The following is a 53,791-nucleotide window of genomic DNA, read 5'->3' as shown; positions in this document are numbered from 1 at the left end:
GAATTACTACCAATTGATATAATTATGTAAACAAAAAATATACTTAACAAATTAATTTAAATAAGTGCTTAATTTATCTATATTTTATTTTCTATTAATTAACGACATTAAATACATACTATACCCTTTTTATCCTAGTAATGTTAATAGAAAAATTTTTATGCAAAAAAACTAAAGAAAATAAAAAAAAGATGCTCATGCTTTGGGGAAAACATGAGCACATAAAACTTAATATAGGGCTAAATTTTGTAATACATAAAAATGATACTTACCACACAAAATAATTTATGAACTCAAAATAATTGAATAAGAATCTTTAAACTCTCCTTCAATCTAGCTTACAGACCGTATAGAAGGCTCTTTTACAACCCCTCTTCCTAATTAAATTTGGCTTTAGAGGGAACCTTGTAGATTAGAATCACATATCACCTGCCGCTAATAAGTCATGATGCTTTTTGCAATAAATTTCATTATACCAAGTATAATGCATATCATTATTCACCCTCACTGAAATCCATTCAGGTAAATCATTCAAAGATGTTATATTTATTTTGTTTTCTAAAAAAACAAATCTGCTGTCTTGTTCTGGCCATTCAGGAGTTTCATTATAAGATCTAATAGAATTTCCTAAATCTATTTCTTTTACCATGATTTCTTTTAGACATTCACAGATATGTACTTCTTTATTTCCAATTTTCATATTTTTCTCACTTTACCCTCTTTAAAATTTTTACGCTCAGCTTTTTCAACATAAAACTGTGTCCCACCACCAGAATATGTATGTGGATCTTTCCATACGGTATTTCCATCATCATCCTTAAATGTAAAATTAGAATTAGCCTGAGCTTTACCTTTTGCTACACATAAATCTTTTTGAAGAATAAATGCTTTAACTTTAGTTCTCATATCTCTTGGTTTACTTTCAGCCCAATTCCATCCAGGTGTTACTTGTACTAAATCATGATATTTTTGAGCACTACCTTTAGATTGGTTAACAGTTGCAATAGTTACACCATAACCTAACCCCCCAGGTTCTAAAGCATAAAGTACTGTGCCCTTTTTTATAACCACATTTGTATAAGAATCTACTCCATCATAAGAATTATAAGGCTGACCAGGTTTTTGTCCTTGAAAAGCCTTAGCTTCAGCTGCTGGATTTCTCCCCTCACAAGGATTACCTGGACAAGGTTTCTTCTTAGGTGAACCTCCTCCCCCCTTTCCACTACTTCCTTTCGAACCTTTTACTCTTGCTAACCCTCTCGGATCAACCCAATCAATAGGATTCGGCGCATAAGCATAAACATTATGCCCACCTAAAAGCCCAATTGGATCTTTAGAAATAAAGCGCCCTACGTAAGGCGAGTAGTAACGATGACGGTTATAGTGAAACCCTGTTTCTTCATCAAAATACTGCCCTTGGAAGCGAATATTATTTGAAATGATTTCACTATTTTCAAAGAAGTTTGATTTCACTTTCTCTGCTTTACATTCACCCCAAGCTTTATATTGTGCCTTCCAAATGATCTGACCACTAAGATCACTCATCTCTTGTGGAGTCCCCAAATGGTCACAGTGATAGAACCAAACATCATCAAAGCCTTGACTACTCTGAGTCTTTTTCCAAAGTAAATCACGAGTAAAACTATATTTATCATCCCAAACAGGTGTTGTATGCACCTGTATAGGCGTTTGATAAACGGCTTGAATTAAGGGAGTAAAGCTGTCTTTTTCATAAATATAATGCTTGGTATATGACTCATTTGACTCATATGCTAACGTATCACCATCCCATCCATAAACAAAATCCAACTCTTGACCTGTATGATGGTGCTTACTTCTTTTTGCTAAACGTCGCCCCATCGCATCGTAACGATATTCAGCCGTATATTCAGTATTACGACTTCGAACCAAACGACCTAAAACATCCCAAGATAAGTTTAAATCCCCTTGATTTGATTTTTGAGTAGTCAACTGTCCATAAGCATCATATTGATATTGTTGATCTAAATATTGACGAACAACATTATTGACCAACTTCAAATAGCCATACTGGTTTTCATCTGTTCTATGTTCGTGAATTTGATTTTGCTGTTCCAGATGTCGGTCTATTAAATTACTCGCAGGGTCAAAACTAAATTTTTCTTTACCGAACTTAGACGTTGCTTCAAGTAAACGCCCAAGTGGATCATATTTATAATGAATATCACCACGGCGGCTGTCCTGAATTTGAGCAAGCTGACCAGATTTATCATAACGATAGACACGTGATAATAGACTTGTAGTGTCTTGAACAGCATTTTGTTCTTGTTGCAATTGCGCATTTGCATAGCCATTTTCATGGCCTTGTACGATTTGTTGCTGACTCAACCGCCCCTGTTCATCAAAGTGTTCAAATTGGCTTAAACCGTTTGCATAATGTCGTGCAATTTCGCGATGCAAATCATCGCGTTCGAAGCTAACAATATCTTGGCCATTTAAAATTAAGCTATGGACATGACCCGTTCCATAAGTCAACCAATCAATATCTTGTCCATCTGGGCGTATCGTTTTAATACGGTCATTGATTTCATCGTAGCCATGTTTCCACACTGCTGTCTTATGAGTTTTGTTGTCTTGAATATGCTCTCGGACTAAATTACCCACAACATCATAGAACCACTCAACCTTACTCTCTGCATTTTTTGCCAATAAAATTTGACCATGGCTGTTATAGGCAAACTCTTCTAACTGCTGTTCTTCTAATTCATTTTGACCTTTGTATCCAAAACCAGAAGTACGTTGTTCAAGCCGCCCCATACTATCGATAACGAAGTGCTGAATACGATCTTTTGGTGCCAGCTTTCCAGACAAGTTTTGCCCTTGAAGCAGAGCAACTTCGATACTGGTTTGAAGTTGACCATTTGTCTCGTCATATTGATACAGGGTTTCTTTGCCATCAAAATCAATTTCTTTGATTAAGCGGCCAGCTACATCATAAAAGAACTCAAAGGCTGCACCATTTTCATTGATTAATCGTTTGAGTCGGCTTAACTTATCCCACTCATATTTGATCTTATACCCCAGAGGGTCAATACGATAAGAAATTAAACCTGCTGGGTCATAGTCATAACGTGTTTTTTTCCCAGTTGGATCGATATATACCAACAGTCGGCCTTCGGCATCATGAATAAAATGTTCTTCTAATACATCGCTATATTTAATCTTTTCTAATTGACCAAACGAGTTTAATGGTAAACCTTGTTCAAGAGGTTCTCTTGTTTCAGCCGTAAAATCACTATAAAAATATTCAACTTTATTTTTTAAAGCATTCTCTACTGAAGTCACTCGCCCTCTGAGGTCATACTCCCATTTTGTTTCTTTACCTGAACAGTCGGTATAACTGATTAAGTTTCCTTGGTCATCATATTTTAATTGTTTGCTTCCACCTTTCGCATCTGTGATTTGTATAGGAAGACCCATAGCATTGTAGTTGTACTTTGTTTCTCTTTTTAACGGATCAATTTCTTTTATTATGTTTCCTGAACCATCATATTCTTTAAACCAACGACCTTGTTCAGCATCCACCATACCAATGAGTTGATCCTGATCATCATAGTCATAGTGGGTGGTCGCCCCATCAGGTTGGGTAATTGTGATTAAGTTACCATTCTCATCAAATTCATATTCATTGACGGCTGCGTCAGTATCAATATGTCTAACTACACGACTACATTCATCTCTGAAATACCATTCTTCCAGCCCATCTGGGTAAACAATACGGTAGGTATAACCATCAATATCATAGTAATATTCTGTTTCATTACCATATGCATCAATAACATAAGTAAGACGAATATTCTCATCCCACTCTAAGCGAACCTCAGAGCTACCATCATCCGCCCATTCATGATATGCCTTAGAAGTCGGTGCAATGCCATCGTATTCTAAATTCATACCGCGACCTGTAAGATCGGTATAACGTGTTATAAGATGATGATGATATTGGTAATAATAACTTGCGCCATTTTCAGTAATGGCTTCAATTAAATCGCCTTTGTCATTGTAGTTATAGCTTGCTAGTGGACGTTTTAATTCTCCCTTTTCAATTGCCCAAACATCTTCAACCTTACCTTGACTATTTATTCTAAATGCGATGTGTAGCAACAATTGGGATTTATGTTTAATTAAAATATCTGAAATATAAGACTTATTATTGATCTTATGGTCATAACGAACTGCTGCCGTCATTCCATTTTTATACTCAATTATTGATAATCGGTATTCATCATTATATTTTTCAAAGATGTGCTTCTCATCTGTACCAAATGAAATCACTTGTACATTTTCAGAAATCACACTGTAATAAAATCCTTCCTGTTGATCATGAATACTTTCCCCAACATTAATATCCGCTAAAGCAATTGGGCGTGCATCTGCCCCAATATACTGCAACCCTTTTAATTGACGGATATGTCCTTCTTTCTGTTCAGTTTCTTCTATATATTCTGTTTTATTAATAATGCGTGACATAAATGGCGTAAACCAACGCGCTCCAAACTCACCATCATCCAGTTGATACAAATTTGAAGCGTAGGTTCTAGAGAGGACAAAGCTAGACAAAGCAAATTCATATGCATCTACATGAGTTAAGAATTCAGTTCCTAAAGCATAACTGATACTTCTTTTAGTTTTAGTCACTGGCTTGGTTTTACTTCCATTTACACCAGTTGTATTCAGTGGACAACTATCATTCGGATTATTATTGGCACCCTTCTGATTTTGAATAGTTTCCAATTCCCCACTTGGTCTTTTTTTATCTTTCTGTGAAGTTTGATTCGGTTTAATTGCAACCGTCTTTTTTGCCTTCTTCAGTTTAAAGTTTTTTGCAGCTATCGAAAGTTTTTGTAATAACCAAGAAAAACTCATAGCTGTATTTGGATCGGCCAAAGGCGCTAATTTTGACGGTACAGTATTACTAAATTTCCTAAAAACTCCAATTTGCTTGTTAATCAAGGCTTTTGTATCTGATCCTATGAAATAGGTTGCAGTACCAGCTCCTAAATTTCCATACTCTTTTCCAACAGCAGAAAGACCACTCGCTAAGAAAGAAACACCATGTGAAAATGCTTTTCCAGTATCACGAAAAATATTGTCACCAACTTTAGATAAACTGGCTTTTGCATTTTTAATGTCACTCCTTGAATTAAAAACTTTTCCAGTTAAAATTTTGCTCATACCATCAGCAAAATTATTGCCAAGCTCTTTAGCTTTGCCACCACAATCATTAACTGTCTTTTTAACTAAAGGCTGTGCCTTATCTGCAAATTTATCCAGCTCCCCTGCTACACGCTCATTAACATGATTAGTTAATAATTCAATAATTACATCAGGTATTTGTTTAGTTAAATTTTTGGATTTCAGTGTTTTCAATGCTGGCCTAAGCGCTGTACGAGCTGCGGCCATCCCAGGAGGTAAAGGAATCACTCCAACTAAATCAATTCCTAAATTTAGCCAATCGGGGAATCTTGGGTTTGGCTTCTTCGTAATTTCAATGACATCATAAACAGCATCTGTTAATGAAATAATATTTCCTATTACTGGTAAGCTTCCTGCAACATTTTTAAGAGTATCTAAATCAACAACACCCCCTGTATTTTGTTTTAGCCATTGATTAATTTTTTTTGTCCCAGCATTCACATCTGCCATTTTGATTGTATTGATTGGTGCAACTGCTGCTTTTCCAGTATTACTTCTCGTACTTACTTTCGTTTGCTGTTTCTGTGCTGGTTTTGGTGGATTAGCCATTCTTCTAATTCTCAATTCTTACTTAAATGTTAAATTCATAGCATTCATCGGGTTACTATTGATCAAAGTTGTGCTTTGACCCGTGGTATTTAAAGCTTTTTGTCTTAATGGATTTTTGATTGGTTCTAGGCTATTGCTAGCAACAACTCCTTGCACCCCATTGGCTATACTTTGCCCTTTAGAATTTTGTCCAAGTGCTTTGGGTACAAAGCTGGCGATTTGATTGGTCAACTGCGTTTCAGCACCTTGTTTTAGCATTGGGAGCAATGTCTTTGCCCCTCCATCTTTCAACATGCTGGCTGCTCCAATTGTTTTCTTAATTGTTTCAGGATTGGTAAATGCTTGACCTAATGTTTTCTTCGCTTCACTTACTGCATTTTTTAGTACAGATTCAGCCTTCCCCATTAAACTTTGTGCATCAGGATCATTTTCATTTGGCCACATAGGTGGTCGTTTAAAGTCACTCGCTTCATCCCATGGATTACGTTGATCTTCTTCAAATACAACTTTGGCTGCGCCTGTCGCTAATCCTGAAACACGGACAAAGCCTTTATCATCCAGTTGCCCTTTAAATTGCTTACCAAGTGAATCAGTAACGGTATAGCCGCCCTGTTTAACAAAATCGCCATGTGCATAATCATGTAATAACTCAAGTACCCCCTGACCACGCTTCGGTGGTGGTGGTAAACTTGATTTGGTACTCGCTGTCGCCCCACTTTGGAACACGTGCTGTGCTGCATTCACTCTAAATTCACCACCTGTTTTTGGGAAAATCCCAGAACCATTTAAGGTGATTTGTGATGTAGCCCCTGTGATGACAATCTCTTTAGGACTACTAATTTCGATACGGTCCTCTGTCGAGGAAATAATAATGCCTTTTTTAGCAAGTATATCCAACGCATCGGATTGAGCTTGGATCTCAACTTTACTCTGTGCTGCTACAGCTTTGATCCCACCTTGCGCAGCAAACAAGCTCAGTTTATTTTGCGCCTGAGCAATCAAGTTCTTTTGAGTGCTGAAGTTGATGCTATCGCCTGCAATCTGATTGATTTGTGAATCAGCAGAGAAATGAATATCTTCAGCTGTACTTAGCGCAATTCCATCAGGTGAATTGAGTAATAAAACTGCTTTTTTGAATTTTGCAATTTTTTGTTCGAGTTGTTCTGCAAATTCTTTAAGCTGCTCAAGCGATTCAATTTCATCAGTCTTTTGATTTTTAGCAATATCACTTAAAGCTTTACTGTTAGTCTGACTACCTTCCAGTTGTTTCTTGGCAATTTCAGCATCTAGATGCTCACCTTTAGCTTGATCTTGTTTATACGTGGAAACAAGTAAGCCTTGCCCAGCACGGATGGCTCCCCACTGGTCTGTACGCAGTTCAAAACCTTCACCTCGCCCTTCACTCGTGTCCGTTTCTTTAGGATGACTCAAATTCCCTAAGTTCAGTTGTGTCGCACCATGACTGCTTTGTAGCTGGGTACTAATCTGACCCGTTGTATCATCAAAGCGTAGTTGCCCAAAGCCCTCTCCTTGATATTCTTTTGATCGAATCCCTGCCAGTTTTTTGGTATCAGGCAGTTTGCCTGTATTGTCAAATTTGCTTGGATGACGTTGTGCTTCATGGATGCGCCCCACGACAAAGGGTCTGTCGATATTGCCATCAAAGAAGTCGATAACCACAATTTCACCAATACGCGGTAAGAAGCGTGCGCCATAACCCTCCCCAGCCCAAGGTGTGAGCACATCAACCCAAGCAGAATCTGTGTCATTGTCATTTGAACCTGCACCGCCATCGTGAGTATTATCTTCACTACGCGTGAACAGGAAACGGACTTTAATACGCCCCCATTCATCCACGTGAATTTCTTCACCACTTGGTCCAACAACTTTCGCACGTTGTGGTGATGCAATAGGCCGTTGTCGCAGAGGATTGTACTCTGGAACAATACTGATATTACGTCGTTGTAAGACGAGGTGATTGGCTTGGCGTTCGTCTTTATTATTTATCGTAATTTCAGCCTGTTGCCAATTGGTTTGCTTCAACAAAGCTGTGATTTGATCAGTCAAATCTTTAGGTAAATTATTCTGATTATAGAATTTTTTGGATGTGATTAAGAATTCTTTGTCTGAACCACTATGCTGATCAATTTCAGGGTGCTCGTTGAGTTCAAACCAGTAACCCACTTGTGCATCTCGTACGGTCGAGGTAGCCATAAATTGCTTGGCTTGTAAGTCGTAATAGTGACCAAGATTTTGATTAAACTTTTCAATCTGATTATTGCCTGATTTGGTCGTTCCATCTTCACCTTTAATGTCTTGTATCCATGCAGGTGAAAAATGCCATGCTTGCTCTAAACCTAGACTGGCGTTGTCTTGATTATCACTATGGCTATGTTTGCTTTGAACTGAACCCGCACCTTCTTCTATTTCTAAAGTATTAGCTTGCCAATGTTGAATATGGACAGATGTTGGTTGTATAGAACGCTGTCCGACAAAATTTGTAATCGAATCACTGCTTTCTACAGCACTGCTACGATGGAAGCGAATATTCTGTCGCTCTAAACTTTGATATTGGGCGTTGTCATCAATCAGTCTAAGTTTTTGCGGCTGAATGGGTTCACTTGAACTGGACACTTTGAGCTGAGACTCATCAATAAGCCAGTTAATCCCCTCTGAAGAGAGCAGCCTTTGAATAAATTCACTATCCAACTCATTCGCTTGCATAATGAATGGACGAACATCATATTCTTTACTTAAACCACCTTTATCCAAAATCAAACTTGAAGCAAATAAGGGACTACGTTGCTGCCACTCGGCAAAAATGATTTGAACCACATCAACAACAGACTTCGCCATGAAAACTCTAGAGTTACGTCGATGCTTCCATAAGGCTGTCGGGTCTTCCACGGTTAAACGATATATGGTTAAAGCGCCATCACTTGCCCCTACATCCGCCTTGGTGATGATGCCCGAAATACGATTGAGTTCTGGTTTATCAGTGACAATATCGACAGCCACCTGACTACCAATAAATTGCTTTAACGGAATATGAGCGGAGGTAGATAAGCAAAGGAGCTGTAACTCTATACCTACATTCAGTTCATGCGTTCCATCTATGCGCTGAAGGAATACTTGTTCGTTAAGCGAAGTATTGCTGAACTGAATATGAATGGCACGTTTTTGTGCACTAAGTCCAAGTTGCTCTATTGCAGCATAAATATTATTGGGCATCGTTATTATTAAATTTTAAGTTGTGGCTGATTGTACAAAAGTCTCAAAAAATTTCTTTAATTTTTTGTAACTTTAATAAAATTTTTAAATTTCAGAACCTTTTTTCAATAAATGACCGATCCATCTGTAAGTTTCTATTTTTCTAGTTTTGATATTATCCCCCCATATTCAGCTTAACCCAATTCATTTCTCTTCCCGCTATAGAAATATTAAAATTTTATTTTCTTCAAACTGGTTTGCAATTTACTCAAACTTAGTTTAACCCGTTAACAATTACAGCCTTCTACATAACCCGCAATTCTTGAAGCTGTTGCTTATCAGGCAATATAGGCATTCCCCCATAGATGATACAGTAGGCTACTACCAATTGCTTATACATAGTAGCAATTGGTCTGCTATCGACAGACAGTTTAGATCATCACCTTATGCAGGATAAATACAAATTAAGTACATCAATTATTATTCGTAAAAAAGACCCAGTTATTCACGTCAGATGTTTGAATTGAGATCCAGCCAGCTTATGTATATCAATATATGGCATAGAATTAACTACACAGGAAAGATGAGAAAAGCTGAATGCACAATTATAAAAATAATAGTTTATATTATAAGTTATACGTGTGATTTATTGATTATCTCTGCACATTTCAACGGTTGTATTGGTCACGAATTAAATGAAGCTTGCAACTTTCCAGATTTGGTATAGCTCAAATACATTAAGTTATACATAAAAATTAAAAACTGAGTGTGTATAGTTTCTTTGAATCATCCTATTTTATAATATGTTTTATCCTCAATTCTTTTGGCTTTAATTCCCTCAATTCACATAAACAACGAATATGATTTAAACCCTATTTTTAAATAGTTTAACGTCAAACCACCCAAGACTTGATCATAAAAAGCACCATTAGCTCCACTATGCACTTGTTTTGGTGCAACGCTAAAAACACTTAGAATCACTCAATTAAACTAAAGCTTTAACATTAAACTAATGATTTATAACAATTATAACCAAAGATAAATCAAATTGATTAGATTGGCATAGATTCTGCATTTTTGTATTCCATCATGTATACAAGTTGGAATGCAAAAAAATGAGTCAGAACAAATGCATTGGCTGGACACTTCAAGAATGGCAAACCGCTTATCTCAACCAAGATATTCATCTTGAAGATTTAATCGACTATGTAGCGCAATTACCACAACCTGATCATGCATGGATTTCAATTGCTACGACCGAAATACTTTCCCAACAAATTGAAGCCTTAAAGCAAAAAGCAGATCAAGCCACAGACCTCAGCAAAGAATTGCCTTTATACGGCATTCCGTTTGCAGTGAAAGATAACATCGATGTTACTGGTTTTGTCACCACGGCCGCATGCAAGGCCCTAACAACTGTTGCTACGCAAGATGCGGAAACCATTCGCCTGCTTAAAAATGCAGGGGCCATTGTTGTGGGAAAAACCAATTTAGACCAGTTCGCAACTGGGCTTGTCGGGACACGCTCTCCGTTTGGCGCGGTCAGTAACACGTTTAACGCTGACTATGTCAGTGGTGGCTCTAGCTCTGGTTCAGCCAGTGTTGTAGCTCGTGGCTTGGTGCCCTTAGCACTCGGAACAGATACTGCAGGCTCTGGCCGTGTTCCTGCTGCATTTAACAATATTATTGGACTAAAACCCACCAAAGGTCGTTTTTCAAATCGTGGTTTATTACCAGCTTGTAAAAGCTTGGACTGTATTTCAATTTTTGCATTAACGGTAACAGACGCCGACACCATTGCCCAAACGGTAGAACACTACGATGCGCTAGATAGCTATTCACGCCAACACCCCAAAACTACACCTGCGAAACTCTCGGCTAAACCACATTTTGCTATTCCCCAAAAACTGGAATTCTTTGATGATGACCAAGCTAAGTATGCCTTCCAACTGGCTGTAGAACAGTTAAAAGTTCTCGGTGCTGAAATTACTGAAATTGATTTTTCAGCGTTTGAACAATTGGCAGCCCAACTCTATCAAGGCTCATGGGTGGCAGAACGTACGGCGGCGGTTGCCGAATTATTGGCTCAGCAGCCCGAGGTTTTCGATCTGACAGTGCGCACAATCATTCAAAAAGGTCATGATTTTAGTGCAGTTGATGCCTATAACGCAGAGTACTTAAAGCAAGACTTAAGCCGAAAAATTCAAGATACTTTGGCTCAGTTTGATGCATTGATTGTTCCTACCTCTCCAACCATTCACACCCTTGCAGAAATGGAACAGTCACCGATTAGTCTGAACTCTGAGTTTGGGACTTATACCAATTTCACCAACCTCGCCGATTTAAGTGCTCTCGCCCTGCCTGCAGGTTTCCGCACCGACGGTTTACCTTTCGGCATCAGCCTAATTGCACCTGCATGGTATGACCAAGCCCTGATTGAATTTGGAAAAATTTGGCAGACGCATTTGAACTTAAAACTGGGGACCTTAGACCGCTATGCACCCATTCCAGTGCTGCAGAACTCAGTCTCTCCACATCATATCCGTGTTGCGGTGGTTGGGGCACACCTGACTGGAATGCCGCTGAACTTCCAATTGCTCACCCGTGATGCTGTGCTTGTGGAAACCACGCATACCGCTGAACACTATGCCCTATTTGCCCTGAATGGCACGATCCCGCCTAAACCCGGTCTAGCCCGAGTCGATGAACACGGTCAGCAGATCATTGTTGAACTGTGGGATGTACCGACCGCTCGCTTTGGAGAATTTGTCGCAGAGATTCCGACACCACTAGGCATGGGCAATGTCGAACTGGCAGACGGTCGATGGGTGAAAGGTTTCATTTGTGAACCTTATGGCTTAAACGATGCCGAAAACATCAGTCACTTTGGCGGTTGGCGCACCTATATCCAACACCGTAACAATTCAAAAGTAGAACAAGCTTAGTCAAATTTAGGAATTATAAAATGTTTAAAACTGTATTGATTGCAAACCGTGGCGAAATTGCCGTACGTGCAATTCGCACTTTAAAAAAACTGGGGATGACTAGTGTAGCGGTATATTCAGACAGTGACCGTTACGCACAACACGTCAAAGATGCGGACATTGCCATTGCCTTAGACGACTTAAAACCATCCGACACTTATTTAAGCATTGAAAAATTGATTCAAGCTGCACAAAAAACGGGGGCTGAAGCTATTTTTCCCGGCTATGGCTTTTTATCAGAAAGCGCTGAATTTGCAGAGGCTTGTGAGAAAAATAATATTGCCTTTATGGGACCAACCGCGACACAAATTTTAGAGTTTGGTTTAAAACACCGTGCACGTGAACTTGCGGCTGCTGCACAGGTTCCTATGACACCAGGGACAGGGTTACTTGAAAGCTTAGACGAAGCAATTTCAGCAGCAGCTAAGATTGGTTACCCTATCATGCTGAAAAGTACCGCAGGCGGTGGAGGCATTGGTCTCACCCGCTGTGATAATGAACAAGCCTTAATTGAAGCTTATGAAAGCGTCAAACGTTTAGGCGCACAATTTTTTAAAGATTCGGGCGTATTTTTAGAACGTTTTATTGACCGTGCACGCCATGTCGAAGTTCAGATCTTTGGCGATGGTCAAGGTCAAGTGGTTGCATTGGGCGAACGCGACTGTTCATTGCAACGTCGTAACCAAAAGGTGGTGGAAGAAACCCCAGCGGCTCATCTGCCCGAAGCTACACGCCAAAAACTTCACCAAGCGGCAGTTGAACTCGGCAAATCGGTCAATTACCGCAGTGCAGGTACTGTCGAATTTATTTATGATGCTGCACGCGATGAATTTTACTTCCTTGAAGTTAATACCCGACTTCAAGTGGAACACCCTGTCACTGAGATGGTGACGGGTTTAGACCTGATTGAATGCATGCTTAAAGTCGCTGCGGGCGATGCACTGGATTGGACTGCACTGAGCAATATCCAACCACAAGGTGCGGCGATTGAAGTGCGTATTTATGCAGAAGATCCAGTTAAAAACTTCCAACCCAGCCCTGGTGTACTGACCGAAGTTGTATTTCCAGACAATTGTCGTGTTGATACATGGGTTTCAACAGGAACAGAAATTTCGCAATATTTTGACCCGATGATTGCCAAAATCATCGTACATGCGGACACCCGTGCACAAGCCATTGAGCAACTAAAAAATGTACTCTCTCAAACTCGTTTAAATGGCATCAGCACCAATTTAGACTATGCACATAGCGTGATCTCTGATGAACGCTTTGCACAAATGCAAATCTGGACACGCTTGCTAGATGACTTTGACTACGTACCGAATGTGATTGAAGTACTCCAAGCTGGCACACAAAGCTCGATTCAGGACTTTCCGGGACGTGTTGGCTATTGGGATATCGGTGTACCACCATCGGGTCCTATGGATGACTATGCTTTTCAATTGGCCAATCAAATTGTGGGGAATGATGCTAGCGCAGCAGGCTTCGAGTTCACTCTTCAAGGCCCAAGCCTCAAGTTCCACCAAGACAGTGTGATTGCACTGACAGGTGCGCCATGCTCTGCGCAACTCGATGATAAGCCCGTGGACTTTTGGCAACCGATTCACATTTGCGCAGGTCAAGTACTCAGCTTAGGACAGGTCGAGTCTGGTTGTCGTAGCTATTTAGCAGTGCGTCATGGGCTCGATGTCCCCCTATATTTGGGCAGTCGTTCGACTTTTGCTTTAGGTAACTTTGGCGGGCATGCAGGACGTGTACTTCGTGCAGGTGACATGATCAAACTCGTCAACACAGCCCATCCAAATAGCGACACCCCTTTAGCCCCGCAAGAACCACAGGCTCTATCTCCTGCACTCATTCCAAGCTATGGCAAAGAGTGGAAAATTGGGGTGCTGTATGGACCACATGGCGCACCTGACTTTTTTAAACCCGAATATATTGAAGAGTTTTTTGCCTCCGAATGGAGCGTACACTTCAATTCCAACCGTCTAGGCATCCGACTATCAGGGCCAACACCAAGCTGGGCACGTGAAAATGGCGGTGAAGCAGGGCTCCACCCATCGAATGTTCATGACTGTGAATATGCCATTGGAGCGATTAACTTCACAGGTGACTTCCCTGTCATTTTGGCCAAAGATGGGCCAAGTCTAGGAGGTTTCGTTTGCCCTGTAACTATTGCCAAAGCTGAACTTTGGAAAGTGGGCCAGCTTAAAGCCGATGATAAAATCAGCTTTTATCCCTTAACAGTTGAACAAGCCAATGCCTTAGAACAACAACAAATTGAACGGATCGAAAACTTTACCGACGCGGCCCTTAATTCTGAGCTGCCAAGCAGTGACATTCTACCATCCGCGATTCTTGCCAGCTTAGAGACAACTGACATGTCTCCACGCACGGTATACCGCCAAGCGGGTGACAGCTATATCTTACTGGAGTACGGTGACAACGTTTTAGACTTGGCGCTACGCTTACGCGTTCATCAGCTAATGCAACTCATTCGCGCAGCCAATATTAAAGGTATATTAGAACTGTCGCCTGGTGTACGCTCGCTGCAAATCAAATACGATGGACTCACGCTTCTACAGCATCAATTAATCGAATTTCTACTCAAACTTGAACAGCAAATGGGAGATTTAAGCCAAATCAAGATTCCGTCACGGATCATTCATCTGCCGATGGCATTTGAAGACAGTGCAACTTTAGGTGCCGTTGAACGCTATCAAGAAAGTGTCTGTGCCAAAGCACCTTGGCTACCAAACAATGTCGATTTTATTCAACGCATAAATGGTTTATACAGCCGAGAGCAAGTTAAAGAAATTATTTTCAATGCCCATTACCTCATTTTAGGCCTTGGAGATGTTTATCTCACCGCCCCATGTGCAGTACCGATTGACCCACGCCATCGCCTATTAAGCTCGAAATATAACCCTGCCCGTACTTTTACCGCTGAAGGTACCGTAGGCATTGGCGGCATGTATATGTGTATCTACGGTATGGATTCGCCAGGAGGCTACCAACTGGTTGGCCGTACCCTCCCCATTTGGAATAAGTTTAAAAAGAACAAACAGTTTGGTGACAAAGAATGGTTCCTAAACTTCTTTGATCAAATCAAATACTTCCCCGTATCTGAGTCAGAGTTAGAGCAATGGCGTGCCGACTTTGAAAATGGTCAAGCACAAATTCAAATTGAAGACACTGAATTTGACTATGCAGCGTATTTACAACTGCTTGAAGATGAAAAAGACAGCATTGCCGAGTTTAAAGCACAGCAACAACAGGCTTTTAGCGCTGAAGTCGGCTTATGGAAAGAAAGCGCTGATCATCAAGAACATCTGATTGCAGAAGTACCTGATGAGACTGACTACAGCGCCTATGCAGCACTACATGCTTCGATGACCGGTAATATTTGGAAAATATTAGTGGAACAAGGTCAGATTGTGAAAAAAGGTGAAACCATTGCTATCATTGAAGCCATGAAAATGGAATTACCGGTGTACGCTGCGGATGATGGTACTGTCAAAGCCATTATTTGTCGGGCTGGACAAACCGTTCATAGCGGTGAGCCTTTGGTTTATATGGAATAACGCATGCCGAATATGACACGTGCAGGTTCAAGTTCAGACAATTTGTCTGAACTGGTTTACCAGCAAATAAAAAACGATATTTTTGATTTCAAATTGATGCCGGGTGAACGTTTTACCGAATCCGAAATCGCCTTGAACTATCAGGTCAGTCGTACGCCTACACGGCAAGCGCTATATCGTCTGCAACAAGAAGGCTATGTAGAAGTGGCATTTCGTAGTGGCTGGACTGTCCGTCCATTGAACTTGCAATACTACGATGAGCTGTATGAGCTACGCATCATGATTGAGCAGTACGCAATTCGAAAGTTATGCAGCAGTGCATCTCAGCCATCGAAGGAAATGAAACACCTACACAAAATTTGGATGGTTGCACCTGAGCAGTATCTGTCAAGTTTAAAAGCCATGGCGAAAATTGATGAAGATTTTCACTGTGCATTGGTTCGTGCCATTGGCAATCAAGAAATGATCAAAATTCACCAAGAAGTCAGTGAAAAAATTCGCATTATTCGTCGCCTCGATTTTTCAAAAACAGATCGGATTGAAGCCACCTATGCGGAGCATCAAGCCATTTTGAATTATATAGCACAGCAACAGACGGAGCTTGCCGTTGAAAAGATCAGTACTCACATTCAACAAAGTCGAGATGAGGTAAAAAAAATTACCTTAGGTATGCTCAGTCAGCATGCTGTTATGAAAGCAAGTCGCTAAGCACTCGATCAACATTCCACACTCAAATAAAAAAGGCGCTTCATGCGCCTTTTCTTCAACCTTTGGACTTAAGCAGGAATACGCAGGACTTGGCCTGGGAAAATATCATCTGCATCTTTCAATAGTGGACGATTGGCCTCAAAAATTTTATTGTACTGGTTGGCATCACCATAAAATGCTTTGGAAATTTTTGATAGATTATCGCCCGATTTAACCGTGTAGAACTTACTTTCAGGTTCAGGGCTAGCCACAGTGAGTTGATCATCGACTTGTGCCACATGGTCAATATTACCGACGGCTAAAACAATCTTTTCTTTATCAGCTTGAGTCTGAACTTGCCCTTTCACGGTCGCCAAATCCGTGGTGGAGTTATAGCTGACTGAAAGTCCCGTCACAGGTAAGCCCAATGCTTTGATATGACCCAATAACTTGTTGGCAATTTCTTGAGCAGATGGCTCTGCTGGTGTGCTTGGTGCGGCTTGAGACTCGGCTGCTGCTGTGTTTTTCTTACCAATTCCTTTAACAAAATCAAAAAGACCCATGTGTATGCTCCATCTTGTTATATCAGTGTTGTTATATTGAATGCTCAAAAATGAGACACCCTTTTTTATACCCAAAAAAGACAACAGATTTGGTAGCGAATGGTCACCTTAAGGTAAAGCTTTGTAAGTTACCCGTGTAAATAGCAGATTTTAAAGGTTAGTTAGGCACTTTGCGTTTTTTGAAAGGCATAAAAAAGCCACCCAAGTGGGTGGCTTTTCCATTCAGCAAAGCTGAAACAATATGGATTAACCTAGTTTCTTAGAAACGTAGTCAATTGCAGATTGTACAGTTGTGATTTCGTTAGAATCTTCATCTGGGATTGTGATGTCAAAGTCGTTTTCGAAAGACATAACAAGCTCAACAAGGTCTAAAGAGTCAGCACCTAAGTCATCCATGAAAGATGCTTCGTTTTTGATTTCTTCAGCCTTAAGACCAAGTTGTTCTGCAACTGCTTGCTTGATGCGTTGTTCGATATCGCTCACAGGAATTCTCCTCATTGCTTGTGGCGTTTTTAATGCCGTTAGTTTAATTGAATCTTTAAAATTTTGAAAGTTTATCCATCAGCCAATTAGCTCATGTATAGACCACCATTTACATGCATTACCGTACCAGTAATGTAATTTGCTTTGTCTGATGCCAAGAAGCTCACCGCATTTGCAATATCTTGTGGATCACCTAAACGGTTCAAGGCCACTTGATCGCTCATTTTTTTACGGATGTCTTCGCTTAATTGCTCAGTCATTTCTGTTGCAATAAAACCAGGCGCCACTGAGTTTACAGTGATTTGACGGCTGCCCATTTCTTTTGCAAGGCTACGGCTAAATGCTTCAATACCAGCTTTCGCTGCTGAATAGTTGGCCTGACCTGGATTAGCAAAATGCGCAACCACAGAACTAATATTAATAATTCGTCCAAAACGTGCTTTGGTCATCCCTTTTAAAACACGTTTCGACAAACGGTAAACTGCTTTTAAATGGATATTTAAAATGTCATCCCAGTCATCTTCTGACATACGAAGTAACAAATTATCTTTGGTAATCCCAGCATTGTTCACCAAAACCAACACAGGGCCATAGTTTTGTTCAATGTCAGTTACAAGCGCATCAATGGCAGCACCATCACGAACATCAAGCACTTTACCCGCACCGTGTTCACCGAAGCTTGCAGCAAGTTTTTCTGCACCCGACTCAGATGTCGCAGTACCCACAACAAAATAACCGTCTTGAATAAGTTGCTGAGCGATGGCAGCACCAATCCCTCGACTTGCACCTGTCACGAGTGCAATTTTGCGTTCCTGTGTCATGCAATTTTTCCTTCAGCCACTAAAATGGCATTTAGTGCATCTTCCAAGCGTGATTTACTATCGAGTGGAAATGCTTTTTCAATATTAGGTAGACGTTTTGCCAAGTTTGCCAAAACATTGCCTGGACCACACTCTGCAACATATTGGATCCCTTGATCCTGAATAAACTGCATGGTTTTGGTCCACTGTACAGACTCATATAGCTGAGCTGTAAGTGCTTGGCGGACTTGTGCTACATCTGTAGCAATTTCCGCGCCCACATTTTGTATTACAGGTATGCTAGGCAGCTCAATGGCAGTTTGTTCCAAAGCTTCTGCGAACTGTTCTGCAGCAGGCTTCATCAATGAACAATGCGATGGAACAGAAACTGGGAGTGCAATCGCTTTGCCGCTGTTTTCTTTGGCTAAAGCCATGACTGCTTCAACTGCTGCTTTTTCACCAGCAATTACCACTTGACCTTGAGCATTGTAGTTAGCCGCTTCAACTGAACCTTCAGCTGGACTCGAAACTTGTTGGCATAAAGCAACAACTTGCGCATCATCTAAACCTAAGATGGCTGCCATTGCGCCCTTACCTTGAGGTACAGCACTTTGCATTAACTTGCCACGCAAGTTTACTAGCTTGACTGCATCGCCTAAGCTTAGGCTTCCTGCTGCAACCAGCGCACTGTATTCACCAAGTGAGTGTCCTGCCAAATACTTCGGTGCAACACCACCAAGCTCTAACCATACACGCCACAAAGCAATGCTGGCAGTTAACAATACTGGTTGGGTAAATTCAGTTTGGTCTAAACCTTCACCAGATTGTGCAATGTGCCACAAATCGAATCCAACCGCTTTAGAGGCTTCTGCAAATGTTGCTTCAACACTGGCAAATTGTTCTGCCAATTCAGCCAACATACCCACCTTTTGTGAACCCTGACCGGGAAATACAAAAGCTGTTTTTGTTGCCTGAGCGACTTGATCAAGTTGTTTCGCAGACATAAAAAAGTCCTTTCTTGTCTTTGCTCTCGTTTATGGAGCGAAAATTTAACACTTAATTTAGGTCGATGTAATTGCCAAATACAACAAAAACAGCAGCGATAAAAATTCGACAACAAAAAAAGGGAGCTTTACGCTCCCCTTTTTTCGACTAAGCTTTAAGCTTAATGCTTCGACAATTATTCAGCAGATGCTTTAGCGAATAATTGACGACCACGGTAGATACCATCTTTAGATACATGGTGACGACGGTGAATCTCGCCAGTAGCTTGGTCTACAGTTAATGCATTCTCGGTTAAAGCGTCATGTGAACGGCGCATGTCACGGCGAGAGCGACTTTTACGGTTTTGCTGAACGGCCATGATGGCTCCTTACAAATCGAAAAATATGGATCAGAACAAATTCAGTTGTCTTATACGGAAGAGTATAACACAAAAATTAGTTAAGTTTACCCTTCAAACTTGCCAAAACATCAAACGGATTATCCCGCTTTTCTTCAACAAGTTCTTCAACGGCAGGTTGGTGCTTATGTTCACAAGCATCATGCTTAGCAGACAAAGGCATCAACAATAACAATTCATCTTCTATCAGAGACAGTAAATCAGCCGTCGCAGGCGCATCATAGCTACCTTTCGTCGTTGCTTCACTTTCACCTAAGACGATGAAATCAGCATCCTCATCCAAGCGCTCTATCAGTGACTCATCATCCACTAGAGCTAGATGAAAATCTGAAACGAGTTCAATGTTTACCGTGCCTAAACAGCGCTGGCATTCCATTGGAACGTTCGTTTCAACGTGACCATCTAGCCATACAATACGATGATACGCATCCATTGATAGCTTACAGTCTATGTTAATCAATTGATCATCAATTGATCCAACAGCTTCACGGGCTATACGAGCAAAGCGAGACAATGGCAGTGTTCCTGACCATGTAAAGCCTTGTTCGGCCCATTTAAACGGCTCAATCTGTGCCGGAAAGGTATTTGCTGACATAATTAAGGCGGCAATTCTACAAATTCATCAGTACTCTGTCAAAGATTAAGATACAATTTTGTACTTATTTAGACAGACCATTTGGGTAACTTAAGTCATGCATCTGTTGCAGCCGCAAACAGAAGTGAGTATTTCATCACTTGTGAGCACAATTTCAACTGTCGATTCTGACATTTCAAACCGCCAAGTGCAACTCTCGACGTGGGAGAATTTGTGTACAGAAGCAGAACAAGTTGATTGGCTCATCTTACACTTTAATCGTTGGTTTTCCCACCTGAATGTCAACTTGGTTAAAGGTGACTTTGAACCTGAATATTTTCCCGCGATAGACAGCGCCCCTGCACGCATCCAATTTGCCCATGGTTTTTTTAATAGTGCCTTGCATGAAATCAGCCATTGGAGCATCGCAGGAGACCAACGCCGTCTACTCCCCGACTTAGGCTACTGGTATGCACCCGATGGTCGTACGGCTGAGCAACAAGCTTTATTTGAACAGGTTGAAATTAAACCGCAAGCCATTGAATGGTTATTTTCCACAGCTTTTGGTCGGAAGTTCCGTGTTTCCTTAGACAATCTGACTGGTGAAGGGGGTGACGGCAACCGCTTCAAAGACCATGTTTTCGCTCAAGTTCAGGCTTATTTTTCAGGACAAGCCCAATTACCGCGCGATGCAAAACACTTCATTAACTGTATTTGCTTATGTACTCGTGCTGGCAAAACATTACAGAGCAATGAATTTCAAAGAGAAATGCTCGACTAAATTTAGCACGATTCACATTTTGGTCATTGAACATCACTGAGATAAAGCGCGATAATGTTGAAAAAACCATCAGGAGATAAAAACGATGCTTCATTTAAGAGTCCATCCTGATAACCCTCAAGCACGCTCAATCAGCCAAGCTGTAGAACGGATTCGCGCAGGCGATGTAGTGGTGTACCCGACCGATGCTGCTTATGCTATTGGCTGCCAGATTGGGAATAAAAATGCCATGGAGCGGATTGCTCAAATTCGCGGCCTTGGGGCCAAACATCAATATGCCATCATTTGTGCAGATCTGTCCGATATTGCCACTTATGCCAAAGTGGACAATGCTATGTATCGTTTACTGAAAAACAATACACCAGCCGTGACCACGTTCATTTTGCCTGCAACCAGTGAAGTTCCAAAACGCTTGATGCATCCAAAGAAGAAAACCATTGGTTTACGCATTCCAAGTAACCCAGTGTGCCAAATGTTACTCAAAGAGTTAGGCGAGCCGCTACTAACCAGTACTTTAATCCTGCCGAATCAGGAAGAACCGCTGGATGATCCCTATGACATTGAAATGCAACTTTCAAAACGAATTGATGTGTTTATCGACAGCGGGCTGGGCACATTAAGCACCACCAGTATTGTTGATTTATCAGGTGATCACCCTGAAGTGATTCGCCGTGGGCTTGGCGATGTCAGCGCATTTGAGTGATGCGCTGCATTTATTCGCTAGGGAAACTGAATCTCACATTCTCAAGAGATCAACATGACCCTGTTTACGGTTTTGCTCAATCTGAATCAATTTCCCGAGCAACATAGTTTATATGTGCAGCGTCCCTGGACGCTTGAGTCTGAGACTTTGGTGCAAAGCCCGAGTTCAATCAACTGCATTATGCGGGAAAAGAATCTGTACAGCTATTTTCTGCCGATCGCGACCATCCAACAATACTTTAAATATCTTGAACCCAAAAATCTCTGCCTACAAGACAACTGTCAGCGCATCATTGAATTTGCGCTACAAGCACCTGAGTAAATTGTGGATGAATCTTTTCCTTGGCGTCAACTGACGCATTTATTCATATGTTGGACGCACTTTACATCCCTAGGCTTTCAAATCAGTACACATCAATAAAAATTAAAGCACTTCACCTGTGCGGCTTTATCGCTCACAACCGATGTTACTGCAAAGAGCCATCTTCATTTTAAAGTGCGGAAAAAACAGCCTAGTCCATTCTTTTGAGTGGTTCATCTTCCGAAGCAGTTTGCTACTGTACGGCCAGAACATCAAACATATTTCGCCGTACATTGACGATGGATCGTCATGGGCATGAAAAACAGCCACATCATAATCAAATCAATAAGGACAAAAAATGCCGAACCAAGGGAATATAACAAGATTAGGCCTGTTTGCAGTTTCAACTACTCCAGTGCATCTAAGCCAATCCATTACATTCAATTTACCCCAAACAACTATCTCAGCTTCATTTAAATCGAGCCTACAACAGGCTGTATGAAATAAGGAAAAGTTGTGAAAGCCTCATGTCTGGAGCTCTAAATCAATCGGAATACCCAAACATCTAAGCCTTTTTCTTCTGTAAGTCTTTTCTTTCTACTTCGCATTTTCGCGCATTTTTTTCAAAACTAAATACGGTTTTTCAACACCACAACAAGGAAACTTTTAATAAGGGATTGTATATGAACAAGAATAGACCATTAAACTCAATACCGAAACCACTGACACGCATCCTCACCTTGGTCGCAGCTATTACAGCATCACATGTCGCTTTAGCCACACCTGAAACCCAAAGTACAGCACCTCAAGCCCTCAATCAGACAGGCTTGGTCTTACCCTAACCCACACCCACATTTAAAGGGGTGATTAAAGAAACCTTTGAAGGCTCTAAACAAGATTTCCCTCAACCTGTAAAAGCATCTAAAGACGCACCCAATGTGGTGGTGATTTTGTTAGATGACTTGGGCTTTGGACAAGCTGGCACCTTTGGGGGGCCTGTACCGACGCCTGAAATGGATGAGCTTGCAGACGATGGGGTGATTTTCAATCGTTTTCATACCACAGGGATTAGCTCTCCAACACGTGCAGCGCTTTTAACGGGACAAAACCCACATCAAGTTGGAGCGGGAACCATTACCGAACTTTCAACAGGTTATCCGGGATATAACACGATATGGCCCAAGGAAAGTGCCAGTGTGGCCAGAATCCTTAAAGACAATGGTTATGCCACTGCGGCATTTGGTAAATGGCACAACACCCCTGACTGGGAAACATCCCCAGTTGGACCTTTTGAACGCTGGCCAACAGGTCTCGGTTTCGAATATTTTTATGGCTTTTTTGGTGGTGAATCGAGCCAATGGGAACCACAGCTGATCCGCGGGGTGACACCCGTTGAACCCACTAAACGACCAGAGCAAGGCTATAACCTGAATGTTGACTTGGTTGATGATGCAATTGGTTGGATCAATCGTCAAGGCTCAGTCTCTCCAGATAAGCCGTATTTTGTCTATATGGCACCCGGTGCCGTCCATGCACCACTGCATGTCAATCAAGAATGGATTGATAAGTTTCAAGGCCAGTTCAACCAAGGTTGGGACAAAGTCCGTGAAGAAACCTTGGCCCGTCAGAAGAAATTGGGCATTGTTCCTAAAAATACCGACTTGACACCTCGCCCAGACAGTATTCAAGCTTGGGCTGCTCTGAGTGCAGATGAGAAGCGCTTGTTTGCAAAACATCAAGAAGTCTTTGCAGGTTTCCTCGCACAAACAGATCATGAAATGGGACGTTTGATTAAAGCCATCAAGAAACTTCCTGATGCAGACAATACCCTCATTATTTTTATTGCGGGGGATAATGGTGCCAGTGCTGAAGGGACGTTAACGGGTACTATCAATAACCTAATGACTCAAAATGGTTTTCCAGATACCGTTGAAAATCAATTAAAACATATTGATGAAATTGGCGGACCTAAACACGAAAACCAATATCCTGTCGGTTGGGCATGGGCTGGCTCGTCTCCATTTCAATGGATGAAACGCGTCCCTTCTCACTTCAGGGGAACACGCAATGGCATGATCGTTTCTTGGCCTGCAAAAATTAGAGCCACGCATGCGATCCATAACCAATTCCATCATGTTTCCGACATCACCCCAACCATTTTAGAAGCAGCCAATATTCCGCAGCCCAACTTAGTAGATGGTGTAAAACAAACACCAATGTCTGGCATTAGCATGGCATACAGTTTCAATGATGCAAAAGCCAAAGATCAGCGTCATACCCAATACTTTGAAACGGGTGGACATAGAGCCATCTATCAAGACGGTTGGGTTGCCTCATCCTTCCATGGCGTACCGTGGAAGCTCAGTGGCTCTTTAGGCTTTAAAGATAGTCCGTGGGAACTATACAATATCAAACAGGACTTTTCCCAAGCGCATGACCTAGCAGCCAAAGAGCCTCAACGCTTAGCAGAAATGCAGAAGCTATTCGACCAAGAAGCAGGCAAATATGGCGTTTATCCGTTAGATGACCGTTTTGTGGAACGTGCCTTTAATCCAGAACGGCCTTCTTCAGTTCGTGGCCGAAAGCAATTCACCTATTCAGCAGGAACCACGCGTCTGCCTGAAGGCAGTGCACCACCCATGTATCAGCGCTCGCATAGTATTAAGGCTGACATTGTCATTCCTAAAAACGGTGCCAATGGTGTAATTGTGGCTGAAGGTGGTTCAGGTGGTGGCTTCTCTTTGTATTTGGAAAATGGCATACCTGTGTACGAATACAACTTCTTTGCCCAATCGTATTATCGGATTGCTTCCACCAAAGCATTAGCACCAGGGAAACACAGCATCGTCGTAGACTATCAACAAACTCCGCGTGAAGGTCGACATGGTATTGGCGGACCCGTGACCATCAGCGTCAATGGCGAGACGGTTGCCCAAGGTCAGGTTGAAAAAGTGGTTCCTTACCGCTTCTCAGCAACTGAAACCTTCGACATCGGGATGGACTTAGGCTCAACCGTTTCACCTCGCTACAATGAAAAAGCGCCGTATGCATTCACAGGTCAAATCGATACCGTCACAATCGATTTAAAAGACTAAATATTTTTAAACACGACGATCTGAGATTGATCAATACCCCAAAATTTGAGACTTCAAAGTCTCTGAAGTTGGAGCCGCGCTGAAATACTTTCTTCGTATTTCAGCGCTTTTCTTTAAGGTATTCATCCAATGCCTATTTTGTAGACTGCTTTTGAGATTCATAATGCCGCACTATGCAGCCCCATCTAGCTACTTACAATAAATCGATTATTTTTCAAACCACAGGACTAGGCCCTAAGTACGTCATGTTCTCTTAAACCCAACCCATTTCTGCAGATTTAGCCACGACATCAGTAGATAAAAAGCATCACAAAAATAAATACTCTCTATTTATTTACAGCTTTTTTTGTTATTTGGTCGGTGAAATCATGTATTCACGCCGCAATTTGTTTTACACTAAGCCCTATTAAAATTATGTATTTTTTAAATCGCCTCTACTTTTTCTCCTTAAGTACTGATTCGAAAAAACATAATCATGCCTTTGAAAATTCGCGTGGCCAATAACTGTAATGAATCAATCCGTCCATAATGCCATGGAAGATCTTCCACAAATCCGTGTTATGGATGAGTGGCATGACTCCATCCCCGAGGATTTATATATTCCTCCAGCTGCATTTGAAATTCTTTTAGAGCATTTTGAAGGACCACTCGACTTTCTGATTTACCTGATTCAAAAAAACGGCTTCGACTTATTACAGTTAGATATTGCCCCGATTGCAGCGCAATACCTGTCTTATATGGATGCCATGAAGTCGCTGAACATTGAACTGACAGCAGACTATATGGTGATGGCCGCACTATTGGCTGACTTAAAGTCACGTTTACTGTTGCCAAAAGCACCCAATGCAATCCAAATTGAAAAAGACCCAAAACAAGAGCTGATTGACCGTTTAGAAACTTATCTACGTATTAAACAAGCGGCTGAACGCTTGGGGCAAATGCCTATATTAGAGCGAGACACCTTCTCAACCAATGTCAGCTTAGGCCAAACTCTGGATAATAATGATGGTCATGATGTGCAACAGCTGCGTGATGCACTGTTCTGCGTGTTTAACCGACCTGAGCCGATCACCCACCAAATTGCACAAGAACCGGTTTTACTTGAAGAGCGTATGGCTTTTATTGAAAGCAAAGTCGCTTCAGGTGAAGTTTTAGTTTTTGAATCTTTGCTGCGTCCCATCCAAGGTCGTATGGGCATGGTCGTGACGTTTATGGCCATTTTAGAGTTAACCCGTCAGCAACGTATTCAAATTGTGAGTTCAGGTGTTGAAGCACCGCTTTCGATACAAGGAGTCAAAAAATAATGTTAGAACAAACCGCTCCTGTAACGAATGAAGATAACTTGCATGAAGTACTAATGCAGTTAGAAGCGATTATTTTTGCCAGTGATGCGCCTGTTTCACTTGCACGATTGAAGGAATCGTTCCAAAATCAATATAGCAAACAAGATTTACGCCAGTTTTTACAACAGCTTGTCATGTTACAACATGGTCGTTCGATTGAACTGATTGAAACTGCTCAAGGTTTTCGTTTTCAGGTTCGAGCAAAATACCGTCAAATGGTTGCACAAACGTGGCCAGAGCGACCAACTCGTCTCTCGCCATCGCTACTCGAAATGTTGGCCGTGGTTGCTTATCATCAACCCGTCACTCGAGCAGATATAGAACAAATTCGAGGAGTCTCAAATAACAGTCAACTGTTACGAACGTTATTTGATTGGAACTGGATTAAAGAATCTGGTTTTCGTGAACTCCCAGGAAGACCTGCGTTGTTAGTTACGACGCCCCAATTTTTAAATGCATTTGGCCTAAATTCTTTAGGTCAGTTGCCTCCCCTGCAGGATGCCAAGGAAGCTTTTATGGCGCTCGATGCGAATGCACCGAAGTCGTAAATAGGTGAACTGTTGATGATAATTTCTAAGGTTATGCTGTCATGAGTGAAAAGTTGCAAAAGGTACTCGCACGAGTTGGTTTGGGTTCTCGCCGTTATATGGAAGAAGTCATTGCCGCTGGTCGTGTGAGTGTCAACGGCCAAGTTGCCCAAGTAGGCGAACGTATTGAACCAGGTGATGAGCTTCGCATCGATGGTCGTAAAGTATCGTTCCAAATTGAAGATGAAATTCGTCGTCGTGTTCTGATTTACTATAAACCAGAAGGCGAAATTTGTTCACGTAACGACCCTGAGTCACGTCCAACGGTATTTGATCAATTACCTGCAATCGCGAATGATCGCTGGGTGATGGTAGGACGTCTAGATATTAACTCAACAGGTCTACTGTTGTTCACAAATGATGGCGAACTCGCGAATCGCTTGATGCACCCATCAAATGAAGTTGAACGTGAGTATGCTGTACGCGTTATGGGTGAAGTGACGCCTCAAATTAAGAACAACATGCTCAAAGGTGTGGTGTTAGATGATGGCCCAGCGAAGTTTGAGTCATTCTCTGAAATTGGCGGTGAAGGGATTAACCGTTGGTATCAAGTGGTGGTAAAAGAAGGTCGTAACCGCGAAGTACGTCGTATTTTTGAATCGCAAGGTTTAAAAGTCAGCCGTCTACTCCGTACACGTTATGGCACGGTTATTTTACCGCGTGAATTACGTACGGGTCGTTGGATGGAGTTGGACAAAAACGACATCGACAACTTAACCAAAGCGGTTGAGCTAAAACCACGCCAAGGCACAGGTTTGTACGGCATGGCAAAACGTCGTACTGAACGTATGCAAGAAAAACCTATGGCTGCACGTCGTGGTGGTTTCTTACGTCAACAGCGCCGTGACAATGAAGATGAAGGCCAACAACAAGCGAAGCCAGCCTTCAATCGTGAACGCCGTGAAAATCCAAATGGACATAGCCAGCGTCGTCAGGACAATGCACAAACAGGTTATGGTCAACGTGAACCACGCCAAAACTCAGGCTATGCACAACGTGACAGCCGTCCAGAGAACTTTGGCAACAAAGGCACCTATGGTCAACGCGACACGCGTGATGAAAATGCACCACGTAAACCTTTTGGAAATAAAGGCTTTAAGAAGTTTTAATTTTTAAAGTCAAAATTTGAGCCACTTTCGAGTGGCTCTTTTTATATGTATTTACTCTGCACAATAAGTCCTCTTTCTGTTCTAGATCAGAAAAAAGCTGCAAGCTCCTCATAAAAAATGCCCAATCTATTGAGCGTTTTTATTATTAAAACAACAGCCACCCATTCATGACACACTTTGCGGAATAGCGCTGAGTAAGCGTTTGGTATATTCATGCTGTGGAGACTGGTACAAGTCATCCGAATTGGCTATTTCCACCAAATCACCATGGTTCATGACCATGATTTGATCTGAAATATATTTCACCACTGATAAATCATGTGAAATAAAGATATAACTCAGTCCAAATTCATCCTGTAAATCTTGCAGCAAATTCAGTACTTGGGCTTGTACCGAAACATCCAAGGCTGAAACAGACTCATCACAAATCAAAATTTCAGGTTTTAAGGTTAAGCAGCGGGCAATGGCAATACGTTGACGCTGTCCGCCTGAAAACTCATGCGGATAACGATAAAAAGCCTGTGCAGGTAAGCTCACGCGTTCTAACAAGTCCAAAGCCATCTGTTTACGTTCAGCATCATTCGCGCCGATATGATGCACCTGCATCGGTTCCATTAAAATCTGCCCGACAGTAAAACGAGGATTGAGCGATGCATAGGGATTTTGGAAAATGATTTGAATCTTGCGTTGATACCGAGCAAACTCTTTTTCTGACATGGCCAAAATATCTTGACCTTCAAACAGCGCTTTACCCCCTGTTGCCTCCTGTAAGCGCATCAGCAATAATCCGATGGTCGTTTTCCCCGAACCAGACTCACCCACCAAGCCCAAAGTCTTGCCTTTTGCCAGTTGGAAACTCACGCCTTTGACCGCTTGAAACTCCTCTTTGCCAAATAATCCTTTACGACTATAAAATGACTTTTTAAGGTCATGCACATCTAAAATGATCTCTTCTTGGCCAGTTAAGCCGCGAGATCTTTGTTGAAGTGACTCGACATCGATGGTATGCGTCTCAATATAGTCATCACCCTTTTGCTGCATGAAATCACTGATCATGGGCAAACGCATGGGACGTTTGGACAATTGTGGACGACAGTGCAGCAAAGCTTTGGTATAGACATCTTGAGGGTGTTCAAGCACATCTTTAACCCAGCCTTGTTCACGAATTTGACCATGCCGCATTACGATTACCTGATCGGCAATTTGCCCGACCAAAGCCAAATCATGGGTAATAAACAGCATCGACATTTGATGCTTCTTCCGCAACGACTCCAGCAAATCTAAAATTTGCTTTTGAATGGTGACATCCAGCGCTGTCGTCGGTTCATCGGCAATCAATAGTTTGGGTTTACACGCAATTGCCATAGCAATCATGACGCGCTGCTGCTGCCCACCCGACAATTGCCCTGGATAAGCATCAATCTTGGTTTCAGGAGATGGAATTCCAACTTCTATCAAGAGTTCCAAAGCACGTGCACGCGCCTGCTTACGACTCATGCCCAAGTGTAACTGCAAAATTTCTGCAATTTGTGAACCCACCGTAAACACAGGATTTAAGGATGACATCGGTTCCTGAAAAATCATGGCAATATCTTTACCGCACTTTTTCCGCATTTCACGGCGTGGTAAATCGAGTAGGTTTTGCCCCTCAAACAAAATTTTACTGTCCGAAGCAATTTGACTGCTTTCAGGAGGTAGTAGTCCCATAGTCGCTAGCGATGTGACCGACTTCCCACTGCCTGACTCCCCAACCAATGCCACAGTGGTATTCACTGGAATACTAAAACTGATGCCTTTGACCATTTCAATGTACTGCTTTTCTTCATTTTTAAAGCTGACACGCAAGTTTTCCACCTGAAGTAAGGCTGGCGCTGTCATATGATTAAGTTCAGACATTCTCATGCTCCTATTTCAGTTTTGGGTCTAATGCATCACGCAGTGCATCGGTAAACATTGAAAATGCAGTGACCAGAATAGCCATCGCCACAGAAGCGGCCGCTAACTGCCACCACTTACCTAAAATCAACTCACTTTGTGCTTCATTCAACATGCTGCCCCATGACACCACACCGACAGGGACACCAAAACCAAGGAAGCTCAAAATCACTTCTGACTTAATAAAGGCCACCACCAAAATTGACATTTGAACCAGTGCGATATGACTGACATTGGGAAATATATGCACAAAAATACGTCGGCTATGACTCACCCCAATTGCTTTTGCCGCCAACACATATTCCCGCGAAGTATGCTTCATATATTCGGCACGAATTAAACGATATACTCCCGTCCACCCCGTTAAACCCAAAATCAAAACAATCGATAAAACGCCTTTTTGTTGCAGTACCGCAGCAATCGCTAGCACCAAAAGCAAATAAGGAATTGAGGTAAAAATGTTATAAAACCAGTTCAAGACATCATCGACCCAGCCACCAAAGTAGCCCGAAATAGCACCTAAAACTGTACCAATCACCACGGCAAGAAAAGCTGCGACCAAGCCAACAATAATTGATGTTTCTGCACCTTTAATGGTTTTCAGTAAAACACTTTGTCCCCATTTGTCGGCACCTAAAACCAAGCTTTGCTTGAGTTCCGCTTGCTGATCCAGCAAATGACCATCTAGCGCTTGATCAATCGCTCTCATATCTTCGGCTAAAGGATCAACAACCCCATAGTAATCAATAGTACCACCTACACCCTGTTCAGCAGCAATTTCTGTGTTGAGCTCACGAATCACATCTTTTAAAGGATCAACAGGGTTCTCAGGCACAGCCGCTTCGACTTTTCGTGTTTCACTTTGCGTAGCAGGTATCGCTGCTGCACCGATAAACGTAGGCGGTGCATAACTCACAGCGACTTCTTTATTCCAGTTTTTTGCAATCAATCCTGTAGATGATAAAATTAACAGCACCAAATAAAAAAGTACGATTAGGAGAGAAAACATGGCGATTCGATCGCGTTTTAAGCGGCGCATGGCGAGTTGCCATAGTCCTGTAGACGCTGTTGTAGGTTCAGCAGTATCTGGTTTTCTTTTAGTAAGAACACTGAGCATAATTCACCTACTTCAACTGTACACGTGGATCGACCCATTTATAAATCAAATCGGCAATCAAGTTGAAAAACATCGTTGCGAGGGCAACGTACACGGTAATGGCTTTAATTACGGGAAAATCACTACGCTCTACCGCAATAATTACTTCACGACCAATGCCCGGGATACCAAAGAAACGCTCAATCAAAAATGCACCAATCAACAAAGCAGGTAAACTTGCCATCACGTCTGTAATAATCGGGATTGAGGCATTACGTAGCACATGCACGCCTAAAATGCGCCGTTCACCAATCCCTTTGGCACGTGCAGTACGAACATAGTCTTGATTGACTTCATCCAAAACAAAACTACGATACAACCGTAAAGTCGGGGCAATACTGACCACTAACATGATCAGAATGGGCAATAAAGCATATTTAAACAGGTTCTCACTAAAGCTATCGCTCCAGCCTTGGACTGGAAACCAGCTCAGCTGATAGGCAAAGACATACTGAAAAACAATGATATACACCAAGATACTGATCGACATGCCAATCGTACACAGCATCATCACCATACGATCTGTTAAACTGCCACGCACCGCTGCCACTGCCAAAGCCAAAATAATAGAAATAATGGTTTGTAAGATCGTCAGTGGAATGAGCAAAGTCAGTGAAGGCCCAAGTCGTGTCATGATGATTTGCGATACTGACTCTCCTGTACTCCAACTCAGCCCGTAATCAAATGTCAAAATCTGCTTAATGAAAATCCACAGTTGCACATAATAGGGCTGATCGACCCCAAGCTGCTGTCGGATATTTTCAATCTGTTCAGGGTTCGACATTTTCCCTGCCAAAATATAGGCAGGATCACCACCGACCCAGTTAAACAAGAAGAAAATCAGCAAAACCACCCCAAGCATGGTCGGGATCATTTGCCAAATTCGACGAATAATATATGCCAGCATAAAAATGCCCCTTATTTCACCCGTTGACCGGTAATTTCATCGAAAAAGGCTCTGTTATCAGGTTCACGACCCAAAAAGTCTTTGACCAATGCTTGGGCAGGTTTTTGACCACCTTGGGACAAAATGGTTTGACGATAGTGCTGCCCCACTTCAGGGTTATTTAAGTTATCACCAAAGGCTGAAAGCATGTCCAACGCCATCACTTCTGACCACATATAGCCGTAATAACCGACTTGATAACCACCCATGATGTGACCAAACTGCCCCGGAAACTCGGTGATTGGAACATAGCCCAAGGCCATTGCCCCTTCCATTTTTTCCCAAACCTTTAAGGGCTGAACCTCTCGTGCATCACTACCATGTAGCGCCATGTCATACTGTGCATACAACGTCTGACGTGCATAATGCAAACCACGCCCATAACTATGCACGGCATTGAGTTTAGTAATCAGCGCATCATCCACGCGTGGACAGCCAGGTTTACAGTAATCTGCCACCTTTGACAAAGTCTCTTTACGTCGTGCCCATTCCTCATACATTTGTGACGGTGCTTCAACAAAGTCTCGCTCAACCGAAGTTCCTGACTGAGACGAAAAGCGTGTGTTGGATAAAATGCCATGCAACGCATGACCAAACTCATGTACAAAAGTTTCTAACTCATCGCTATTTAAACCATTGCGGTTAAAGTTAGTGACCAGTGCTGAAATCGGTTTACGTCCAGTTAGGCTACTGCCGCCATAAACACCCCACACAGCAGCATGTCCATATTTACCTTTACGTGGAAATTTATCCATATATAAGCCGCCGAGCAGTTGCCCTGTTTTGGCATCGGTCACATCATAATATTCCACTTCATCTTGCCAAACCTCGACTTTGGCAGGCTTAAACTTGATGCCATACAGGTTTTCAGAAATGGCAAATAGCCAGTCTTGAGAGGCTTGCGTTGGGAAATACTGACGCAGTTGCTCTTGATCGACCTGATACTTGGCTTTGCGTAATTTTTCACTCCAATATGCTTCGCTCCAACGCTCAATACTGGCTTTCTCAACAGGGATATTTAAACTTTGCGCTTTAAACTCACGTAGAGTTTGGACTTCCTTTTTCTCTAGGGGTGCTACGGTAGCATGTACCTCTGCCAAGAATTTATTCACGGTTTCAGGCGTTTTCGCCATCCGGCTTTGCAGTACCCATTCGGCATAACTGGACTTGCCAAACAGTTGTGCTAACTCATAACGTAAGTCCATCGCTTGCTTCAGCAGCGCCAGATTTTTCTCGCCGCCACGTCGGGTAAATGCAATTTGATAACGCTTACGTGCATCATCATTATCTGCCAACTCCATAAACGGACGATAATCGGGATACTCAAACCCGAGTAGATAATTACCCTTGTCATTTTTCTTTAAGCCATCGATATAACTTTGTGGCAGGCCTTTTAGCTCATCAGGGCTAAATTCGAGTTTTTCAGGATTATCACGGACATTACGCGCATACTCTTGTTCAATTTTTGCCAGTTCATCAAAAATCACTTTTAAGCGTGCTTGTTTATCTGCTGAAAGCTGTATCCCTGTTTTTTCAAAACCCTCCAAAATATCTTCACGGAACTTGGCTTCAATTGGATCAGCAATTTTTATTTTCTTAATTTGTTGATATAGCTTTGGATTCTGATACACATCGGTTTGGAATTGGCTAATTTTAATTTCACAGTCTTCAGCCGCTTTACGCAGTGCTTCATCAGGGTCAACATTGCTATACAGACCAATCGGGCCGTAAAAATCTTCAAATGATGCAAAAATACGATCCCATTCAGCCAATACAGGCGCTGCTGCCGTTTCGTTTTTAAGGGGCTTATTTTCAAACGTTTTAAGTTGCTTTTTCACATCCGCAATTTTGGCATTACACATTGCAGGGATGTCTTTGGCTTGAAAGCTGGGTAATGTTTGGCGCGGTGCTGTTTCCGCCAAAGCCATCTGACTCATCCCTAGGCCCAACATGCACAATGCGGTGAATTTAAAATGTTGCTTTTTCATCATGACTCCAGTTTTGTTTAATTTCTATTTCTTCAAATCAATATCGATATACATCCACTCCGCCGGCAGTATGGGATGCTTTTTAAAACCAATTACACGCGGTTGTGCCAAGATATTGCGGTAACGCGCCCCAATCACTTGTACAGGCATATACACTTCCAGCAAACGTGACATTTTGGCGTAGATTACATCGCGCTCTGGACTCGGTATCATCTTTTGGGCTTGTTCATATAGGCGGTCATATTCAGGAATTTTGGCGCAGCCATTGTTAGTAATCTTGATGTTCTTGCCATAAAACAGCTGCATAAAGTTATCTGCATCTGGGTAGTCTGCAATCCATGCCGATGTCTTAAACATGGTTTTACATTGTTTTTCTAATTTCAAAGCCTCAGCAAAAGGCATCGACTTGGTGGTCATTCTGATTTTGATACTGTCTAAAGTTTTCTTCCAAAACTCGGCCTGTTGTTGACTGCGTAAATTATTGCCCGAAAGCGTCATCTCAATCACCAAAGGTTTCCCATTCGGCTGAGTACGCCAACCATCTGCAGCTACTTTATAGTGATAACGATCTAACAATAAATTTGCCGCTTTGACTGAGTAAGGAATACTGCTTCGATAATTGGGATCATAGCCCACCACACCACTTGGAATCGGTGCTTGCAGTTTTTGCGAATCGCCTTTTTGTAAAATATTGATGTAGTTATCGGCTGAAAACGCCATCGCCATGGCACGGCGCAGAGCAATTTTATATTTACTTAAGCCGCCGACCACTGGGTTTTGCATATTCCAATAATGATAGTCAATCGAAGGATCGGTAATCCGTGACAGCTGTACGCCTTTCTTGACCAATTCCGGTTTTAGTTTTCCATCTTGCAAGGCTTGAACCGTCAACTCACCATCTAAGGCAAACAAATCCACTTCATCTTTAATAAAGGACAACCAGCGTGATTGCCCCTCTTCCATTACCTGAATATCAATCTCGCCAATTTGCGGCATCTTTTTGCCTTGCATGGCTTTGACGATCTTTTGATCCTCAGGCGTACTGGCCTTAAAGTTCCAAACAAAACTTCGGAAATCAGGATTGGCCTTTAAAATAATCCGCGAACCCGGCGTCCAACGACTGAGCATATACGGCCCCGTTCCTATTGGATGCCCCATCACAAAACCCGCTTTGTCACGATATTTTTCGATGACTTCCCGTGCAACTGCACCTGCAGGCTGATGCGCAAGCAACATTGGAAAGTTCTGATCTGGGCTAGTCAGGCGAATAACCAAGGTATAACGGTCTGGTGTTTGCAAGCCCGCGACAGATTGGTCGTAATTGAATTTTCCCGTTTTCTGCGCCTGTTTCAGCAAAGCCTCCATCCCTAAGATTCGCCCATCGAGCAGCCAACTGTTGGGTGAATGCAAGCTCGGATCCAGTAAACGCTTAAAGGTATATACATAATCGGCCGAAGTCAGCTCACGCTTTTTACCTTTAAACACGGGGTCAGCAGCAAAATAAATCCCCTTTTGCAAACGAATGGTATAGGTCAATCCATCCGCGCTCACCTCGGGTAAAGCCACAGCTGTTCGTGGTACCAATTTCGCAGGTGAGGCCAAATAATCATAGGTAAACAACGTTTCAAAAATCGATCCATTAACATGGGCCGAGTACAAGTCATGCACGCCCGCAGGGTCAAAGCCTGTTTCAGCCACAGGAAAAACATAACGTAAAACTTTTTTCGGGTCGGCAGGGCTTTGTGCAAAACTGGAAACTGAACTGCTCAGCAGAATGCTGCCTGCCAAAATTCCCAAACCCCATCGTTTCAATGTCTGATTTAGATCTCTCATTATGTTCTACATCTCAATTATTTTTTTATGGGCTGAATATCAAGATATTGCCAGTTGGTATTCATCATCGGATGTGCTTTAAAACCCTGAACTTGTGGATGTAACAACCAATTTCGAATACGACTGTTATGAATAATCCATGGATTATCGGCCTCAATTTGACGACTGAGTTTTTCATAAAATGGCAAACGCTGAGGCGGTGGTAAGGCCATAGCCTGTGTATAAAGTGCATCATAGGCTTTGGACTGGTAGCAACTGAGATTGCCCTGAGCCGAATTGGGCCCATACAGCAGCTGGGCAAAGTTTTCCCCTTCAGGATAGTCTGCAATCCAAGCCCCACCCCAAATCATATATTTACATTGCATCGCTGCTTTTAAATTGTCAGCAAAGTTACTCACCACAAAGTCGGCACGCAGACCAATCGCATCTAAATTTTTCTTCCACAGTTCAGATTGAATCACGGAACTGGAACTGTTTTCAGTCATAAACTTAAGCGTTAGAGGCTGACCATTCGGTAGCCGACGGTAACCATCTCCCCCCTTTTTATAACCGAAACGATCCAGTAATTTATTCGCCAAGAGCGGGTTATAGGCCACGCTACTCCGATAATTCGGATTAAAGCCTTGTACCCCCTCAGGCACCAACATCTCCGACTTCACCGCCTGTCCTTTATACAGTTGTTTAATGGCTTCTGCTTGGTTATAAGCCAGACTAATCGCACGTCTTAATGCAACTTTTTCAAGCCCAAAACCGCCCACTGTAGGGTCTTGCATATTAAACATGGTATAGGTGATTTCAGCGTCTTTATTGGGGAAATGTTGAATGCCTTGCTTGACCAGTTCAGGTTTGAGTTGTTTGCCATTTAAAGCCTGTGGTACCGCATTGGAAGTCAGTTTGTCAAAATCGAGTTGGCCTGATTTGAACGCGAGCCAGCGTGATTGTTCTTCTTCAATAATACTGACGCTGACTTTGCCAATTTGCGGCATTTTTTTGCCTTGCATTTCTTTAACCAGACGGTTGTCCCAACTCGAACCTGTAGATTTAAAATTCCAAGTAAAACCACGATATTTCGGGTTGGCCACCAGTTCAATACGACTCCGCGGTACATATTTACTCAGTTGATAAGGCCCTGTCCCCACTGGATGCTGCGCGATTCGATCCCCATAAAACTCCACCACTTCCCGCGCTGTTCCACTAAATGTAGCGTAAGCCAAGATATACGGGAAATTATAGTCAGGATGAGTTAATGTGATTTGTAGTGTGTATTTATCGAGGGCTTTTAAACCCGGAATCGCGGCATCATAATTAAACTGGCCTGTTTTCTTGGCTTGAGCAACAGCAGCATCGCCACCGACAATTTTGCCTTCAATAAATGAATAGGTCGGTGAGCGGTTTTTCGGATCCATAATCCGCATCATGGAATAAATATAATCCTGCGCCACCAACTCTCGCGGCTTGCCTTTGAAGGCCGCGTCATCGCTAAAATAAATCTTGGGCTGAATTTTAAAGATATAGACCTTGCCCTCTTGTTCTATTTTTGGCATCGACACTGCTGTGTTTGGAACCAATTGAGCGGGGCGCGCCAAATAATCATATTTTAAAAGCGGTTCAAAAATGGCTTGGGCAATACTACCACTATAAAAATTATAGGTTTTAACTGTATCAAAACCATCGTCTGGCGCTTCATAAGCAATATTTAATACTTTGTTTGGATCTGCAGGCGACTTTGCATAGGCAGAAAAGCCAAAACCCATCGCAAGGGATAAAGCAGCAAGCTTCAGTTTTTTTGAATTCAAGTTCATACCTATACACATCTTTTTTTTAAGCAAGGTGATCTCATGCCATCCATGTTCAATGTCAGTGTTTTATTTTTCAGACAACACTGACAAAAACTTAAAACATAAACCCATGTTTTATAAATTAAATTTTAATTATCAAAATTTAAAAAACGGTCATGGGCAAATATTCACCTCTGCAACAAAGCGAATATCATGCCACGCCTATTTTTTTATCATTCTAATTTAACATTTTGTAAGAAAAATATATGGATATTAATTAGTTATAAATCAGAGGCTCAACTCACATCGGAACATTTTGCCAATTAGTAGCTATTTTTAAACATTCAGTTTAAATAAACTATTGCACAGATTTAATACACCAATGATTCAAATTCGAACATCACAAGAAATACAAAAAACCAAATAAAACATCACAACAATTTGTTTATTAAAGATAAATACTAATAATTCAGTATAATTACAAATAAGATTTTGTATTAAAAATTCAAAAAATCACGACTCATTTTTGATCACTTATTATATGAATAATCATTTTATGATTATTTTTTAATCGATTTATAAGTAATTTTTTGCCATTTTAATTTTTTAAATTCTAGAAAAATGAAAACAAGTTACATAAATCCATACAAATAATAAAATAAAACAATATTTTCCAATAACTTAATTCACAGTCTTTTGTCTATCCCTGAAAGTTGGCATTTGCCTTGCACTCCCTCAGCACAGCAATACCGCTAAATATAGAAAAAGAAGGGTTGAATTTACGATGCAAAAAAACAAACTTGTTCGATCTATGGGGGCCCCAACCATCAGCAAATCAATACTTAAACTAAGTACCCTGACTTTAAGTATGATGTGTTTGTCTTTAGCTCATGCAGAAGAAACAGAAAGCTCAGTCTCAGCAGAACCAACTAAAAAAGTTGCTAAAGTGACTGTCACAGGCTCCTCTATCAAAGGAGTTGCAGCTCAAAGTTCTTCACCCATTACCGTCATTAAAGTTGAAGAGCTTGCGCAACAAGGCGTCACAACTGCCGAAGAAGCTTTAACCAAAATCAGTGCCAACCAAGCGGGTTACACAACCGCGCAAAACGTGGGGGCAAGTAATACCTCTGGTTCAACAGCTAACTTGCGTGGCCTAGGCCCAGACAAAACCTTAGTATTATTAAACGGTCGCCGTTTGGCTTATAGCCCTTTTAGTACCTCTGAAACCAACCTCAATACAATTCCTCTAGCAATGGTTGAACGAATTGAAGTCCTTCGTGATGGTGCATCCGCGGTATATGGCGCAGATGCCATTGCTGGGGTGATTAACTTCATCACCAAAAAACAATATGAAGGTTTCGGTATCAGCAGCGGTGTACTCAAACCCGAAGAAAAAGGGGGGGAAGAATACGATGTCTCTATCTTTGGTGGCTATGGCGACTTAGACGAACAAGGTTTTAACGTATATGGCGCAATCAGCTACCAAAAGTCTAAAGAAATTATGGCCAAAGACCGTAAAGTTAGCCGTCGTGGTGGGCTTTTACCTGAATTAGGGATCGATGCTGGCTCTGCGAATGGTTTTCCTGCTAACTTCTATGACCCAACCAGTGGTGTATTAGCCAATCCTTACGGTAATGCCAACTGTAATAACACTCCTAATGTCGTTGCGGAAGATGGTCTGTGTTTTTTAAACACTCAAGCCTTGATTGGTATTCAACCAGAAACAGAAGACTTATCGGCCCTAGGTCGTGCAACATTCAAACTCAGTGACCAATTCAACGCGATTGCTGAATATGTATATGCAAAAAATGAAGTCACTACCTCAATCGCACCCGATGTCTATAGCCGATCTGTGACACTTCCCAAAGGAAGCCAATACTATCCAGGTGAAGGTATCACTCCTGCTGTTCCCGGTTTAAGTGATGACCCTTTACAACTCTATCTCCGCTCACAAGCGGGTAACCGTGTTTCTAAGACAACCAATGAATCACATCGTATTTTTGCAGGGATTGAAGGTGAAGCATATGGCTGGAACATCGACAGCGGCGTAACCTATGCAAAAGGTAAAGCAAAGGACAGTTTCGTTAGTGGCTATTTAAATCGTAGTCAACTGCAAGAAGGGCTAGATAACGGCACCATTAACCCCTTTGGTCCTTCAGCGGATTCAAGTGTTTGGAATTCATTAGAAGTCAGCGGTACGACCAATGATGCGACCCTAGACTCCACCACCTTTGACTTTACGATCAGCCGTCCAATTTTCACCCTTCCTGCGGGTGACGTGGGTTTTGCCTTCGGCGGTAGCTTTACCACGCAAGACTGGGAGGCAAAGGTAAACTCAGACCTTGTTCGACTTGTCCCAGGTAGTGGCATTGACCCTGACAAACCTATCAGTAAGGGTGACCGTGACATTACAGCCGTTTTCTCAGAGCTACAAATTCCTATTACCTCCACTTTAGAAGCGCAATTTGCAGCCCGTTATGATGACTACAGTGACTTTGGCGACACCTTCAACCCGAAAGTGGGTTTACGCTGGGAACCTTTAAAACAACTAATGTTCCGAAGTACCTACAGTACAGGTTTCCGTGCACCAAGCTTATATGAAATTAATGCGCCGCAAAGCCAAACTTACACGGGGGCAAAATACGATGACCCTGTGCTCTGTCCAGGTGGCGTAGCAACTTCACCGCAATATCAAACAGAATGTAATACTCAGTTTAAGCGTATGCAAGGTGGTAACTCTGAGCTTCAGCCCGAAGAATCAACAACATTTACAGCAGGCTTTGTTTTTGAGCCCCTTAAGAACCTGGTCTTAGCAGTCGATTACTACAATATCGAAATCGAAAATCTTATTGGCTTAACGGGTGAAACCTCCATTTTCGAAGATCCAACCAAATATGCAGATCGCTTTGTGCGAGATGCAGATGGCCGTATCCAATACATCAATACCACTTTAATGAATACAGGCGGCATCAAAACTGAAGGGATCGACATTAGCTTAGACTACCTCACTCCTATGACATCAACAGGTCGGTTTGGCTTTGGAATTAATGGAACCTATGTCATCAAAAATGACTACCAAGAAGAAAAAAATGGAGACTGGGAGGGCTTAGTGGGCGTTTATGATGATCCTGCTGTACTGCGCTGGAAACATACCGCAAACATCAACTGGAGCTATGAAGACTGGAAATTGGTCTTTGAACAGCAATTTTTCCGAGGTTATCACGACCAAAATGCAACAGGTGAAGAAGGCTTTGATAACCACAAAGTTCCAGACTATACCCTCTACAACATTGCAGGCACCTATAAAGGTTTCAAAAACTTAACCCTAACGGGTGGTATCAAAAACCTATTTGATGAAGAACCTGCTGCATCGAATGTTCTAGATAACTTCCAATACGGCTATGACCCACGTTACAGCGACCCAACAGGACGTACTTTCTATGTAAGAGGTACATATACGTTCTAAGCGGATCTGAGCCACAGATTGAAATATTCAATCTGTGGTGATGTTTATACATGCTCAACTTTAACCAGATATATATGGATTTTCCCAAGTGCAATCCAATGCTTTTAAAAAGTAGATTTGGCTTAAATTTTAGGAGTAATTATGGGCACTACATTTGAAGATTTAGAAAAAAACTCCGCCAAAAAACTCACAGGTATTGGCGTTGTGATTTTCTTACATGTTCTTGTTGGCTTGGTGCTAATGGCAGGTTTGGCAAAAGATATTGTCAAACCCTCAACCGAACCTGTGGAATTGGTCATTCTGCAAGATATCAAGCCACCTAAGCCTGAACCACCTAAAGAAGTTCCACCAGAGCCACCAAAAATGGTGGAAAAAGTAGCGCAGCAACCTGACCCCAAACCTGTAGAAAAAGTAGTCCCAGTGCAAAAAACAGTTGCTACACCCGTCACCAAACCGACGATAAGCACGCCGACGCCAGTTGCATCATCGCCTTCTCCAAGCCCATCTCCAACCCCAACACCGACTGCCGCTGCTCCATCACCTGCACCCAAACCCACAGGTGTTACACGTGGAGTATCGGAAGGGGAAGCTGGATGTAAAGCACCAAGCTATCCACGCGAAGCAGAGATGAGTGGCATTTCAGGCACCGTACTGATTTCGGTCTTTGTCGATACCAATGGTAAGGCGCAAGAAGTCAAAGTAAAGCGTTCTACAGGTGACCGTACTTTAGACCGTGCTGCAACGAAAGCGTATAGCTTGTGCACATTTAAACCTGCAATGAAAGATGGCGTAGCTCAAAGCGCTTGGTTCGACATCCCATACGAATTTGTTCTCGAATAATTGAAAAAGATCAGCCGACATTAGGAGTTACACAATGCAAAAATTAAAAAACTTTACCGCAGCAAGCCTACTAGGAATCAGCACATTACTTCCTCTACAAGCTGTTTTCGCAGAGGAAACAGCTGCGACCACTACAGCACTGACTACACCAGTCACTACGACTGAGAAAGCAGCAACACCTGTTCCCCCACCCTTAGCTGAGAAAGCACCTTCTGCTTCAGAAAAAGTGCATAACCCTTATGGCTTAGAAGCAATGTGGAAAGAAGGTGATCTGGTGTCTAAAGTGACACTGTTTATTTTGGTGATTATGTCGATTGGGACATGGTACATCATTATTACCAAGTGCTTACAACAAGGCAAAATCCGTAAACAAGGCCAACATGCCGATAAAAACTTTTGGGAAGCAACCTCTCTTGATACTGCAACTGAAGGTTTAGATGATGCTAGTGTGTATCGTTTTATTGCTGAAAAAGGCATTAAGTCGACAAAAAACCATGGTGGAACATTATTAGAGCGTATCGACTTTAATACTTGGGTCACTATCTCGATTCAACGCGCTATTGACAAAATTCACAGCCATTTAAGTGGTGGGCTGGCTTTTCTAGCAACTGTAGGTTCAACCGCACCTTTCGTGGGTTTATTCGGTACGGTTTGGGGCATTTATCATGCGTTAACCGCGATTGGGGTATCGGGTCAAGCATCTATTGATAAAGTCGCAGGCCCTGTGGGTGAAGCCTTAATTATGACTGCAATTGGTTTAGCCGTGGCTGTTCCAGCAGTGCTTGGTTACAACTGGTTAACCCGTCGAAATAAAGCCGTAATGGAAGAAGTTCGTACCTTTGGTTCAGACCTGCATGCTGTGCTGTTAAGTGGTGAAATCAGCACCAACAATCCTGTTAACCGTGACATGAAATAAGAACATGAGGAATCAGCCATGGGAATGATGGTAAATTCAAATGACAGCGATGATGATGTAATCGGAACCATTAATACCACCCCTCTGGTTGATATTATGTTGGTTTTGCTAATTATTTTTCTCATTACAGTGCCTGTTGCAGTTCATACCGTACCAGTCAATTTGCCTGAAGAAAAGAATGTGCCTTATGAAACCAAACCTGAAAATATTCAACTTGCAGTCAATAAAAATGGCGATATTTTCTGGAATGAAAGTTACATTGCCGATAAAGCCACCTTACTGGCACGACTACAAACAGAGGCACAAAAGAGACCTCAGCCCGATGTCCACATTCGTGGTGACCAACTTACGCCATACGATGCGATTGACCAAGTCATTACCACCACGCAGCAAGCGGGGATTGGCAAAATTGCCTTTGTCACCACACCGCCCTCTTCACCTTAATCAAAGAAGGATTCAGCTATGGGTATGAATGTTGGTTCCAATCAAGATGATGAAGATGTGATGCTTGATGTCAACATGACGCCTTTGATTGATGTCATGTTGGTATTACTGATTATGTTCATTATCACGATTCCATTGCCAAACAACGCCATTAATATCAACCTCCCGAATGGCACACCACCACCAGTTCAGGAAAAACCACCTGAAATCGTGGAACTACGCTTAGATGCTCAAGGCAAAATGTTTTGGAATGAACAAGCTGTGGAGTCCAAACAAGCGCTCGAAGCCTTATTTCAAACCGTTGCTCAAAAAGCAGATCAAGACCAAATTAAACTCAAAGCTGACCGCGCAACGGAATATAAATACATTGCGATGGTCATGGCCGCAGCCCAACGCCTTGATGTAAAAAAAATTGGAGTCGTGAGTAATCAATAAATAAAACCGTCAAAAAAACCGCTGACAAATTTTGCTGTTAGCGGTTTTTTTATTTTTTAATGACTCTACGAATTACTTCAATACGGGAATGTCGATCCACAATGCTTGCGAAAAATGTGTCGCCAAATAAGCTTTTAAATAGGTCGCGGTATCTTTAGAAATGAGTTCATCTTGTGACTCATCATTTAAGTTATAGGCTAAAGCATAGAGCTCCAAACCACGACTTTTCAGTGCTTCTAAACTTAAAATGGTATGGTTAATACTGCCCAAACGCCCCGAACTCACCAAAATTACAGGCAGTTGCTTGGCTGCAATATAGTCAATGCTGAGCAGATCTGTGGTTAAAGGTACCATCAAACCACCCGCACCTTCTAACAACACCACCTCATATTTTTCAGCCAGCTGCTGAGTAGCACGCTCGATTTTTGCAAAATCAATCTCACGACCATCAATTTTAGTCGCTAAATGTGGCGATGCAGGATAACTAAAAATTTCAGGCATGGTCAGCTTACTGTCATCTTCAGGAAACCAGCCCATACCCATAATTTTACGGTGCTGTTCAATGTCTTCAGAAACATCCACATTACCCGTTTGCACTAACTTTTGGGTAATGGTTTTTTGGCCTTGTTCATTCCAAAGCTTGGCTAAGTAGCCCGTAGTATAGGTTTTCCCAATGCCTGTATCGATTCCACTGATAAAGTAAACTGATCCAGTCATGGCATTCTCCGTGCAATACAATAAATAGGGTGATAACTCAGGCGATAATGAATCTGCCCAGAGGTATCGAGTTGTGAAAACTGTTGATAATCTTGATAAAAGCGTTCAAGGGAGTGCTTGGTCCAACGAAAGCTCGATGCAGTTGCCGTGACACCTGTGGCTTTTAAATGTTGCAGTACCTGTTTCGGTGTCGCAAAGTCTAAGTACTCAATTTGTTCAGACAAATGCAGAACATCAAAACCTTGGTTCTGCAATTTTTCCCGTAGTTGATCAAGGTTTACATAATCTAAGCCTTGCCCCGTTAAGGTCTTAATCTCTTGTAAATTCCGCTCACCAAAAGTGGAAAAACAAAACAGCCCTTGTGAAAGTAGACTGTCACTCGCTTTCTGGAAAACAGCACCAAGATCCGTCATCCACTGCAGCGCAGAGGTCGATACGATCAGTTCTAAATGAGCTGGAAAAACAAGCTGTTCAATATCACCTAATAACCAGTCTATATTTGAATAGCCTTGAAAGTGCTGCTGTACCTCGGCATATAAGTCATTCAGTAAATAGTGCTGAATTTGGAAATCATTCAGCAGTAAATGGCTTAAATTGCCTGAACCACACCCAATTTCAAACACCCGCTCAAATTGCGATTTAACAGCATAACGTTGGATTAAATTAAAAAGCTGGCGTGCAATTTGCTTTTGCACAACCGCATGCTCACTGTAGCTTTGCCCTGCCTGAGCAAAGCGCAATGCGACTTGTGCTTTATCAATCTCTAAATTCTTCACGACTCACTCACAACAACTGAATCAACTGATCTAAATCAGTATGGCGAACTTGAGCGGTCAAGGAAATACGTAGTCTAGAACTATGCTGCGGCACAGTCGGTGGTCGTACAGGCATAATATAAAAACCTGCTTGTTGCAAAGCTTTCGCCTTCTCCACCGTTTTGCTCGAATCACCGATGATCACAGGGATAATTTGAGACGTTGATGGACAATCAAAACCTTTAGCCTGAACTGCTTGCTGTAGACGCTGACTGATACTGTGTAAATGCTGACGTGTATTATTTAACTGCAAGACTTGTTGCAAGATAAAGTTGCTCCACGCCATGCAGATCGGCGGTTGTGCCGTACTAAAAATCAATGGGCGCATCGTATTGATCAGATAGTCTCGAATCACAGGGTGACAAATCAGATAGCCACCGATTGAAGCCATAGCCTTACCCAAAGCACCAACTAAAAAGTCGATCTCATCAATCACTTGGTATTGCTCAGCACAGCCCAAGCCTTGCTCACCACGTACGCCAATGCCATGTGCTTCGTCGACATAGAGCATGACTTTTTCAAACTGTTTTTTGATGCGAACCAATTCAGCCAAATCGGTTTCATCACCATCCATACTAAAAATGGACTCGGTCACCACAATGATTCGCTCAAAAGCATCATCGGCATGATACTTGTGCAAAAGTTGGGTCAAATGCGCCAAGTCATTATGGCGATAACGTACCAACTTCGCTGTCGATAAACGAATACCATCAATCATGCTGGCATGGATTAGCTTATCAGCCAGAATTAGGGTTTTACTGTCCGCTAGCGCAGGTAAAATACCAATATTCATGTGATAGCCGCTGTTGAATACCAAAGCAGCTCGACCATGAAAAGTCTGACTAAGATTGGCCTCGAACTGTTCATATTCAGGAAAATTACCCGTCAATAAACGTGAAGAGGCTGAACTCATCCAGCGCTGTGTATTCGGTGTTTCATCGAAAAACTGTTCACGTAATTCGATATTTGCAGCCAATCCTAGATAGTCATTCGATGCCAAATTCAACATCTCATGATCATTGATTCGAATCATCCGCCCTTGCTGCACATTGGACGTAAACTGGCGCAAATTGCCTTGCTGTTTAAGTACATCCAGTTGTGCTGCAAAATGTTCTACATGCTTCATACAACAGGCTCCTGCATCTGCGCTACCACTTCAACCAGTTGCTCAAGTAAGGTCTTCAGTTCCTGTGTGGTAATCACATAAGGGGGCATCACATAGACCAGTTTTCCAAATGGTCGCACCCAAATACCACGGCGGACAAACTCCTGTTGTAAGGTCTTCATATCTACATTAAACGTCAGCTCAACCACACCGATAGCACCCAATACACGAACTTCATGGACATATTCAAGTGACTGCAACGGGGTCAAAGCGGTACGAAGTTGTGTTTCGATGCGTTGAATATTGCTTTGCCAATCTTGTGAAATGAGGAGTTCTGTACTTTTCGCCGCCACCGCACACGCCAAGGGATTGGCCATAAACGTTGGGCCGTGCATAAACACACCCGCTTCGCCTCGACTGATGGTTTCAGCAATATGCTTTGTAGTTAAGGTTGCAGACAGGGTCATATAGCCGCCTGTCAAACCTTTACCAATACACATAATGTCAGGTTCGACCTGTGCATGCTCCCAAGCAAAGAGTTTCCCCGTACGCCCAAAACCCGTCGCAATTTCATCAAAAATCAGTAAAACACCATATTTTTCACAGAGCAATTTGGCCTGTCGTAAGTACTCAGGATGATAAAAACGCATCCCTCCTGCACCCTGAACAATCGGCTCAACAATCAGCGCGGCGATACTTTCATGCTGTGCAGCTAAGGTGTTTTCAAGCTCACGAATGTCCTTCTGATCCCAGGCTGCATCAAAGGCAACTTGCGGTGCAGGAACAAAAATACGATTGGGTAAGCTTGAGCCAAAAATTTGATGCATCCCTGTGACAGGGTCACAGACCGACATCGCATTCCACGTGTCACCGTGGTAGCCCGAACGCGGGGTGACAAAATTGGTTTTGTCTTGTTTCCCAAGCGAAGTCCAATACTGAACTGCCATTTTTAACGCCACTTCAACCGCAACAGAACCCGAGTCTGCATAGAAAATTTTATCTAAACTTGGCGGGGTGATTTGCAACAGTAATTTACCCAGTTGAATGGCGGGATCATGGCTAAAGCCACCAAACATAATATGTGACATGTTTTGCAGTTGGTCTGTCACCGCCTGATTCAGTTCAGGATGGTTATAGCCGTGTATGGTGCACCACCACGAAGACATTCCATCAATCAGCTGACGCCCGTCTTCTAGTTCAATGGTTGAGCCAAAGGCTTTTTTAACTTTAAAGGTGGGGAGCGGATTGGTCATCGAGGTATAAGGATGCCAAATATGTTCCCGATCAAATGCTAAGTCATCCAACTCACCATCCAATTTGGCATTGATCTCAGTCATCCTTAACTCCATATCGACTACAGTTACAGCAAAATTTCAATTTGACTGATCTTAAACCTGCGCGCATCAAAAAGAAATTGCGATATTCGCCACTCAGCGAATTGTTTAATCCATTTTTTGTAAATATTGGCAGATTTTGTCAGTTACTCCATCGGCATGAAAAACTGGAAGCCCATGTGAACCACTTAAAAGCATCGCATCTAAAAAATTTGCACCTAAAGCGTTTAAATTATCCAAGACTTTGTAGCTAACTAAAAAATCTTGTTTAGCCAGCAGATGGAGTTGATGCCCCGTATAATTGTGTAAGATCTCAACCGTATTTAAATGCTCTAAACAATTGAGTCCCTGTTTTAACAGATCTAAAGACTGAGGCTGAAGCAAACTTTGCAACTGCAAAAAATCTTGCTTGGTGGTTGCCGTCCCTTGGCACACCATAAATCCAAATTTCTTTAAGGTTTCAATCGCATCTGCTTCGAAGGATTGTTTAAAACTTTGAAATGTCGCTGGACTCATCGCGATTGGCCAATTTTCATACGCCACAAAGCACGGATTTGAAGCCAAAGTAATTAATACTTTTTGCTGTTGATACTGCTGTTCAACAGCCTCGACCAATAAAGTCGCCAGTTGCCCCCCCAAAGACCAACCGATCAAGACATCAAAGTCTTTGGCTTGTTCAGCATGTTGCTGCAACACCTGTGCGTCCAATCCATTAAAAATATTGATCAGCTCAACCGTATGCCCTTGGTGTTGCAAAGCATGAGCCAAAGGTTGTAGTAACTTAGTCCCACCACCCCAGCCTGTGATGAGTAAAATTTTTTGATTCAATGTAATACTCTTATCAAGATAAAACATCAATATTATGAAATAATTTCAAAGCCGTTCCTATGATCAATATGCTTGATCGAGCTCAGTTAGATGCTCTGTTGCAGGTTCAGTTAATAAAACTGCTTTAATAGCATTCATCTATTTATCCATATTTTCCAAATCTACCAATAATGCAGCTGGATAAACTTTTGCCCAATTGGTTTTAAACTGCTTATGCATAGCATCAATTGGAAAGTTGCTTTCTCTGCCAATTTGCTGTGCTCGCGCAATATCTTCTGCACGCATATAAGCAATTAAATAATCCTGACCTGCAAGATCCACATGAAACCACGATTCCACAAATACACCTTCTGCCTTTAAGGTTTCAATGGCTTCATCTTTACGTTCATTCAGTTCTTGCTTCCACACTTCTACATTTTCTTTTGTCTTAGGTTTTAATTGAATCAATACCGCGCCTACATCCATAACATCTCCAACAAAATAATTTTTATTCTTAACTTAGTGACTATTCAACAGATCAGAAACAATTGCAAACACTCGCTGCTCAGGAAGAACTCAAAATCTGCTAGGATCAGTACAAGCTTCCATAAAAAAATGCCCCATGAAAATGACCAGCCTTATGCAAATTAGTTTACTCAGCATTGCCGCATCCAGTGCTTTCAGCATTCCGGCGTATGCCAATAATAGCTTATTCAATTCCGCAAGCAGTGATCAAAAACAATGGGTCGGCAAGCCCGCACCGAGTTTTAAGTTACAAGATCAAAATGCCAAATGGCATGAGCTCAAACAATATCAAGGCAAATGGGTCGTTCTCTATTTTTATCCGAAAGATGACTCACCGGGCTGCACCCAAGAAGCCAATCAGTTCAAATCACTCTACCCACAATTTAGCAAAAATAATGCGGTGGTCTTAGGCGTGAGTTTGGACGATGTACAGTCACATCAAAAATTTTCTAAAAAGTTAGGGCTGAATTTCCCTATTTTGGCTGATCACAATCATCAACTGGCAAATCAGCTCGGCATCGTACGCAACTTGGGCATCGCGAAAATTGCGAAACGTGAAACCTTTCTGATCGACCCACAAGGTACGGTGGTCTATCACTACAGCAGTGTAAATACCCAAACCCATGCGGGACAAGTATTGGTAGATATTCAAAAGTTCTCTAAAAAATAACCCATACAAAAAAGCCTTCGAACATTGATTCAAAGGCTTTTTAATTACTCAACATGTAAATATACATGCCACTTTTTACATAAAGTGGCATGTATCTCTTACATTTGAGACTGAATGTAGTTTTGCAGACCAATCAACTCGATTAAACGTAATTGTTTTTCTAACCAATAAGTGTGGTCTTCTTCAGTATCTGACATTTGCTGACGTAACATGTCACGGGTAATGTAATCACCCTTTTCTTCACACAATTTTACGCCTTGCGCTAATTTTTCACGTACATGATATTCAAGCTTTAAATCGGCTTTTAAGCATGAAACCACATCTTCACCAATTTCAACGTCATCACGTTGCATATTCGGTGTGCCTTCCAAAAACAAAACACGGCGAATAATTGCATCCGCATGTTGTGCTTCTTCTTGCATTTCATGATCGATACGCTCAAAGATTTTGCTCAAACCCCAATCTTCATACATACGTGAATGAATGAGATATTGATCGCGTGCAGCCAATTCTCCACCGATCAACATATTTAAGTAGTCTACGACTTCAGGATTGCCACGCATTTCAAAATCTCCATTCTCTAATGCAACTATTATGGACACATTTAATTCACTTTGCAAAAGATAAATTATGTAAGTTTATGATTTTTATATAATTAAAATGAGAAACATACGCATTTGCAGTATGAATCATCAAAATAATAGTTATAAAAGAAGCCTTTGCAAAACTCCATCTCTTTTACAAAGGCTTTTTAGGCTTGAACAGCCCTGTGCTTCATTTTGTAATCATTAAAAATGCTTCTTATTTCAGCCTTAGAACGGCGTACAATCTTTCATTTTTTTTGTGCAACAGACCAAAGAGAACCCACTTCCGCGGACTGGACTCGAGCCTGAGCTTGGCGATAAAAACGGAAAAATAACCCTGCAAAAAGAATAGCAAAGACGTCAATCCACCATAAAGAGGAAAAAGATGACCATAGTCCGATCTCAGGTAAGAGCAGTGCTATAGCAGAAGTCAAAGGCATGAGCAGTAAAACAATCACAATCGACAGCAGTACCGTTGGTAAAGCTCGCGCCGCGCCCAGTACAAAGCTAAGTATTAAACTGAAGATAAAAATCGCATAATAGATATACATAAACCATGCATTAATACTGTGTAGCTCAGGACTGAGTACATAGGCCCAGCGCCCGATCAACATACTCATAACAATGCCAAAGACCGTTCCCAAACATGCCCCTATGGTTAAGTTTGCAATGAATTGCACATCTTTACGCTGTGCAGGTGGTGCTAAATTCGGATTTTTTTGTCGCTTTACACGCGATTCAATCCATAGAATATTGCCTGAATAAAATAAAAATGCTCCGCCCAGACCCAAGGCCAAATACAACCAACGGGTAAAATCTCCGCCATAGTTACCAAAGTGCAAACTGAACATCGATCGAATCAGTTGATCTAGACCAGAACTTTGAGTATTTAAATTGGCTGTACTATAAGGTGCAGGCTGATAAGGATTGAAAAACATCACGTCGAAGTTATCACCGCGTAACATCTGATCTGGACTATATAAACTGACGCGTGCCGATGCCTTGGCAGATTGGTCTAGATTGTTAAAGCTTACAGACGAGACCTCATAGCCCAGTGCTTGTTGCTGTACCTGTAAGAGTATTTTTTCAACATCCAGTTGAGGAACTGGATCTACAATCTGCACCGCAGCGGGACGTTCAAACAATGGTTTGCCTTTGGACACCAACTGCCCCAAGCCATCATAAAATAAATCATGAAATGCAAAAACAATCACCGTCACACTAATCAAAATATGAAACGGTAAACTGGTAATGCCAATCACATTGTGTGCATCAAGCCAAAAGCGTTTTTTGTTCTTGCCTTGCCGTATCGCAAAATAGTCTTTGACCAATGTCGGCAAGAGAATGATCAAACCTGTCATTAGCGCCAAAAAATATAAGACCGAAACCACACCCATCACATAAACACCGAGTGTATGATGCCCAAGCATCCCCGGAATGCCTGCCGTTTCGTGCAGTTGTTCAATCAACCAACCCAGTTTGGATAGGTTTTCCTGTTCAACCTGTAAAGTGCCATCTGGTTTCAGTGTCGCTAACATCGCGCTTTGATCGGTATCAAAGTCGTGATCATCATGTGCTTGACTTTGCGCAGGTTGCCACTGAATCGGGGCATAATGGAACTCTTTGGAGTTTAAATTGATCTGGAAACTTTTTTGCGCTTCAGGATACTGCTGCTGTACCTGTGACACCAAATCGTTGTACTGATGGAATTCAACCGTATTTAAACTTTGTTGCGGTGGCGTTGCCCACTTACTCAAATCATGCTGAAACATACTCAGCCCACCTGCAAAAAAGCAAATGAACAAGAGAATGCCTGCGCAAATTCCTACCCACGTATGTAACTCTTTGGCCAGTCGGAGAATATCTGTACGTACCTTCATGCCCTATTCCCCTCTGAGCCAAAACACAAGTGTGTAAGCCACGATATTGAAAAACAGATAAATCACAATGGACTGCCATCCACGTGGAATAAAATAGGCCACGAAAAAGAGTGGTAACCAAATCCACGGAATCGACCACATCCCTAACTGTGGAGCAAGACTACGATACTCAGATTGCAGTCCCCACATCGTGATTAATGCAGCTAAAGCGAAAGCTAGGCTGAGTCCAAGAACTGCTCCTGCAAAGCTTTTCGTCCACCAGTCAGGTTGTATCTTTTGATCGCGTAGTAACCTCATGCGTCAAAGCCCCATGTAATAAAGGAATAAATGGTAGTGCTGACCACAACACCAATGGCATCAGTAACCACATCAACACCGCCACCAGTTTTGGTAATACCGCCAGTAAAAGAACCAATGCCAAAACAAAACCAATCCACCCGACCCAACGATACTTTTTCGCCACAGCCTGTTTAAGAACCGTTTGGTTAGGATGGGTCAAATACAGCAGCACACAACCACCACAGCACAGGAGTAAACCGAGAAATTTCATCATTGCGTTCAACTTAAATGAGACAGCATTCAGACATAAAAAAGCCCACTGCATCGCAATGGGCTGATCATAAAAATTAGAAATCGAAAGTGACGCCAAGTTTATAGGTACGTGCACCACCAACCGTTGCATAGTAAGAGTTGAACACACCTTCCCAGTATTTTTTATTAGTCACGTTATCTACATTGGCTAAGAAAGTCGTGTTTACACCACCCAGTTTTGTTTTATAGCGCGCACCAACATCAAGAATAGTATAGTCAGGAAGTTTATAGGTATTCAAACTATCTAAATATTGTTCACTAACATAGTTAGCCCGAGCATTAACATTTAAACCATCTACCACAGGTACGGCATAATCCAAACCTAATGAGGCAGTAAAGTCTGGTACACCATAAATCGTATTGCCTGAAATATCAGTGGTGCTTGTAGAACCTTTTGTATATTCAGCATCAATATAAGCCATGCTTCCCAGTAGACTTAAGTCCTCTGTCAAACTCCCTGAGAAGGACCATTCAATACCACGTGATCGACTTTCCCCACCATCTTCAGTGATCTGTGTATTACCATTAAACGCTGTCGCCAAAGCTGTTGTGATCAGAGTCGGTTTTTCAATTTGATAAAGTGCCAAGCTATTTAACCAAGAACCAGCTTGATACTTTGTCCCCACTTCATATTGCTTCGTTTCGTAAGGCTTAAACAGTTTTCCTTCATTCACATCCGCGGTAGAAGTTACTGAGTCTGCTTTTGATAAACCTTCAACATAACTTGCATAAAAAGATAAATTTTCTCCAAACGGTTTGATTACGATGCCTAAACTTGGTGAAAGCTTATTTTCATCGTATTTCACATCTGTAGTGAGACTTTCCAACTGCATATCTTGATAACGAGCACCCAAAATCAACTGAAATTTGTCATCCAACATTGAAATTTGATCCGTCAAGGTATAACTCATGAATTTATCATCTTCATAAGGTACAACTGTTGGATAGGTCGTTGGCATTGTCCCGTTCGAGTTAGGATTATAAAGATTCGTTGTAAATGATGAACTGGTCGCACGAGAGTGTTGATCGTATTCACG

42 protein-coding genes and 1 pseudogene (1 of these 43 only partly in view) are annotated in these 53,791 nt (G+C 42.0%); 17 read left to right on the top strand and 26 right to left on the bottom strand.

The features are described 5' to 3' along the window. Positions 1-418 precede the first annotated feature (418 nt). From GVX98_RS03530 to GVX98_RS03520, 3 genes are read right to left on the bottom strand one after another with little or no spacing between them, the layout of a single operon-like run. On the bottom strand, positions 419-700 hold the full coding sequence (locus GVX98_RS03530; RefSeq protein WP_228716260.1) for a hypothetical protein: 282 nt from the start codon (positions 698-700) through the stop codon (positions 419-421). Next, positions 697-5,784, bottom strand: a complete 5,088-nt coding sequence (locus tag GVX98_RS03525; RefSeq protein ID WP_159127275.1) for an RHS repeat-associated core domain-containing protein — start codon at positions 5,782-5,784, stop codon at positions 697-699. The genes GVX98_RS03530 and GVX98_RS03525 overlap by 4 nt, the downstream gene beginning before the upstream one ends. 18 nt (positions 5,785-5,802) lie before the next feature. Continuing rightward, on the bottom strand, positions 5,803-9,015 hold the full coding sequence (locus GVX98_RS03520) for a type VI secretion system Vgr family protein (protein WP_228716259.1): 3,213 nt from the start codon (positions 9,013-9,015) through the stop codon (positions 5,803-5,805). A gap of 1,094 nt (positions 9,016-10,109) precedes the next feature. On the opposite strand from GVX98_RS03520, the gene atzF reads away from it, so the two are divergent. Genes atzF through GVX98_RS03505 form a run of 3 tightly spaced genes read left to right on the top strand, consistent with a single transcriptional unit; the run spans position 10,110 to position 16,270 of the window. Continuing rightward, positions 10,110-11,939, top strand: coding sequence for an allophanate hydrolase (gene atzF / locus GVX98_RS03515; protein ID WP_159127274.1), 1,830 nt, complete (start codon positions 10,110-10,112; stop codon positions 11,937-11,939). Positions 11,940-11,959: 20 nt separating this feature from the next. Continuing rightward, positions 11,960-15,562 carry an urea carboxylase gene (gene uca, locus GVX98_RS03510; RefSeq protein WP_159127273.1) on the top strand — a complete coding sequence of 1,201 codons (3,603 nt, stop codon included), beginning with the start codon at positions 11,960-11,962 and terminating at the stop codon, positions 15,560-15,562. A 3-nt stretch (positions 15,563-15,565) separates the two neighbouring features. Then, complete coding sequence (locus GVX98_RS03505; protein WP_159127272.1) at positions 15,566-16,270, top strand: GntR family transcriptional regulator; 705 nt, start codon at positions 15,566-15,568, stop codon at positions 16,268-16,270. Between the two features lie 68 nt (positions 16,271-16,338). On the opposite strand, the gene lysM is transcribed toward GVX98_RS03505, so the two are convergent. The 6 genes from lysM to GVX98_RS03475 form a co-directional block, all read right to left on the bottom strand. Then, positions 16,339-16,812, bottom strand: a complete 474-nt coding sequence (lysM, locus tag GVX98_RS03500; RefSeq protein ID WP_159127271.1) for a peptidoglycan-binding protein LysM — start codon at positions 16,810-16,812, stop codon at positions 16,339-16,341. Between the two features lie 246 nt (positions 16,813-17,058). Further along, positions 17,059-17,295, bottom strand: a complete 237-nt coding sequence (acpP, locus tag GVX98_RS03495; RefSeq protein ID WP_004695351.1) for an acyl carrier protein — start codon at positions 17,293-17,295, stop codon at positions 17,059-17,061. Positions 17,296-17,381: 86 nt separating this feature from the next. Beyond that, entirely contained in the window at positions 17,382-18,116 is a 735-nt protein-coding gene (fabG, locus tag GVX98_RS03490) for a 3-oxoacyl-ACP reductase FabG (protein ID WP_004695350.1), read from the bottom strand. Then, the gene (gene fabD, locus GVX98_RS03485) at positions 18,113-19,099 is read right to left on the bottom strand and encodes an ACP S-malonyltransferase (RefSeq protein ID WP_159127270.1); all 987 of its coding nucleotides are present in this window, start codon (positions 19,097-19,099) and stop codon (positions 18,113-18,115) included. The genes fabG and fabD overlap by 4 nt, the downstream gene beginning before the upstream one ends. Positions 19,100-19,275: 176 nt before the next feature. Then, positions 19,276-19,458 carry a 50S ribosomal protein L32 gene (rpmF, locus tag GVX98_RS03480; protein ID WP_004695348.1) on the bottom strand — a complete coding sequence of 61 codons (183 nt, stop codon included), beginning with the start codon at positions 19,456-19,458 and terminating at the stop codon, positions 19,276-19,278. 76 nt (positions 19,459-19,534) lie between these two features. Then, positions 19,535-20,092 carry a DUF177 domain-containing protein gene (locus GVX98_RS03475; protein WP_004982945.1) on the bottom strand — a complete coding sequence of 186 codons (558 nt, stop codon included), beginning with the start codon at positions 20,090-20,092 and terminating at the stop codon, positions 19,535-19,537. 97 nt (positions 20,093-20,189) lie between these two features. On the opposite strand from GVX98_RS03475, the gene GVX98_RS03470 reads away from it, so the two are divergent. The 8 genes and pseudogenes from GVX98_RS03470 to rluB all read left to right on the top strand — a co-directional run. Next, positions 20,190-20,852 carry an elongation factor P hydroxylase gene (locus GVX98_RS03470; protein ID WP_159127269.1) on the top strand — a complete coding sequence of 221 codons (663 nt, stop codon included), beginning with the start codon at positions 20,190-20,192 and terminating at the stop codon, positions 20,850-20,852. A gap of 85 nt (positions 20,853-20,937) precedes the next feature. Further along, positions 20,938-21,555 carry an L-threonylcarbamoyladenylate synthase gene (locus tag GVX98_RS03465; protein WP_004695345.1) on the top strand — a complete coding sequence of 206 codons (618 nt, stop codon included), beginning with the start codon at positions 20,938-20,940 and terminating at the stop codon, positions 21,553-21,555. Positions 21,556-21,609: 54 nt separating this feature from the next. Continuing rightward, complete coding sequence (locus GVX98_RS03460; protein WP_004982949.1) at positions 21,610-21,876, top strand: hypothetical protein; 267 nt, start codon at positions 21,610-21,612, stop codon at positions 21,874-21,876. Positions 21,877-22,538: 662 nt separating this feature from the next. After that, complete coding sequence (locus tag GVX98_RS16850; RefSeq protein WP_228716258.1) at positions 22,539-22,697, top strand: hypothetical protein; 159 nt, start codon at positions 22,539-22,541, stop codon at positions 22,695-22,697. A gap of 21 nt (positions 22,698-22,718) precedes the next feature. Next, complete coding sequence (locus GVX98_RS03455) at positions 22,719-24,950, top strand: sulfatase-like hydrolase/transferase (protein WP_228716257.1); 2,232 nt, start codon at positions 22,719-22,721, stop codon at positions 24,948-24,950. A gap of 509 nt (positions 24,951-25,459) precedes the next feature. Beyond that, positions 25,460-26,254, top strand: a complete 795-nt coding sequence (locus GVX98_RS03450; RefSeq protein ID WP_005400316.1) for a ScpA family protein — start codon at positions 25,460-25,462, stop codon at positions 26,252-26,254. Continuing rightward, positions 26,254-26,841, top strand: coding sequence for an SMC-Scp complex subunit ScpB (scpB, locus tag GVX98_RS03445; RefSeq protein WP_159127268.1), 588 nt, complete (start codon positions 26,254-26,256; stop codon positions 26,839-26,841). The genes GVX98_RS03450 and scpB overlap by 1 nt, the downstream gene beginning before the upstream one ends. Positions 26,842-26,882: 41 nt before the next feature. Continuing rightward, positions 26,883-27,734, top strand: a pseudogene (gene rluB, locus GVX98_RS03440) (23S rRNA pseudouridine(2605) synthase RluB); the annotation flags it as partial. Between the two features lie 420 nt (positions 27,735-28,154). Here the strand turns inward: rluB and GVX98_RS03435 are convergent. From GVX98_RS03435 to GVX98_RS03410, 6 genes are read right to left on the bottom strand one after another with little or no spacing between them, the layout of a single operon-like run. After that, a complete protein-coding gene (locus GVX98_RS03435; protein ID WP_159127267.1) occupies positions 28,155-29,885 on the bottom strand; it encodes an ABC transporter ATP-binding protein in 1,731 nt (576 codons plus the stop codon). A gap of 10 nt (positions 29,886-29,895) precedes the next feature. Beyond that, on the bottom strand, positions 29,896-31,041 hold the full coding sequence (locus GVX98_RS03430; RefSeq protein WP_159127266.1) for an ABC transporter permease: 1,146 nt from the start codon (positions 31,039-31,041) through the stop codon (positions 29,896-29,898). 7 nt (positions 31,042-31,048) lie between these two features. After that, positions 31,049-31,987 carry an ABC transporter permease gene (locus GVX98_RS03425; protein ID WP_159127265.1) on the bottom strand — a complete coding sequence of 313 codons (939 nt, stop codon included), beginning with the start codon at positions 31,985-31,987 and terminating at the stop codon, positions 31,049-31,051. Positions 31,988-31,998: 11 nt separating this feature from the next. Then, entirely contained in the window at positions 31,999-34,014 is a 2,016-nt protein-coding gene (locus GVX98_RS03420; protein WP_159127264.1) for a M3 family metallopeptidase, read from the bottom strand. 24 nt (positions 34,015-34,038) lie between these two features. Further along, on the bottom strand, positions 34,039-35,847 hold the full coding sequence (locus tag GVX98_RS03415; protein ID WP_159127263.1) for an ABC transporter substrate-binding protein: 1,809 nt from the start codon (positions 35,845-35,847) through the stop codon (positions 34,039-34,041). Positions 35,848-35,864: 17 nt separating this feature from the next. Beyond that, positions 35,865-37,655: an ABC transporter substrate-binding protein gene (locus tag GVX98_RS03410; RefSeq protein WP_171503323.1), complete on the bottom strand. Its 1,791-nt coding sequence runs from the start codon at positions 37,653-37,655 to the stop codon at positions 35,865-35,867. A 754-nt stretch (positions 37,656-38,409) separates the two neighbouring features. Between GVX98_RS03410 and GVX98_RS03405 the strand changes: the two genes are divergently transcribed. The 5 genes from GVX98_RS03405 (at position 38,410) to GVX98_RS03385 (ending at position 43,726) form a co-directional block, all read left to right on the top strand. After that, positions 38,410-41,091: a TonB-dependent receptor gene (locus GVX98_RS03405; RefSeq protein ID WP_159127261.1), complete on the top strand. Its 2,682-nt coding sequence runs from the start codon at positions 38,410-38,412 to the stop codon at positions 41,089-41,091. A gap of 141 nt (positions 41,092-41,232) precedes the next feature. Further along, the gene (locus GVX98_RS03400) at positions 41,233-41,931 is read left to right on the top strand and encodes an energy transducer TonB (RefSeq protein ID WP_004982982.1); all 699 of its coding nucleotides are present in this window, start codon (positions 41,233-41,235) and stop codon (positions 41,929-41,931) included. 34 nt (positions 41,932-41,965) lie between these two features. Next, positions 41,966-42,847: a MotA/TolQ/ExbB proton channel family protein gene (locus GVX98_RS03395; RefSeq protein WP_159127260.1), complete on the top strand. Its 882-nt coding sequence runs from the start codon at positions 41,966-41,968 to the stop codon at positions 42,845-42,847. Positions 42,848-42,865: 18 nt separating this feature from the next. Next, on the top strand, positions 42,866-43,291 hold the full coding sequence (locus tag GVX98_RS03390) for a biopolymer transporter ExbD (protein ID WP_004982985.1): 426 nt from the start codon (positions 42,866-42,868) through the stop codon (positions 43,289-43,291). A gap of 18 nt (positions 43,292-43,309) precedes the next feature. Further along, on the top strand, positions 43,310-43,726 hold the full coding sequence (locus GVX98_RS03385; RefSeq protein ID WP_004695313.1) for a biopolymer transporter ExbD: 417 nt from the start codon (positions 43,310-43,312) through the stop codon (positions 43,724-43,726). A gap of 72 nt (positions 43,727-43,798) precedes the next feature. On the opposite strand, the gene bioD is transcribed toward GVX98_RS03385, so the two are convergent. The 6 genes from bioD to GVX98_RS03355 form a co-directional block, all read right to left on the bottom strand. After that, the gene (bioD, locus tag GVX98_RS03380) at positions 43,799-44,443 is read right to left on the bottom strand and encodes a dethiobiotin synthase (RefSeq protein ID WP_004982988.1); all 645 of its coding nucleotides are present in this window, start codon (positions 44,441-44,443) and stop codon (positions 43,799-43,801) included. After that, on the bottom strand, positions 44,440-45,219 hold the full coding sequence (gene bioC, locus GVX98_RS03375) for a malonyl-ACP O-methyltransferase BioC (RefSeq protein WP_159127259.1): 780 nt from the start codon (positions 45,217-45,219) through the stop codon (positions 44,440-44,442). The genes bioD and bioC overlap by 4 nt, the downstream gene beginning before the upstream one ends. Positions 45,220-45,226: 7 nt before the next feature. Next, positions 45,227-46,384 (bottom strand): 8-amino-7-oxononanoate synthase, encoded by a 1,158-nt coding sequence (locus GVX98_RS03370; protein WP_159127258.1) that lies wholly within the window; start codon positions 46,382-46,384, stop codon positions 45,227-45,229. Beyond that, positions 46,381-47,700 (bottom strand): adenosylmethionine--8-amino-7-oxononanoate transaminase, encoded by a 1,320-nt coding sequence (gene bioA / locus GVX98_RS03365; protein ID WP_159127257.1) that lies wholly within the window; start codon positions 47,698-47,700, stop codon positions 46,381-46,383. The genes GVX98_RS03370 and bioA overlap by 4 nt, the downstream gene beginning before the upstream one ends. 105 nt (positions 47,701-47,805) lie before the next feature. Beyond that, positions 47,806-48,552 carry a hydrolase gene (locus tag GVX98_RS03360; RefSeq protein ID WP_159127256.1) on the bottom strand — a complete coding sequence of 249 codons (747 nt, stop codon included), beginning with the start codon at positions 48,550-48,552 and terminating at the stop codon, positions 47,806-47,808. 111 nt (positions 48,553-48,663) lie between these two features. Continuing rightward, positions 48,664-48,990 carry a DUF6176 family protein gene (locus GVX98_RS03355; protein WP_159127255.1) on the bottom strand — a complete coding sequence of 109 codons (327 nt, stop codon included), beginning with the start codon at positions 48,988-48,990 and terminating at the stop codon, positions 48,664-48,666. A 136-nt stretch (positions 48,991-49,126) separates the two neighbouring features. On the opposite strand from GVX98_RS03355, the gene GVX98_RS03350 reads away from it, so the two are divergent. Then, positions 49,127-49,699 (top strand): peroxiredoxin, encoded by a 573-nt coding sequence (locus GVX98_RS03350; protein WP_035326783.1) that lies wholly within the window; start codon positions 49,127-49,129, stop codon positions 49,697-49,699. A gap of 98 nt (positions 49,700-49,797) precedes the next feature. Here GVX98_RS03350 and bfr read toward each other — a convergent pair whose 3' ends face one another. The 5 genes from bfr to GVX98_RS03325 form a co-directional block, all read right to left on the bottom strand. Beyond that, positions 49,798-50,262 carry a bacterioferritin gene (bfr, locus tag GVX98_RS03345; RefSeq protein ID WP_004695301.1) on the bottom strand — a complete coding sequence of 155 codons (465 nt, stop codon included), beginning with the start codon at positions 50,260-50,262 and terminating at the stop codon, positions 49,798-49,800. A 269-nt stretch (positions 50,263-50,531) separates the two neighbouring features. After that, positions 50,532-52,163 (bottom strand): PepSY domain-containing protein, encoded by a 1,632-nt coding sequence (locus GVX98_RS03340; RefSeq protein WP_159127254.1) that lies wholly within the window; start codon positions 52,161-52,163, stop codon positions 50,532-50,534. 3 nt (positions 52,164-52,166) lie between these two features. Then, positions 52,167-52,460 carry a hypothetical protein gene (locus GVX98_RS03335; RefSeq protein ID WP_004983007.1) on the bottom strand — a complete coding sequence of 98 codons (294 nt, stop codon included), beginning with the start codon at positions 52,458-52,460 and terminating at the stop codon, positions 52,167-52,169. After that, positions 52,426-52,716, bottom strand: coding sequence for a hypothetical protein (locus GVX98_RS03330; RefSeq protein ID WP_155118246.1), 291 nt, complete (start codon positions 52,714-52,716; stop codon positions 52,426-52,428). The genes GVX98_RS03335 and GVX98_RS03330 overlap by 35 nt, the downstream gene beginning before the upstream one ends. Before the next feature lie 73 nt (positions 52,717-52,789). Further along, positions 52,790-53,791, bottom strand: the 3' end of a protein-coding gene (locus GVX98_RS03325) for a TonB-dependent siderophore receptor (RefSeq protein WP_159127253.1). The gene runs 1,140 nt beyond the window's last position; 1,002 of the gene's 2,142 nt are visible here — the last part of the coding sequence; its start codon lies beyond the right edge, outside the window; it ends in the stop codon at positions 52,790-52,792.

The organism is Acinetobacter sp. 8I-beige, from assembly GCF_902505955.1.
Lineage (GTDB): Bacteria > Pseudomonadota > Gammaproteobacteria > Pseudomonadales > Moraxellaceae > Acinetobacter > Acinetobacter johnsonii.
The sequence above is the reverse complement of the archived record's forward strand: the minus strand, read 5'-3'. Positions and strand labels throughout refer to the sequence as shown.

Bases quoted from the DNA above. Each gene is read 5' to 3' on its own strand.
- bioA (WP_159127257.1), bottom strand. From the start codon at position 47,700: ATGACTGAGATCAATGCCAAATTGGATGGTGAGTTGGATGACTTAGCA.
- GVX98_RS03400 (WP_004982982.1), top strand. From the start codon at position 41,233: ATGGGCACTACATTTGAAGATTTAGAAAAAAACTCCGCCAAAAAACTC.
- GVX98_RS03450 (WP_005400316.1), top strand. From the start codon at position 25,460: ATGAATCAATCCGTCCATAATGCCATGGAAGATCTTCCACAAATCCGT.
- GVX98_RS03350 (WP_035326783.1), top strand. From the start codon at position 49,127: ATGAAAATGACCAGCCTTATGCAAATTAGTTTACTCAGCATTGCCGCA.
- fabD (WP_159127270.1), bottom strand. From the start codon at position 19,099: ATGTCTGCGAAACAACTTGATCAAGTCGCTCAGGCAACAAAAACAGCT.
- GVX98_RS03530 (WP_228716260.1), bottom strand. From the start codon at position 700: ATGAAAATTGGAAATAAAGAAGTACATATCTGTGAATGTCTAAAAGAA.
- GVX98_RS03425 (WP_159127265.1), bottom strand. From the start codon at position 31,987: ATGCTGGCATATATTATTCGTCGAATTTGGCAAATGATCCCGACCATG.
- GVX98_RS03520 (WP_228716259.1), bottom strand. From the start codon at position 9,015: ATGCCCAATAATATTTATGCTGCAATAGAGCAACTTGGACTTAGTGCA.
- GVX98_RS03360 (WP_159127256.1), bottom strand. From the start codon at position 48,552: ATGTTTTATCTTGATAAGAGTATTACATTGAATCAAAAAATTTTACTC.
- GVX98_RS03460 (WP_004982949.1), top strand. From the start codon at position 21,610: ATGACCCTGTTTACGGTTTTGCTCAATCTGAATCAATTTCCCGAGCAA.
- GVX98_RS03435 (WP_159127267.1), bottom strand. From the start codon at position 29,885: ATGTCTGAACTTAATCATATGACAGCGCCAGCCTTACTTCAGGTGGAA.
- lysM (WP_159127271.1), bottom strand. From the start codon at position 16,812: ATGGGTCTTTTTGATTTTGTTAAAGGAATTGGTAAGAAAAACACAGCA.
- scpB (WP_159127268.1), top strand. From the start codon at position 26,254: ATGTTAGAACAAACCGCTCCTGTAACGAATGAAGATAACTTGCATGAA.
- GVX98_RS03330 (WP_155118246.1), bottom strand. From the start codon at position 52,716: ATGATGAAATTTCTCGGTTTACTCCTGTGCTGTGGTGGTTGTGTGCTG.
- GVX98_RS03335 (WP_004983007.1), bottom strand. From the start codon at position 52,460: ATGAGGTTACTACGCGATCAAAAGATACAACCTGACTGGTGGACGAAA.
- GVX98_RS03430 (WP_159127266.1), bottom strand. From the start codon at position 31,041: ATGCTCAGTGTTCTTACTAAAAGAAAACCAGATACTGCTGAACCTACA.
- bfr (WP_004695301.1), bottom strand. From the start codon at position 50,262: ATGCGTGGCAATCCTGAAGTCGTAGACTACTTAAATATGTTGATCGGT.
- fabG (WP_004695350.1), bottom strand. From the start codon at position 18,116: ATGACACAGGAACGCAAAATTGCACTCGTGACAGGTGCAAGTCGAGGG.
- rpmF (WP_004695348.1), bottom strand. From the start codon at position 19,458: ATGGCCGTTCAGCAAAACCGTAAAAGTCGCTCTCGCCGTGACATGCGC.
- GVX98_RS03470 (WP_159127269.1), top strand. From the start codon at position 20,190: ATGCATCTGTTGCAGCCGCAAACAGAAGTGAGTATTTCATCACTTGTG.
- GVX98_RS16850 (WP_228716258.1), top strand. From the start codon at position 22,539: ATGAACAAGAATAGACCATTAAACTCAATACCGAAACCACTGACACGC.
- GVX98_RS03505 (WP_159127272.1), top strand. From the start codon at position 15,566: ATGCCGAATATGACACGTGCAGGTTCAAGTTCAGACAATTTGTCTGAA.
- GVX98_RS03370 (WP_159127258.1), bottom strand. From the start codon at position 46,384: ATGAAGCATGTAGAACATTTTGCAGCACAACTGGATGTACTTAAACAG.
- uca (WP_159127273.1), top strand. From the start codon at position 11,960: ATGTTTAAAACTGTATTGATTGCAAACCGTGGCGAAATTGCCGTACGT.
- GVX98_RS03385 (WP_004695313.1), top strand. From the start codon at position 43,310: ATGGGTATGAATGTTGGTTCCAATCAAGATGATGAAGATGTGATGCTT.
- GVX98_RS03415 (WP_159127263.1), bottom strand. From the start codon at position 35,847: ATGAGAGATCTAAATCAGACATTGAAACGATGGGGTTTGGGAATTTTG.
- bioD (WP_004982988.1), bottom strand. From the start codon at position 44,443: ATGACTGGATCAGTTTACTTTATCAGTGGAATCGATACAGGCATTGGG.
- GVX98_RS03340 (WP_159127254.1), bottom strand. From the start codon at position 52,163: ATGAAGGTACGTACAGATATTCTCCGACTGGCCAAAGAGTTACATACG.
- GVX98_RS03395 (WP_159127260.1), top strand. From the start codon at position 41,966: ATGCAAAAATTAAAAAACTTTACCGCAGCAAGCCTACTAGGAATCAGC.
- GVX98_RS03355 (WP_159127255.1), bottom strand. From the start codon at position 48,990: ATGGATGTAGGCGCGGTATTGATTCAATTAAAACCTAAGACAAAAGAA.
- GVX98_RS03390 (WP_004982985.1), top strand. From the start codon at position 42,866: ATGGGAATGATGGTAAATTCAAATGACAGCGATGATGATGTAATCGGA.
- atzF (WP_159127274.1), top strand. From the start codon at position 10,110: ATGAGTCAGAACAAATGCATTGGCTGGACACTTCAAGAATGGCAAACC.
- GVX98_RS03475 (WP_004982945.1), bottom strand. From the start codon at position 20,092: ATGTCAGCAAATACCTTTCCGGCACAGATTGAGCCGTTTAAATGGGCC.
- GVX98_RS03525 (WP_159127275.1), bottom strand. From the start codon at position 5,784: ATGGCTAATCCACCAAAACCAGCACAGAAACAGCAAACGAAAGTAAGT.
- GVX98_RS03405 (WP_159127261.1), top strand. From the start codon at position 38,410: ATGCAAAAAAACAAACTTGTTCGATCTATGGGGGCCCCAACCATCAGC.
- GVX98_RS03420 (WP_159127264.1), bottom strand. From the start codon at position 34,014: ATGAAAAAGCAACATTTTAAATTCACCGCATTGTGCATGTTGGGCCTA.
- GVX98_RS03465 (WP_004695345.1), top strand. From the start codon at position 20,938: ATGCTTCATTTAAGAGTCCATCCTGATAACCCTCAAGCACGCTCAATC.